Raw genomic sequence first — 47,520 nt, 5'->3', positions numbered from 1 at the left:
TTGAGGAATATAAATGTACACAAGCTTCACTCCTTTGATTAGAGGTATTGTGTACATATATTCCTCTTTTATTTTGCAAATTATTACGTCAATTTTTGGTAATTATTTAAAAAGTGCAAAACTATAGTAATATTGTTTCAAGACTTATCTCTTGTTTAGTGTTTTTTTTAGCCATATAATTACCTCACTTGTCATAATATTATTAAAGATCTTCTGAGTCACTTTTTTCAGCTGCACCGCCTGAACGAATCCATTCATCAACTTCGGAAATTTTAAATTTCCAAAGCCTACCTACCTTATGGGCAGGCATATTGCGATTATTAATCCACTGCAGTACAGTTTCACGGCTTACACCCAGATAATCTGTAATAGTATCCATAGAAGACCATTTTTCTATATTTTGATCTTTACTCATTAAATAAGCCTCCATTTCTTATTGGCGAACGCCATTCAAAAATCCATAACGACCATACGATTCATCTTTAGTAAACTGGATCACATTTGCGTTGCTATAATCTAAATCAGGAATATCATTTTCAACAATAATTACTTGCCCATGGGCTTGGTTGTCTAATAGGTATTGAAATAACGCAGCCTTCATTGTGTCAGATGCCACACCATCTCCTTTTTCTTTCAGAGAAAGAATAGGGGAGTCGATAATCAATAGCTCGGGTGCGTATTTACCCTTATCGGATAGATACTCCATAAGAGAAATAGCAAGTACCGTATTTAAGAAAGCACGATATCCTTTACCATATGTGTTTTTAGGAGTTCCATTAATAATAATGTCAAAGGAACTTGGATCTAAATAAGCTGAACTATATGCATCAAATTTACATGATTCAAGTACTCTGTTTAGATAGCTGTCCAATGTAGCTATGATGTCGCGACTAAAGTAGTTCTTAATTTTGAACTCTACCTCTGATTCTTCTTCTATCATTGCTTCAAATAATTCAGATTTCATTGTTGTTTCATATTTACTAATAACCACTGATTCATTACGTATTTCAATGGCTCTTCGATAATCATATAAAGTTGCTTTAAGCGCAGCAATTTTTGGCTTTAATTCATCCTTTATAAGTAATTCAACATCTGATTTTTCACTATTTAACGTAGCAAGTTTAGATTCAAGTACTGACCGTTCCTTTATCAGATCTTGCTCAGCTTCCACTAAATCATCTAATTGAAGTTGAATCCTATGGAGCTCAGCGTGTGATGCCTCTGCATAAGTAGCTTCTTTTTGTAAAGAAGGTATACTGCTGTCACAGAACGGGCATTTAGAATTTGGATGCATATTTCTTTTATGCAGCTCACCCTCAACAATAAAAGTCAATCTTTTAATATCAGATGCATATTGACTCTTCAAAGCTTGGTACCGGTTATACAGAGTATTGCATTCAGCTAATTGTTCGCTGACAACATAAATTTCTTTTAAAAGTTGTTTGCTTCGGTTGACAAAATCAGTTATTTTTGCTTCTGTTTCGGCGATTTCAGCAAGTACATTCTCTACTTTCTCTTGAAGGTACTCTTCATCTCCGACTGGAAGTTTGTTCAGTTCATTTTTACGTTCAGCAAAATCAGATAATCTTTTGTTAATGTAATCAACAACAGCCTTTTTTCGAGCTTCTTTTATCTTTTTTTCTTCCTTTGGATCGGAGTCAGCAAAATCTTGACCGGTAATCAAAAAGAAGAGGGCAGAAAGAGCAGCAGTATGTGCGGTATTTTGCTTTGGTAACAGTATAGAAGGCTCTTGAAAAACAACGGATTCCTTAATGAGAAACATGTGTGAGAAAGTTCTCCAGGTAAGACGCTGTTTATCATACCTTGAGTTTTTGATAATAAAATGCTCCTCGTCAATACCTATAAGCCTTAACCATACATCACTGATATTCTTTTTTCCGCTAGTTCTATAGTCTCCAGACTCAATCCTGTGATCGTTACTATGAACTTTGATTTTATTAGAATCTATCTCGCGATCAAATGTAATGCTACCATTATCTGTATCAACAATTATTTTGATATTATTGTAGCCTGTCTTCCTATCAAAACGAATATTATCACTGCCAAATAAGTAGTCGATACATTCTAAGATATAACTTTTTCCGGTATTTGATGGACCGCAGATAATATTTAATCCTTCATCAAATTCTAAAACTGAGGGTTCATTGCCATTACCGGAAACAATCAGCTTTTTTATATAAAAGTTAGGCATTTCATTAATCCTCCTGTAGCGAATATATGGAGCGTCTATTTATAAAATTTAAAATCTTACGCTCGGTTTTATTAGATATGAATTCCCGCGCCAAGCTCACAGCTCGACGGTATGCGGTCGCATAATCACTTGATAAATATTCGCTATAATTCAACCCTTTTTGGTTAGCGCAATATGTAAAACCTTTTTCAGTTGAGTTTACTTTTATAAGGTCATCAACCACCAGTTGTTTAATTGCCTTTGTTATGAGTTCGCGACGTAAGGTGAACTCACTGAATTTATAGTTATTATCCCCATGTAGGTTTTCGTCAGAAATACCAAATTCTCTTCCGTAAATTGAAATAAAATCTATTGCAGCAAGCATGTCTGCACTAAAACTTTGATTTCTTGAAGTCTCTAGTATAAGCAAAATACGTAGGGATGCTTCAAATGGTGTATTATATAATTTACTCATCGGTATCAACCCACCCCCTAAGTTTGCCGTCATTTACAAGTATGTGGCAAACACCTTTCTTTTCACTAGCACCAATCCAATTAGGAATTTGGCTATATACGCATTTATCCACTCGAATAAGAGCGGCTTGAGACATAACCCCTTTTAATCTAGCGAGGCCGTGAGGATACTCGTTTTCATAAACGTCTATGATACCGTCGTATGTTTCTTCTTTTAATACATCAAACTGATCTGGGGTTGTTTCTCCAAATACATCTCTAGCACCGCGCCTAATACTTTCAGCAGCATAGTAGTCTTTTCTTCTACGCTTAAAATCTTTCGCGTACTTTGGAAAACTTTCTAATGATTCCTTTGGTAACTCATCAAGGCCCTCCGCATCAGCATAAGCGGCTAATAATTCTCTGACGTAAACCATCTCATGTGATTCGATTTGTCCGGGTGGAGTAATAAGAGCGGGCTGCTCTGGATGGATTTTTTCAATAAGCTCCTTTAGTTTTTTTACATCATTAAGAATAGAAGGCATTTTATTATTCAAGGGAGCTGGAGATTCCTTAGAAAGTTTGTTTTCCTTTTTTATTACATACAAAAACAAGACAGACAAAAAAACATGAAGAGAGGACGGATTAGCAAATTGCAAGAACTCATCTTTTTTATCTTGCGGAACAGTATCGTCACTGGATATGAGTTCTGCTAATTCGGCAATCATGTCTTGTATCATTTCAGGCATAATTTCAGGCATGACCACATCCTCAAAGTAGTCATGTGCTGCATTAATTATTGTTTGGGAGCTAGATGCTTCCTTTATTTTTTTACGCATATTAATTTTGCAGTTAAATAAGTCACTGGCAAGTTTGTCAGTGACAACAAAAGGTTCACCTTCTTGGTTTGTAACATCCTCATTGTCAGTAATTAGCCCTAGCAACAATTCAGCGACACGTTTTTGACCATTCGGTTCTTTAATTGATTTTTGAACAATTTTGGCATATGTCCCAAAGCATAACCTACCCATAACAACCATCCCTTTCTGCAGAACCATAAGGTCAAAAAAGGGTCAAAAACAGGTCAAACCGAGGGGAAATACTTTTAGGTCTAAAGCTTGTATCCTTTTCTTGTAAGCAATACAGGAAAGGGATTGTTCATTTTGTGATTATGGTCTCTGAGTTATGTTATTCCCCCAAAAAAACAACCCTAGTAAACCATTGATTCTGCTAACTACATTTTATAAATTATATCACTTAAATAAGTATAATTCAATTCCTTTACCTGTAATAGAAATTTAAACTGCTTACATCAAATTAAATACTCATAAATACACATAAATACCTGTTATCAGAAGAGGAGAAAGGATGAAAAGAAGATGAGTGAAGTGAGAAACCTTGATGGAAAACTTGTTTGTAGAGTAGATGAAGCTACTGGTACTGTAGAAATCAAAATCAAAGACTGTATTACATTAATCAAAAGAAATGCAGATGGCACTACAGAAGTAGTAAATCTTAAAAATTAGTTTATCTGCTTTTTAATGAAGTAAACATTAAATCCGCGAGACCGCTAGACGGCAGTGCGGAATACCTGAAAAGGTATTCCACTGCCGTCTTTTTTTGTCTCACGGATAATGAGCGGCTCCCGCGGATTTCAAAGCCAAATTTTGAAAACCAAAGGAGTCAAATTATGAAAAGAGCGTACAAAACTAGCCAAAAGAAGAGAACCAACTACATTTATTACACAGCTGAAGGAACAAAGATTGTGATTACCCCGGGTGAGAATGGGGTCACCGAAGCGGACATCGAGCTTTTGCACATTATGGATGATGACGAAGTGGACGAGCAGCGTCGCTATGATTATCGAGTGAAAACACATCTGGATGCTTATTATGACGGAGAAGAGGAAGCTGCCAATGACCGCAATAAATATCTTGCAGATGATACTGCGAATCCAGAACAGCTAATCATACAAGCTGAATATGAAGCCGATTATCAAGATATGTTGGACAAGTTAACAAAGGCAATGGAGTCTCTTTTGCCACAACAAAAAGAACTTTTCAAAAAAGTATATCTTGAGAAACGATCCAACACTGATATTGCAGCAGAAGAAGGCGTGACAGAAGCTGCCATTCGCGGCCGCCTTAAGAAGCTTCATGAAAGACTAAGAAAAATTCTATCCTAATTGGGTTCGTAAGAACCCTTTATATAAAAAATCTTTTCTGAAAGGGGGTTCGAAAGAACTCTCTTTTTCGCTTATCGGTGAGGGGTAGGTAAATTGCCCCCGGAAAGGAGAGGGAATATGAGCCTAAAACATAAAGTCACTATTAATGTGGCAAAGCCTAATGGCGAAAAAAGCTCCGTCATTCAAAGCACTCGTAAGACTATCCGAACTAGAATGCTTGATTTCCTATTTGGAAAGAAAGCCAGTTTGTTAGTAATTACTCCAGGTGACTCAGTTGAGATGGTAGAAATTAAAGAAATCAAGGAAGGAGGTGTAGGCCATGAGTAAGATTAAGCTCCTTCTTGATGTGGTATTAGATCTTCGAGCATTAGCAGATAGTGTTCAGGCTGTGGCTGATGCTATTGAAAGTAATGAGCCAAAGGAGGATACAAAGTCAGAGCAGCCAAGATATGAAAAACAGCCTGAAGAAAAGCAAATTACCTTAGAACAAGTAAGAGCGGTGCTCGCGGAGAAAAGTCATGATGGATTTACTGCTGAAGTTAGAGGTCTTCTAGAAAAGTATGGTGCATCAAAACTTAGTCAGATTGATCCAAGTAAGTATGCTGCAATTCTTGCTGATGCGGAGGAGTTGAAATGAGTAAACATGCAATTCTCTCCGCGTCAGGAGCTCATCGCTGGATGAACTGTACACCATCGGCAAGGCTAGAACTGGAGTTTGATGACAACAGTGGTGAGGCTGCAGCTGAAGGCACAGCAGCTCATGCATTAAGTGAACACAAACTCCGAAAGGCACTTAAGATGAGATCAAAAAAGCCGGTCTCTCCATACGACTCAGATGAGATGGACAATTACACCGATGGTTACGTGGAATTTGTACTTGAAGTGATTGAGCAAGCCAAGAAAATTTGTAGCGATCCCTTAATCTTGATAGAACAGCGGCTTGATTTTTCAAAGTATGTACCTGAGGGATTTGGAACGGGGGATTGTTTAATTATTGCTGATGGAACTCTTCACATTATTGATTTTAAGTATGGTCAGGGTGTCTTAGTCAGCGCAGAAGACAATCCTCAAATGAAACTTTATGCCCTTGGTGCACTGGATCTATTTGATGGCATTTATGATATCGAAATGGTTTCAATGACAATTTATCAACCCCGTCGAGAAAATGTCAGTACATCCACAGTCTCAAAAGAAAACTTGTATCAGTGGGCTGAAGAAGTTTTAAAACCTAAAGCTGAATTAGCCTTCAATGGTGACGGCAACTACTGTCCCGGTGAATGGTGTCAATTTTGCAGAGCAGCTGTGAAATGTAGAGCAAGAGCAGAAGCAAAAATGAAACTGGCTACGTTTGAGTTTGCGCTACCACCACTTTTATCTGATGAAGAGATTGCTGACATTTTATCTTCTATCGGTGATCTCACTAACTGGGCAAATGAGATTATAGCCTATGCGACGGATGCAGCAGTTAATCATGGAAAGAAGTGGCCAGGGTTTAAAGTAGTCGAAGGTCGCTCCAACCGTAAATATAAAGATGAAGAAGCAGTCGCAGAAGCAGCAAAGAATGCAGGATACCGAGATATATACAAGCAAAGTCTCATTACCATTACCGAAATGGAAAAATTGATGGGCAAGTCAAAATTTAATGAAATCCTTGGTGAGCTAGTTATGAAGCCACCAGGCAAACCGACGCTAGTTCCAGTTTCAGATAAGCGTCCTGAAATGAACACATCATCAGCAAAAAATGATTTTATGGAGGTATAAAAATTATGTCAAAAACAGCAAAAAGAACAAATCCAACAAAAGTAGTTACAGGAGTTGTCAGACTTTCTTATGCCAATGTGTGGGAACCGAAATCTATCAATGGCGGTGCTGAAAAATACAGTGTGAGCCTGATTATTCCTAAGAGTGATACTAAAACCTTAAGTGCTATCAATGAAGCGGTGAATGCTGCAATAGAAGAAGGTAAAGGTAAATTCGGTGGTAAGATTCCAAATAAAGCGGCGTTAAAGCTTCCTCTACGTGACGGAGATATTGATCGTCCAGATGATGAAGCTTATGCAAATAGCTATTTTATCAATGCCAATAGCAATACCGCTCCACAAATTGTAGATAGAAACGTCAATCCAATCATTGATCGTTCTGAAGTATACTCTGGTGTCTATGCAAGAGTGAGTATCAACTTCTACGCCTTTAACTCCAATGGAAACAAAGGTATAGCCTGTGGACTTGGAAATATTCAAAAAATCCGTGATGGTGAACCTTTGGGTGGCAGAACTAATGCAGCTGATGATTTTGCCACTGATGTGGATGATGACTTTTTATCATGAGAACCCTCAGTATAGATATAGAAACATTTAGCAGCGTAGACCTCGCCAAAAGCGGGGTCTATCGTTACGCTGAAGCACCGGATTTTGAGATTTTACTTTTCGGTTACAGTGTGGATGCTGGGCCGGTTCAAGTAGTAGATTTCGCTTGTGGCGAAAAAATACCTAAAGAAATACAGCAAGCGATTCTAGATAATAATGTTACCAAATGGGCGTTTAATGCGCAGTTTGAGCGGATTTGCTTATCGAAGTACTTTGGTATACACCTTGCACCTGATTCTTGGCGTTGCACAATGGTTTGGTCTGCGTACCTTGGGCTTCCTTTATCTTTGGAAGGGGCAGCAATCGTAACAGGAGCAGACAAGAAAAAGCTAACAAAAGGTAAAGAACTCATTCGATATTTTTCAGTTCCATGCAAACCAACAGTAACTAATGGTGGTCGTACACGAAATCTACCTGAACATGCTCCAGAGAAGTGGAATAGCTTCAAAGCATATAATCTTCGAGACGTTGAAGTTGAACTTTCTATACAGGAAAAGCTTCAAAAATTTCCTATGCCTGAAGAGGAATGGAATAACTATATTCTAGATCAGCAAATCAATGATCGGGGTATTCAGTTAGATTTGGAATTGGTAAAAAAAGCGATTCAATGTGATGAAAAAGTAAGAGAAGAGCTAACAAGCAGACTAAAAGAACTAACTGATCTTGATAATCCTAATTCAGTTGTTCAAATGAAGTCCTGGCTATCGGAAAAAGGTCTGGAAACAGACAGTCTTGATAAGGCATCAGTTAAGGCACTATTAAAGGAAGCTCCAGATAATCTGAGTGAAGTACTGGAACTGAGACAGTTACTAGCTAAATCCAGTGTAAAGAAATACACCGCTATGGAAAATGCTGTATGCACTGACGGAAGAGCTCGGGGACTACTACAATTCTACGGTGCTAATCGAACCGGTAGATTTGCAGGAAGGCTTATACAAGTTCAAAATCTCCCTCAGAACCATTTGTCGGATCTGGAACAGGCACGTCGCTTGGTTAGAGGTGGCCATTTTGATGCCTTGGAAATATTGTATGACTCTATTCCGGGAGTTTTGTCTGAATTAATTCGAACGGCTTTTGTGCCAAAGAAAGGATATAAGTTTATCGTTGCTGACTTTAGTGCAATAGAGGCTAGAGTTATTGCTTGGATTGCAGGCGAGACATGGAGAAATGAAGTGTTTGCTACTCATGGCAAGATTTATGAAGCATCTGCTTCCCAGATGTTTAAAGTCCCCTTAGAAGAAGTTACAAAAGGTAGTCCTCTCAGACAAAAAGGAAAAATTGCGGAGCTGGCCTTAGGTTATGGTGGTTCTGTAGGTGCATTAAAAGCAATGGGTGCACTTGACATGGGTCTTACCGAAGAAGAGTTAAAACCTTTGGTCTATGCATGGCGAAATGCAAATCCTAATATTGTACGACTTTGGTGGGATGTTGATCGTGCTGTCAAAGAAGCTGTAACAGAAAGGTGCAGAACTGAAACTCATCGTATCCGTTTTGAGTATCGTAGCGGGATGCTATTAATATGGCTTCCTTCTGGCAGACAGCTTACTTATGTTAAACCAAGAATGGGTATTAACAGCTTTGGCAGTGAAGCAGTGACTTATGAAGGAGTTGGTGCCACAAAGAAATGGGAGCGCATTGAAAGTTATGGTCCTAAGTTTGTCGAGAATATTGTGCAAGCTATTTCAAGAGATATTCTTTGCTGTGCCATGAGAAAGCTTGATGAAAAAGGTTTTGATATTGTAATGCATGTCCATGATGAGGTAGTTTTAGAAGTCCCTTTAGAAGTAACCGTTACTGATATATGTACTCTAATGAATCAGACGCCAACTTGGGCTCAAGGACTTTTACTTCGTGCAGATGGATACGAATGCAATTTCTATAAAAAAGATTAATTTGAGGGGGTTCGAAACCTCCTCATTTTTTGCTTATAGCTGAGGGCATGTTTTATTGCTCTACTACTATAAGCAGGAGGTTCAATATGAACAAATTAACTATATTCAACTATGAAGGCAACACAGTAAGAACAGTAATGAAGGATGGAAATCCTTGGTGGGTTCTAAAAGATGTATGTTCAGTATTAGAGATTGGAAACAGTCGTGATGTTATGGCTCGTTTGGACAGTGATGAAAAGGGAGTCGATATTATCGACACCCCTGGAGGAAAACAGGAAGTATCTATTATCAATGAAAGTGGTCTTTATAGCGTGATATTGGTTTCTCGAAAGCCAGAAGCTAAAAAGTTCAAGCGCTGGGTAACCCATGAGGTGCTTCCTTCAATCAGAAGGCATGGCCTTTATGCTACAGATGAGTTACTTGCTAATCCAGACTTTTTGATTCAGGCACTACAGGAGCTTAAAGCGGAAAGAGCTAAAAATGCTGAGTTAACTACTACCATTAGCATTCAAGAACAGCAAATTGCAGAAATGAAACCTAAAGCAAGTTATTACGATGTGGTACTTAACTGTAAGGATGCGGTGTCTATCACAACAATAGCCAAGGACTATGGAAAGTCAGGGCGCTGGTTTAATGAGTATCTGCATAATTTAGGTGTTCAATTCCGTCAAGGGAAGATTTGGCTTCTATATCAAAAGTATGCTCAACATGGATATACGACGACAAAAACCCATACTTACCTTGGAAATGATGGGACGATGCATTCAAAGGTTCATACTTACTGGACTCAGAAAGGACGCTTGTTCATTTATGAGCTTCTTAAGGATCATGGCATTTTACCATTGATTGAACAAGAGTCCGAATTCGAGGAGATGTAACTTATGGATAGATATAACGCAGAAGGCTATCCAGATCCAACTGCAGCAGAAGCCTTGGAAAATATCATGCGTGAAGAAAAAGCAAAAAACTATAAACCTTGCGTTTTTATTTGTTCTCCTTTTGCTGGAGACATAGAAAAAAATCTGAATAAAGCTAGAGAATACCTGAAGTTTGCAGTGAAGCAAGGAACCATTCCTTTTGCTCCTCATCTGCTATACCCTCAAGTGCTAGATGATGGCGATCCTGAACAAAGAAAACTAGGACTATACTTTGGCATGGTATGGCTTAGAAAGTGTGATGAGCTGTGGGTATTTGGTCGCTATATCTCAAAAGGGATGCAAGCAGAGATAAATAAAGCATCGAAGCATCGTATACCTATCCGGTATTTTTCTGAAAACTGCGAGGAGGTGCAGAAGCTATGAAGATAGCGGTTGGTAACAGCCGAATGGATAAAAAGTGGAAGAACAAAGATATCACATGGGAGGACTTTATCTCACGAGTTAAATCTACCATACGAACAACAGAAACTGTATCTGAGTTCCGAAAAATGAGTCGCGCTCAACAGGACTCAATAAAAGACGTCGGTGGATTTGTGGGAGGAGCCCTTCGTGAAGGAAAACGCAGAAATGGTTATGTCCTCTCCCGTTCCCTTCTGACTTTAGATATGGATTATGCCAAACCAGAGGTTTGGGAGCAAATTGAAGCGTTACATGATTTCAAATGCTGCATCTATTCTACCCATAAACATACACCAGATGCACCAAGATTAAGACTTATTATTCCACTTAAAAGAGAAGTAACAGAGGATGAATACCCAGCCCTTGGTCGGATGGTTGCAAAGGAGATTGGGATTGATTTATTCGATGACACCACTTATGAACCTTCAAGACTAATGTATTGGCCTTCTACACCGTCAGATGGAGAGTTTGTATTTAAAGAGAAAGACGGTGAACTATTGGACCCAGATATCTATCTATCAAAATATGTAGACTGGCGGGACACTTCAATGTGGCCAGTCTCAAGTCGACAATCTGAGGTTGTACAAAGGAAAATAACTAAACAAGCAGATCCATTAATTAAAGAAGGGGTTATAGGAGCATTTTGCAGAGCCTATAACATTGAAGAAGCCATCGAAGAATTTCTACCTGATGTATATGAACCTAGTACCATGAATGGACGATTTGATTATATTCCAGCAGATTCTTCAGCAGGCTTGGTAATCTATGATGGTAAATTTGCTTATAGCCATCATGCCACCGATCCAGCCTGTGGAATGCTGCTTAATGCTTTTGATTTGGTTCGAGTGCATAAGTTTAGGGACTTAGATGAAAAGGTAGCAGAAAATACACCGCCTAGTAAACTGCCCTCTTTTAAAGCCATGACAGATTTGGCTTTGGAGGATGAACGAGTGAAAGAGCAGTTTGCAGAGGAAAGAAAGGCTCAAGCTGAAAGAGAGTTTGTTGATGAAGATTGGGAAAAGCAATTGGAGATTGATAAGACTGGAACAGTAAAAAATACTCTTAGAAATTTGATTTTGATACTTGAAAATGATCCCAATCTAAAAGGCATAGTATTTAACCAGCTATCAGATAGCCTTGAAATTAAAGGTGAGGTTCCTTGGCCACATCCATCAAAGTTCTGGAGAGATGCAGATGATGCCCAGCTAATCAGCTACATTGACACCCACTACGGGACCTTCTCTGCAAGAAACTATGATGTAGCGGTAGCGAAGGTCGCTGACGACAGGTCTTATCATCCGATTCGTGAGTTTATTGAAGCACTCCCTGAATGGGATAAGGTAGCTAGAATAGATACCTTGCTAATCGATTATCTAGGTGCATCAGATAATCCATATGTTCGAGCTGTGACAAGAAAAACTTTATGTGCAGCGATTTCTCGTGTACTGACTCCAGGCATCAAGTTTGATTCCATGTTGGTTTTAAATGGCCCGCAGGGAGTTGGAAAAAGTACTCTTATAGCCAAGTTAGGTGGAGACTGGTTTTCTGATAGTTTGAGCTTGTCAGATACCAAGGATAAGACCGCCGCAGAAAAGTTACAAGGTTACTGGATTTTAGAAATTGGAGAGCTGGCTGGACTAAAAAAAGCAGAAGTAGAAACACTTAGAAGCTTCTTATCTCGCCAGAATGATATTTATCGAGCTAGCTTTGGCAAGAGAGCTACTCCTCACTTAAGACAATGTGTCTTTTTTGGCACCACTAATGCTGAAAAAGGCTATTTACGGGATACCACAGGAAACCGTCGTTTTTGGCCGGTAAAGACCCCGGGAAATGGCACAAAAAAATCTTGGCAGCTAAAGCAGGATGAAATTCTGCAGATATGGGCCGAGGCTCTTACCTATGTAAAGGCTGGAGAGAAATTGTACCTTGATGCTAGCCTTGAAAAGCTTGCAAAAGAAGAACAGCGAGAAGCTATGGAGTCCGATGAGCGAGAAGGTTTGGTTAGAGAGTACCTTGATATGCTTTTACCTGAGGATTGGGACACCATGGATCTATATGAACGTCGAGCCTATATCAACGGGACTGAGTTTGGTGAAAGCCAAAGGGTTGGTGTTTGGAAACGAAAATCTGTTTCTAATATGGAAATTTGGTGTGAATGCTTTGGAAAGGATCGAGCCAACCTTCGAAGAGTAGATGGTAATGAAATATCAGCTATTATGGCGAGTATTGGAGGCTGGACAGGTCTCGTTAAAAAAGAACGTATCCCGCTTTATGGACCACAGTGGGTTTATGTTCCAAAAGAGTAATTCAGTTTGGAACACATGGAACAATTTTTTCTCTGGAACAAATTTTACCTGTTCCGGTGAAACAAAAATGGTCATTTGGTACACCTCATCGGAACAGGCGGCAGCCCCTTGTAAAGTAGGCTACTTTATAACCTCTGTTCCATTGTTCCAATAATTATTATTAAAAATAATCCTAAAGACAAAAAGAAGAAATTACCTACAAACGCGTATATACGCGCGTATAGAGACTTTTTGGATTTAGGGAACATGGAGGATATATGAGAGAAAAAAAGATTGAACAGCAACTGGTAAAAGAAGTGAAAGATATAGGTGGTATTGCACTTAAAATTGCATCACCAGGTTTTGATGGAATGCCAGACAGATTGATTCTTTTACCTAATAGAAAGCTAGCTTTTGTAGAGGTTAAAGCACCTGGTAAAACCTTAAGACCCCTACAAGAAAAGCGAAAAAGACAGTTAGAGGCACTTGGTTTTTTGGTGTTCTGCCTGGATCATATAGAACAGATTGGAGGGATACTTCGTGAAATACAAGCCTCATGAATATCAGGTTTATGCCACTGAGTATATCCTCAATCATCCCATAGCAGCAGTGCTCTTAGATATGGGATTAGGTAAGAGTGTCATAACCTTAACTGCTATCTTTGATTTAACACTGGATAGTTTTCTCGTTCGTAAGGTTCTGGTTATTGCACCACTTCGAGTAGCGAGAGATACATGGCCTGCAGAGATTGAAAAGTGGGATCACCTAAAGGGGCTTAAATACACCGTAGCAGTTGGTTCGGAGGTTCAGAGAAAAACAGCCCTTATGAAAAGAGCTCAAGTCTACATTATCAATCGAGAAAATGTGGAATGGCTAATTTCAAGAAGTGGAATTACCTTTGATTTTGATATGGTGGTAATTGATGAGCTGTCCTCTTTTAAATCTCATCAAGCCAAGAGATTTAAAAGTTTAATGAAAGTCAGGCCAAAGGTAAATAGGATAGTAGGACTTACTGGAACCCCATCCTCCAATGGATTGATGGATTTGTGGGCACAGTATCGCTTATTAGATATGGGGCAGCGATTAGGCAGGTTTATTGGCAGATATCGAGAGGATTACTTTGTACCAGATAAACGTAATCAACAAGTGATCTTCTCCTACAAGCCAAAACCGGGAGCAGAAGAAGCAATTTATAGGCTAATATCTGACATCACTATTAGCATGAAAGGGACAGACTACCTGAAGCTGCCGGAGCTGGTTATAAACGAAGTGGATGTAAAGCTTTCTGAAAAAGAAATGAAAACCCTCGACACTATGAAGCGGGATTTAATTACAACGGTTAAAGGCGAGGAAATTACTGCAGCCAATGCAGCAGCTCTTTCGGGAAAACTCCTGCAGATGGCAAACGGAGCGGTCTATGATGACCAAGGTACAGTCCTTCATATACATGACCGCAAGCTGGATGCACTGGAAGACTTAATCGAAGCCGCTAATGGCAAGCCAGTTCTAATTGCTTATTGGTTTAAGCATGATTTATCTCGAATACAAAAGCGCTTTGAGGTTGAGGTATTATCCACTAGCGATTCTATTAAGAGGTGGAATGATGGAGAAATCCCCATTGCAGTCATCCATCCAGCATCAGCAGGACATGGACTGAACTTGCAAGCTGGAGGTTCAACTCTTGTATGGTTTAGTCTAACTTGGAGTCTAGAGCTTTATCAGCAAACCAACGCCCGTCTTTGGCGGCAAGGACAAAAAGAAACGGTAGTGATTCATCACTTGATTTCCAAAGGCACCATTGATGAACGTGTAATGAAAGCCCTAAATGATAAAAACAATACTCAATCCGCACTGATAGATGCGGTTAAAGCCACACTAAAGGAGGTCTGATAAAATGAACATTGTCTGGCAATATTTAGATAAAAGAGCAGCGGCAATTAACGCCCTAAAAGATTACAGCAGTATGAAGTACATCATAGAACATACCGATGAGGACATTGCAACCCTCAACGAAGAAATGAGTTCCCCAGCTTCTCCAGTTATCAATGGCATGCCATCGACCCATGATCCAAAAGCTGGAGAGAAAAGGCTCATTGCCTGCATCAATGAAATTGATGTATTGAAAGAACGTTATCGTCAAGCACTGGAATACATGGACTGGTTTCAACCGGCATGGGATGCTTTAACAGAAGATGAGCAGTATGTGTTAAAGGAGTTTTATTTGGATGATGAACAAAAGCAGATTGATGCAGTGTATAACATTTGTGATCACTTCAATATTGAACGTTCTTCTGCATACAACAAAAAGAATCGAGCGCTTCAGCATCTTGCGCTACTACTCTATGGAAAGTAATGAGTAATATCATGGACGATTTTATTAGAAATCCATAATACAATGGTATTGTGAAAAATTGTAGAGAGCCTTCGTGGAAATACCGCGGGGGCTTTTTGTATGTCCAAAGGAGGTGCGAAATGCCAAAGAAACCAAAAAGACCATGTTCTTATCCTGGTTGTCCGGAACTGACAGATGGACGCTTTTGTCCGGAGCATACAAAAAAAGAAGCTTCTCGTTATGAAAAATATCAGAGAGATCCTGAAACGAGGAAGCGTTACGGTCGTGCATGGAAAAGAATACGTGACCGTTACATTACAGCCCATCCACTATGTGAAGAGTGTAAAAGACAAGGAAAGCTGACACCAGCAACTGAAGTGCACCATATCCTTCCCTTGGCACGAGGTGGGACACACGATGAAAGCAACCTAATGGCTCTTTGTACTCCTTGTCACTCAGCTATCACAGCAAGAGATGGAGACCGTTGGGGAACCCGGTAGGGGGAGTCATATCTCCACAGCTATTTAAATGTGCAACGGGCGTGGGGATTCGTGCAAAAAGTCGCAGTTTCAAACGGGGTAATACCCCCTTAATAAGAAATGAGGTGAGTTAATGGCCAAAGATGGTACAAATCGAGGTGGTGCCCGTATTGGATCTGGTCAGAAAAAGAAAGCACTTATAGATAAAATTGCTGAGGGAAATCCCGGAAAAAGAAAACTGGAAGTTATTGAATTTAAAAATACCGCAGAACTTCAAGGGCAGGAGATGCCACAGCCAAGGGCTATGCTTTCAGCAGTACAAAAGGATGGTAAAACCTTAGTAGCTAGCGAAATTTATGAGCTTACGTGGAAATGGCTTGAGGAGCGAGGGTGTGCACATCTAGTTCTACCACAGCTATTAGAAAGATATGCCATGAGTGCTGCTAGGTGGATACAGTGTGAGGAAGCAATAAGTGAGTTTGGTTTTCTTGCTAAGCATCCAACTACTGGCAACGCTATCCAAAGTCCATACGTTTCCATGAGCCATAATTTTATGAGTCAAACCAACAGACTCTGGATGGAAATATATCAGATTGTTCGTGAAAACTGTGCGACAGAGTATTCTGGTGCAAATCCACAGGATGATGTGATGGAACGACTGTTGACTGCCCGTAGAGGCAAATAAAGATTAGGAGATGTGTAATGAGTAAGAGATATTTAACAGCAGAAAGTGTATGTGCAGGGCATCCTGATAAACTGTGCGATATTATTGCTGACAATATTTTAGATGCATGTCTTAGAAAAGATAAAGCATCACGCATAGCTTGTGAGGTTATGGCTACTAAAGGAAAAATTATCGTGGCGGGCGAGATCTCCTGCAGCGAGAAAATAGACATCCGACACATTGTTAGGAATGTCCTTAAAGAGATTGGATACAACCCTCTTAAATTCTTGATTTATGTATTTGTACACAAACAAAGTGTAGATATTGCAACTGGCGTGGATACTGCACTGGAAGTAAGAAATGGGATAAACGAACAGTATGGATCGATAGGTGCTGGAGACCAGGGAACTGTGTATGGCTATGCTACAAAGGAAACAGGAGAAATGCTTCCCCTTCCCCTTGTCTTATCTCATCGAATTGTAAAGAGACTAGATGAGGCAAGGAAAGGTAAACTTATTAAAGGTATCCTTCCCGATGGAAAAGCACAGGTGACCATTGAGTATAATGATGATGTTCCAGTGAGAGTTAAGACCATTGTAGTGTCAGTTCAGCATGAAAAGAATAAAACTCAGGAAGAGTTAAAATCAGATATTCTAAATAATGTGTTATGGCAGTGTTTTGAGGATTTCCCTTTTGATGATGAAACAGAAATTCTTATTAATCCATCTGGACAGTTTGTATTAGGTGGACCTGCTGCAGATACAGGTTTAACTGGAAGAAAGATCATGGTGGACACTTATGGCGGTCTTGCATCCCATGGGGGTGGTGCTCTTTGTGGGAAAGATCCCACAAAAGTTGACCGAAGCGGTGCTTATATGGCTCGGTATATTGCGAAACATATCGTTTGGTGTGGGTATGCCAAGAAATGTGAAGTGAGTATTTCCTATGCCATTGGTAAGGCAAATCCTGTAGCCTTTACTATAAATACCCTTGGCACAGGTATTGTTTCTGACGAAATATTAACTCTTGTTGCACAGGAAGTTTTCAATTTAAGACCTGCAGCAATCATAGAGAAGTTGCGTCTAAGGAATGTGATTTACTCTGATACAGCCGTTTATGGGCACTTTAATAGTTGTCTGTTTCCGTGGGAAGATGTAAATAACTATAGTGAATTTAGAAAGGCGGTGGAAAAGTATGTTGATAGAGAAGATAAAAACTAAACAACTCATCCCCGCTGAATATAACCCAAGGAAGGATTTAAAACCGGGTGATCCGGAATATGAGAAACTTAAACGCTCCCTTGAGGAGTTTGGATATGTAGAACCCGTAATATGGAATAAGACCACAGGCAGAGTCATCGGAGGTCATCAGCGTTTGAAAATCCTGCTGAGTATGGGCATGGATGAGATAGAATGCGTAGTTGTTGAAATGGATGAGCAAAAGGAGAAGGCGCTGAACATTGCACTAAATAAAATAAGCGGAGATTGGGATAAAGACAAATTAGCACTTCTCATTACAGACCTTAATGCTTCAGACTTTGATGTATCTCTGACCGGTTTTGACCCGGGAGAGTTGGATGATCTTTTCAAGGATTCCCTTAAGGATAATATAAAAGAAGATGATTTCGATGTAGACAGCGAGCTAAAAAAGTCCGCTGTTTCGCATTTAGGGGATATTTGGCTACTTGGACAGCATCGATTAGTCTGCGGAGACAGTACAAAGAAAGACACCTTTGATGTCTTGATGGATGGGAAAACTGCTAATTTGGTAGTTACGGACCCTCCATATAATGTTAACTATGAAGGCACTGCTGGAAAAATCAAAAATGACAACATGGCTAACGAAGCGTTCTATGATTTTCTGCTTGCGGCATTTCAAAATACCGAAGCGGTAATGGCAAAGGACGCTTCTATTTATGTATTCCATGCAGATACAGAAGGACTTAATTTTAGAAAAGCCTTTGTTGACGCAGGCTTTTATCTTTCCGGTACTTGCATTTGGAAGAAACAGTCCTTGGTTCTTGGAAGATCCCCTTATCAGTGGCAGCATGAACCGGTGCTATTTGGTTGGAAAAAGAAGGGTAATCATCTCTGGTATTCAGATCGCAAGCAATCAACCATATGGGAGTTTGATAAACCCAAGAAGAATGCAGATCATCCAACTATGAAGCCTATTGCTTTAATTGCGTACCCCATTATGAACTCTAGCCTTACCAATAGCATCGTGCTTGATCCTTTTGGTGGTTCAGGAAGTACACTGATTGCCTGTGAGCAGACAGATAGAATCTGCTACACCATTGAACTGGATGAAAAGTACTGTGATGTCATTGTAAAAAGGTATATTGAGCAAGTTGGAAAATCAGACAGTGTGTTTCTCCTAAGAGATGGTTCGAAAATAAGATATTGTGACCTGCCGGAGGTGAATGTAGATGAGTAAATTGAGACTCGGCTCCCTTTTTGATGGGAGCGGAGGTTTTCCTCTAGGCGGTCTGCTCTGTGGCATTGAGCCTTTATGGGCATCTGAAATTGAGCCGTTTCCTATAAGAGTTACGACCAAACGCATCCCTCAGATGAAGCATTATGGGGATATAAACAAATTAAATGGTGCGGAGCTTCCACCTGTAGATATCATAACATTTGGCTCTCCCTGCACAGATATGAGTGTGGCGGGTAAAAGAGCGGGTCTGGACGGAGAACAATCCGTCCTTTTTTATGAAGCAATACGAATTATCAAGGAAATGAGGTGTAAGACCAATGGACAATATCCAAGGTATGCAGTCTGGGAAAATGTCCCCGGAGCATTCTCGTCAAATAAAGGAGAGGACTTTAGGGCAGTCCTCGAAACGATCATCGGTGTCAAAGAGCCGAACACCTCGGTGCCTTTACCTGAAAAAGGACGATGGCCATACGCTGACATCTATATGGCAGACGGATGGAGTGTGGCTTACCGAACTATCGATGCGCAATATTTCGGAGTACCCCAACGTCGTCGTAGAATCTACCTTGTCGCAGATTTTGCAGGCAGAAGTGCCGCAGAAATACTATTTGAGTCCGAAGGCATGCCAAGGAATTTTACGCCGAGCGGCAGCCCGTGGCAAAGAACTTCCGGAAATGCTAAAAACTGCACTAGAAAGACAGGCACTGTATGCTTAAACGATCAAGGTGGACAACGCATCGATGTGCTTGATGATAAGACGGCAACACTTAGAGCAAAAGCAAATCATCCACCCTGTGTAATGTTTGAAAACCACAGTCAAGATACACGATACAAAGGCCCCGTTGATGTAGCACCAACTGTATCCGCTACATATGGGAAGGGTGGTAATAATCAACCTTTTGTAACAACTGCTGGATTCTGCACAGAACATTCATCGGATAGTCGTAGTATTGGATATGAGGAGGAAATTTCACCAACGTTAAGGGCAGGAGACGTACCAGCGGCTGTATCATTAAATGAGACTCCAAAGACCCTAAAAATTCGTTCTGGGTGTGAAGGTGGCGGTAAAGGTGCGTTAATTCAAGATGATAAGTCTGCGACCCTTGGATGCAACAATGACCAGACCGTTTTTGTGCCTACTGCATTTGGCATCTGTTCTGATAAGAGCAACTCTATGCAGTCAAGCAATCCTCACAGCGGTATATATGAAGCGGATACTTCTCGAACCATCGATGCTAATGGTGGAAATCCGGGATGTAATCAAGGTGGTATTGCTGTAGTTGCTCTTCAAGGCTCTATGATTGGAAGACAGGATAAAAACGGTCCTCAAGGAGCTGGCATAAATGATAATATGAGTTTTACTCTTAATACAGTGGATCGACATGGTGTTGTGTATGCAATTGATCGTGAAACCTTTAACTGCGGACAGAATTTTGCTAGAAATTTAGGGATAACAGAAGACAGTGTTGCGTCAACTTTAAATGCTCAAGGCCCATCGGCTGTGGCACAACCTTATCAGAATGTCAGCGGTACGATTTCTGCAGGTGCACATCCAAGTGGTTTTAACGGTCAGGATGCATCAAACGATATGCTTATTACAGTCAAGAAAAACGATGAGCCAAATTATATCGTCCGAAGGCTTACACCAACAGAATGTGCAAGATTGCAAGGCTTCCCGGATGATTGGTGTGATGACCTTGGTACGGAAAATCCTACAGAAGATGAAATTTCATTCTGGACGGAGGTTTGGGAAACCCATCGCAAAATCATGGGTAAGAGTAGCAAGCCGAAAACAAGAAAGCAAATTATTAAATGGCTTAACAACCCCCATTCCGATTCAGCTGAGTACAAAATGTGGGGTAATGGTGTAGCACTTCCATGCGTCTGTTTTGTGCTGACTGGCATTGTGTTATCTGCACGGAATACCGCCGATTAATGGAACAGTATTTTCTACAGAAAGATGCCCTAAATGACTTGATATTAACAGCCTTTAGAGTGATATATGTATGTACCGAAAATAGAAAGGCGGTATAAAAATGCAGATAAACTATAATGTCACAGGAGCAAAAAGAAAAGAGTTAGTCAACGCAATCAGCCAAAAACTGAATACTCCTGCAAGATATCTTGGAGCACCTACATTTGCATATGAAGTGGCAGACTACAACATTGACAAAAACGGGGTAGTCAGAGGGCCAGATAATTCTGAACTGGTTAATGATCTATTAGGCCTTTATGACTTCAATGCGGTTACAGCAGAATATGACACACCACTTCCAGAAGCAGCGCCTGTTCCTGAAAATATTCAAGTTCCCAATGAAGCGGCTCTTGGGAGTATGGAAAGTCCAAATAGTGATTACGAAGAACCTCCCGTATACAGCGAATCAAATGAAACCGAAGAAGCTATTAGTTTGATTATTCAAATGCCGAGGGAGGGTTTTAGCGAAACTGCACTGGGTAACCTAAAAGGATTGGTAGAAAGCAAAGAAACCCTTATAAAGAAAGCACTTGATACTGATTCTATTCCCATTATCATAAATGAGGAATTTATAACCTTCCCTTGGTTCCAGAGTGAGTGCTCCGCAGAGGAGGTTAAGGCTTATACCCACTTTGTAACAGCACTTTGTGAAATGGCAAAGAAGCAGACCCGCGTCAACTCGACCGAGAAATCAGTGGAGAATGAAAAGTACGCTTTCCGTTGTTTCCTTCTAAGACTTGGCTTTATCGGGTCAGAATACAAAACAGAACGAAAAATTCTCCTCTCCAAACTGTCGGGTAGCTCTGCCTTCAAAAGCGGAAGTGCCAAGCATGAGGAGGTGAGTGAATAATGAATATCATTCATCCAGAAATGCTAAAGCATCTTAGAAGCTATTACACTCCAGGAACTCGTGTCATGCTACTTAAGATGAATGACCCTTATACCAAGCTTCAGCCAGGAGATAAAGGAACGGTTACTAGTGTTGATGATATGGGAACTATCCACGTCAGTTGGGATTCAGGCAGTTCTCTTGGAGTGGTCTTTGGAGAGGATTTATGCAAGAAAATTGAAGAATAAAAACACACATTTTAAGTCCAATATGGCAGTAAATATGTGGATTTATATTGCAGAATTGTCTTGCTATATAAGCCTTTTAGAGTGATATATGTACATGCCGAAAGGACAAACACACTTTAAAAGGAGCGAGACACGATGTTAAGTGCAAAATTCGGGATTGAGATTGAATTTACTGGGATTACAAGGGAAAGGGCAGCTAGAGTCGCCGCAGAGTTTTTGCAAGGCATTTACAGTGAAGGCGGGACTTACTATGATACCAAGAAGGTAAAAACTCCAGATGGTCGCGTGTGGAAGTTTGTGTACGATGGGAGCATCAACTGCCAAAGAAAAGAAGGTGGAAGAAAAGTAGCTGCAGGTAGAGATTATAGCGTTGAGCTGGTTAGCCCAATCCTAACCTATCGTGAGGACATTGAAACTTTGCAGGAGCTAGTAAGAAAGCTTCGAAAGGCTGGAGCCTTTACAAACACTTCTTGTGGAATTCACATTCATTTAGATGGCTCCAACCATACACCAAGAAGCATCCGAAACTTTGTAAATATTATTGCAAGTAAAAACGATCTTTTTTATAAAGCACTACAGATTGCACCAGAGCGAATGCGCTACTGCAAGAAGATGGATAGCATTTTAGTTGAGAAGATGAACCACAAAAAGCCAACGACCATGAGGCAGATTGAGGACATTTGGTACGAAGGCTACAGCGAAAGCAGGGGTACACATTACCACAATAGTAGATACCATTTCCTTAATCTACATAGCTTTTTTACTGGGAATCATACGGTTGAGCTTAGAGGCTTTAATAGCGAGCTGCACGCAGGCAAGATCAGAAGCTACATTGTTCTTGCCTTAGCTTTAAACAACCAAGCTTTAACGCAAAAATTTGCCTCTGCGAAGAAGCCTCAAGTAGAAAATGAAAAGTTTGCCATGAGAACCTACCTAAACCGTATTGGGTTTATAGGAGAAGAGTTCAAAAACTGCAGAGAGCATTTAACAGCAGCACTTTCAGGTTCTGCAGCTTGGCGGTTTCGGGCGGCCTGAGCTGCCCTAAGGTCCTAAGCTAGGAAGGAGGAAAACAATGAGTAACAAACTATATCTTGCCTATGGTTCTAATCTTAATCTGGAGCAAATGGCAACCAGATGCCCCACAGCCAAGGTAGTTGGGGCAAGTAAAATAAAAGGTTATCGGCTGCTTTTTAGAGGATCACATGCGGGAGCAGTGGCAACCATAGAGCCTTTCAAAGGCGAAAGCGTTCCAGTGTTAGTCTGGGATATCACACCGGCAGATGAAGCGGCTCTTGACCGCTATGAAGGATGGCCATTTTTATATCGTAAAGAAACCATTAAAGTGAGATTGAATGGTAAAACTGTGCAGGCTATGGTCTACATCATGAATGAAGGAAGGCCATTAGGCCAGCCAAGCTGTTATTATTATAGCACCATTCTAGATGGCTATAAAAGTGCAGGTTTTGATGTAGAGATTCTGCGTAAGGCGGTAGCGGATTCTTTTGAGGAGGATAATGAATGAACCAAACCATAAAAAAACAAATACTTGCCATTCGAGATTCAGGTGAAACAAATATGTTTGATATCCCGATTGTGACTAGCATTGCTTTAAGAGAAGGCTATAGTAAGCTAGTAGATTACCTTGAAAAGAATAAAGAAGCATATGTCCATTTTATTCTGACAGGGGAAGACAAAACAAAATAAAATAGCCTAATCAACTATATAAAATATTAAGGAACTCTTAGGGGGTTCCTTTTTTCGTATCCATAAGGAGGTGGCGTCCATACGTAAACTAAAAAAATATAAGCCGACCATCTTTAAGGCGGATGGTTCGGTATATGATAAGGACGCTGCAGACATTGCGGTGTCTTTTATTAATTGCTTAAAACATACGAAGGGAGAATGGTATGGGCAGCCATTTGAACTTATAGACTGGCAGGAACAGATTATCCGCGATGTGTTTGGGATTATAAAGCCGAATGGCTACCGTCAATTTAATACTGCCTATATAGAAATTGCTAAAAAGCAAGGAAAATCTGAACTTGCAGCAGCGGTTGCCTTGCTCCTTACTTGTGGTGATTTTGAGCATGGTGGTGAAGTATATGGATGTGCATCTGACAGACAGCAAGCTTCCATTGTTTTTGATGTAGCAGTTGATATGGTAGAACAATGCCCAGCTCTGAAAGCAAGAATTAAACCGGTACTATCGCAAAAACGACTTGTTTATAAACCTCTAGGTAGTTTCTATCAAGTTTTATCTGCAGAGGCATATACCAAGCATGGACTAAATGTGCATGGTGTGGTATTTGACGAACTTCATGCTCAGCCAAATAGACAGCTTTTCGATGTCATGACTCATGGTTCCGGTGATGCCAGAAAACAACCACTGTATTTCTTAATCACAACTGCTGGGAATGACACCCATTCCATTTGCTACGAGGTGCATCAAAAGGCCAAAGATATCCTGGAAGGGCGAAAGGTTGACCCTACATTCTATCCTGTCATTTACGGTGCTGACGAAGATGATGACTGGACAGATCCAAAGGTATGGGCGAAAGCCAACCCCTCTCTGGGTATTACAGTGGACATTGAAAAGATACAGATTGCTTGTGAAAGCGCAAAGCAAAACCCAGCCGAAGAGAACCTATTCAGGCAGCTTCGTTTGAATCAATGGGTTAAACAGTCGATACGTTGGATGCCTATGGAAAAGTGGGATAAATGTGCTTTTACTGTAAACCCAGAAAGTCTTACAGGGCGTGTGTGTTATGGTGGTTTGGACTTATCCTCTACAACCGATATAACAGCATTTGTTCTTGTATTCCCTCCTGAGTATGAGGGAGATAAATATATCATCCTCCCTTTTTTCTGGATTCCAGAAGATAACATGGACCAAAGGGTAAAGCGTGATCATGTTCCCTATGACGTATGGGAGAAGCAGGGGTTCTTACACACCACTGAAGGAAACGTGGTGCATTATGGTTACATCGAAAACTTTATCGAAGAGCTGGGCTTAAAGTACAACATTCGAGAAATTGCTTTTGACCGGTGGGGAGCTGTACAGATGACACAAAACTTAGAGAACCTTGGGTTTACAGTAGTTCCTTTCGGTCAAGGTTTTAAAGATATGAGTCCACCTACAAAGGAATTAATGAAGCTTACCTTAGAGGAGAAACTGGCCCATGGTGGACATCCGGTTTTGCGATGGATGATGGATAACATCTTTATACGTACTGATCCTGCTGGGAATATCAAGCCGGATAAAGAAAAATCAACTGAAAGAATAGATGGAGCAGTCGCTACCATTATGGCTCTTGACCGAGCAATCCGCAAAGGTGGAACAGGTAACTCTGTTTATGACGGTCGAGGGCTTCTTATTTTGTAGCAAAGGAGAGTGATGCAGATGGGATTGTTTTCTAATATTTTCAAAGCACGTGATAAGCCGCAAAATCGAACCACAGGAAGCAATTACAGCTTCTTTTTTGGTGGAACAACCAGCGGTAAGCCTGTAAACGAACATACAGCAATGCAAATGACAGCGGTCTATTCATGCGTAAGAATACTTGCAGAGGCTGTGGCAGGGCTCCCCCTACACCTATATAAATACACTGATAGCGGTGGTAAGGAGAAAGCACTTTCTCATCCACTGTATTTTTTATTACATGATGAGCCGAATCCAGAGATGAGTTCTTTCGTTTTCCGAGAAACGTTAATGACTCATCTTTTATTATGGGGTAATGCCTATGCACAAATTATTCGAAATGGCAAAGGCGAAGTCATAGCACTATATCCGTTAATGCCTAATCGAATGTCGGTGGATCGGGATTCCAGTGGCGCTCTTTATTATACTTATACTAAGTATTCTGATGAAGCACCTACGATGAAAGGTATGACAGTCACACTTAGACCAAGTGATGTATTTCATATACCTGGCTTAGGCTTTGATGGACTAGTGGGCTATTCGCCGATTGCAATGGCTAAGAATGCTATAGGTATGGCAATTGCTTGTGAGGAATATGGAGCTAAATTCTTTGCTAACGGAGCTGCTCCAGGAGGGGTACTTGAGCATCCAGGTACCATTAAAGACCCTCAAAAAGTACGGGATAGTTGGAATGCAGCCTATCAGGGAAGCAGTAACTCTCATCGTGTAGCGGTGCTTGAAGAAGGAATGAAGTATCAGCCTATTGGTATCTCACCAGAACAAGCTCAGTTCTTAGAAACAAGAAAATTTCAGATTAATGAAATCGCTCGAATTTTCCGCGTACCTCCACATATGGTAGGAGACTTGGAAAAATCGAGCTTTTCTAATATTGAGCAACAGTCACTGGAGTTTGTGAAATACACATTAGATCCTTGGGTGATTCGTTGGGAGCAGACCATCAGCCGAGCACTTTTAAGGCCAGATGAAAAGAAACTTTATTTTGCCAAGTTCAATGTAGATGGACTGCTTCGAGGTGATTATGTTTCTCGAATGAATGGGTATGCAACCGCGAGACAGAACGGCTGGATGAGTGCCAATGATATTAGGGAGCTTGAGAACCTTGATCGAATCCCACCAGAGCTTGGAGGAGATTTATATCTAATCAATGGCAATATGACCAAACTTGAAGATGCGGGTATTTTCGCAAATAAAGAAGGATTGGAGGGAAAACCTGAATGAAGAAATTTTGGAATTGGGTTCGCGACACAGATACACAGACACGAACCCTCTATCTAAACGGTGCAATTGCCGAGGAGAGTTGGTTTGAGGATGATGTTACCCCAGCTGCTTTTAGAGAAGAGCTAATGAGTGGTGAAGGAGACATAGTAGTTTGGATTAACTCTCCTGGTGGTGATTGTATTGCAGCATCTCAGATATACAACATGCTAATGGATTATAAAGGAAACGTCACTGTAAAGATTGACGGTATTGCTGCATCAGCTGCTTCTGTCATCGCTATGGCAGGGACGGAAGTCTTAATGTCTCCTACCTCACTGATGATGATCCATAATCCCTTTACCATAGCTATTGGCGATAGTGAGGAGATGCAAAAAGCAATCCAAATGCTTGATGAAGTGAAAGAGAGCATCATCAATGCATATGAGCTTAAAACCGGCTTATCTAGAACAAGGTTGTCGCACCTGATGGATGCTGAAACCTGGCTAAACGCCAATAAGGCAGTTGAGCTTGGTTTTGCAGATGACATTATGTTCAAACCAGGAGAGAGTTCACTACAAGACAGCTTTGTATTCAGCAGAAGAGCAGTGACCAATTCACTAATGAATAAACTTCAAAAACCAGTTGTAAAACAGTCAGTAGAGCCGCTTTATGAGCGGCTTAATTTATTGAAATATTAGGAGGAATAAAAATGAGTAAAATTCTTGAACTGCGTGAAAAACGCGCAAAAGCATGGGAAGCAGCAAAGGCATTTCTTGATTCAAAGCGTGGTAGTGATGGGCTTGTATCCGCAGAAGATGCAGCAACCTATGACAAAATGGAAGAAGACATTATTAATCTCGGTAAGGAAATAGCAAGATTGGAACGTCAAGAGGCTCTTGAAGCAGAGCTTAATAAGCCAGTAAATATGCCTCTTACTGGAAAGCCAGCTGTTCCAGGGATGGATACAAAGACCGGAAGAGCCAGTGATGAATATAGGAAAGCATTCTGGAACGTAATGCGTAGCAAAAACCCTCGTCATGATGTGTTAAACGCCTTATCTGTAGGCACTGATTCTGAGGGAGGATACCTTGTTCCTGATGAATTTGAGCGCACCTTGGTTCAAACTCTTGAGGAAGAGAATGTATTCCGTAAACTTGCAAAGATTATTCAAACTTCAAGTGGTGATCGTAAAATCCCGGTTGTGGTGACCAAAGGCACAGCTGCTTGGCTTGACGAAGGTGAGGAGTTTGATGAGAGTGATTCTGTATTCGGTCAGACATCTATTGGTGCTTACAAGCTGGGTACAATGATTAAAGTTTCTGATGAACTTCTCAATGACAGTGTATTTGATCTGGAGAATTATATCTCCACTGAATTTGCCCGTAGAATCGGTGCTAAGGAAGAAGAAGCTTTTTTAGTTGGAGACGGAGATGGAAAACCTACTGGTATTTTCAACGCAACAGGCGGAGCACAGCTTGGAGTGACAGCAGGGTCTGCAACTGCTATTACTGCAGATGAGATTATCGATCTTGTTTACTCATTAAAAGCGCCATATAGAAAGAACGCGGTATTCCTGATGAATGATGCAACAGTAAAGGCAATCCGTAAGCTGAAAGACGGTCAAGGTCAATATCTGTGGCAACCTTCTTTAACAGCAGGTACTCCAGATACTTTATTAAATCGTCCGGTTTATACTTCAGCTTATGCTCCTACTATTGAAGCTGGAGCTAAAACTATTGCCTTCGGTGATTTCGGATATTATTGGATTGCCGATAGACAGGGACGTTCTTTCAAACGTTTAAACGAGCTTTTTGCAACCACAGGGCAGGTTGGTTTCCTTGCGAGCCAGCGTGTAGATGGAAAGCTTATCTTACCTGAAGCCATCAAAGTTCTTCAGCAGAAGGCTTAATGGGAGGTGTAAATGATGAGCTATAACGCAAAGAACTACACCGAACAAGGCGGGGAAAAGACAGTTATAGGTGGAGAGCTTGTAATTGAAGAGGGAGCCAAAGTAACTGGGCTCCCTGTTCTTGATAATCAACCAGCAAGTACTGCGGAAACTGTAGAAGCTTTGGTGACAGACTTTAATGCCTTACTAAGTAAGCTTAAAGCCGCAGGAATCATGACTGCGGATACGCCTTAAAAAAAGGATGGTGACGGTTATGACTCTATTTGAAAAAGTAAAAGCTAACTTAATTCTCGAGCATGAACGCGATGATGAGCTTCTTCAAATGTATATCAACACCGCTATCGCTTATGCCGAGAGTTATCAGCATCTACCAGAAGGACATTATTCTGAAAATGAAATGCCACCAACTACAGAGCAAGCCGTCATCATGTTATCATCTCACTTCTATGAAAGTCGAGATGGCAGTACTGGCGGCTTTTTTGCTGATAACGTCCAGGCAAGCCAACAAGTTTGGAACACTGTAAATTTACTGCTTAGACTTGACCGAGATTGGAAGGTGTAGAGTATGAGTTTTGGTAAGATGAACACCTTTATTGATATCATATCCGTTGAAACAACGAGAGACAGTGAAGGTTTCGGTAAATCTAAGGATATCATCCTTGCTTCTGTTCGTGCTTATAAAGAAGAACGTCATGGTAATGAAAAATGGGCCAATCGAGCAGTATTTTCTGAAGCGACTGCTCTGTTTTGCTTTCGTAAGATACCTGATGTTGAGGTGTCTACCAATACGGTGATTGTGTGTAGTGATGGTCGTTATGAGATTACAAATGTTGAAGATGTAAAAGGCAGAGGCATGTATATTGAAGTTTTGGCAAAAAAGGTGGTGGGGTCAAGTGGCTAAAGTACAAGTTAAAATGCCTGAGGAGTTCCTTCTAAAACTATCAAGACTGGGAGAAAAGACGGATGAAATTATTCCAAAAGTACTTGAGTCAGGCGGAGAAATTGTTTTAGAAAAGGTAATGTCAAATTTGAAAGCTTTAGTTGGTAGTGGAACAAAAGAGAAAAGTCGGTCTACTGGTGAGCTTGTCAATTCCCTGGGACTGTCTCCGGCAAAAGTAGATAGGAATGGAAATTTTAACGTGAAGGTGGGTTTCAAGGAGCCACGAAGAAATGGCGAAAGTAATGCCAAGATAGCCAATATTATTGAATATGGAAAATCAGGTCAGCCACCAAAACCATTTTTAAAGCCTGCAAGAAGTGCGTCAAGAAAAGCATGTATTGACGCTATGAAGAAAAGGTTTGAGCAGGAGGTAGAAAACTTATGAGTATATTAAATGAACTCAAATTCATTGCAGATATGTGCAATATTCCAGTAGAGACAGGACGGTTTTCTGGTGTTCCTCCTGATACTTATCTTGTGATTACACCTCTTATTGATTTGTTTGAGGTTCATGCGGATAACACACCGGGATATGAAGTACAGGAAGCCAGACTTTCCTTATTTGTTAAAGGTAGTTATACAGCTATAAAAAATGCAATTGTCCGCACTCTTTTGGGTGCGGATTTTACGATAACGGACCGTCGGTACATTGGACATGAGGATGATACCGATTATCACCATTATGCCATAGATGTGGCTAAATCATATGAATTTCAATTGGAAATGGAGGAATAAGAAATGGCTACGATAGGTCTTGATAGGCTTTATTATGCAAAAATCACTGAAGACATAAACGGTGATGAAACCTATGAAACACCGAAACCGCTGGCAAAAGCAATCAGTGCAGAACTTTCCGTTGAGCTTGCTGAGGCAACTCTTTATGCAGATGATGGTGCTGCTGAGATTGTAAAAGAATTTAAAAGCGGTACCCTTACACTCGGTATTGATGATATAGGTGTAGCAGCTGCCGGAGATTTAACAGGAGCTACCATTGATGACAATCATGTGCTCATCTCAACCAGTGAGGATGGTGGAGCTCCAGTTGCGATTGGCTTCAGAGCACAAAAAGCAAACGGTAAATACCGATACTTTTGGCTGTATCGTGTGAAGTTTGGAATTCCTGCAACAAACTTAGCGACAAAAGGCGATAGTATCACTTTTTCAACCCCAACTATCGAAGGAACAGTGCTTCGAAGAAATAAGCTAGATGGTCAAGGTAAGCATCCATGGAAGGCGGAAGTTAACGAGGGTGATGAAGGGGTAACTTCAACGGTTATTAATAGCTGGTTCAACGAAGTGTATGAGCCCACATTCGCAGCTTCTAGTGGAATTGGAGAGTAAGGGGGAATTGAAATGGATAAGGAACGAAGTGCAATGATTAATATTGGCGGGCAGGAGTATGAACTTATTCTTACTACTAAAGCCACGAAAGAAATTGCGGGTAGATATGGTGGCCTTGAAAATTTGGGTGAAAAATTGATGAAGTCTGAGAACTTCGAAATGGCACTGGATGAAATAGTCTGGCTGATAACTTTAATGGCCAATCAGAGCCTGCTCATTCATAACCTGCGAAATCCAGATAACAAAAAGCCGCTTCTTACTCAAGAAGAAGTTGAGCTTCTTACTTCTCCTTTGGAACTAGCGACATATAAGAGTGCTCTAACAGAAGCTATGTTCAAGGGAACAAAAAGGAATATTGAGTCTGAAGATGACTCAAAAAACGTGCAAACCGGGTAAATGAGAATGAACTCTTTACCCGGCTTTTATATTACGGAACTGTTCATTTAAATCGCACTGAAGAGGAAACATGGCTTACACCTATTGGCTTGCTTATGGATTTATGGGAGTGTCATAAGCAGTTCCTTGGGATGTCAAAACCGAAGCGGGAACTTTATATCGATGACATTATTCCTTATGGGATTTGATTTTTCAACGAAAGGAGGAGGTAATCTTGGCAGATAATTTCGGTTTAAAAATCGGAGTGGAAGGCGAAAAGGAATTTAAAAATGCACTTCGTGATATTAACCAGGCATTTAAAGTCTTAGGTAGTGAGATGGCTCTAATCAGCTCCCAGTTTGATAAAAATGATAAGTCCATCCAAGCCTTAACAGCGCGTAATGAAATATTAGAAAAAACGATCGATGCACAAAAAGAAAAGATAGAGACACTACGATCTGCACTAGATAATGCCTCCACTTCTTTCGGAGAAAATGATCGTAGAACTCAAAATTGGCAGATTCAATTAAATAAAGCTTTGGCTGAGCTCAATGGTATGGAACGAGAACTTGAAAATAACAATAAGAGTTTGCGTGATCATTCCGATGCTACAGATGAAAGTGCTGACAACATGGAAGATGCTGCTGATGCAGCCGACGAACTTGCTGATAATGTTGATGATGTTGGCCATGAAATGGATGATGCCACTAAGAAAACCTCTGTTTTGGGAGATGTACTTAAAGCAAATCTGCTATCAGATGCCATAATCGGTGGAGTAAAAGCATTAGGCTCGGCTATTGCGGGAATAGGAAAAGCATTTGTGGGTTCGATGAAGGATGGCGTTGAATACAACGCTCAAATGGAAAGTTATACTGCATCGTTTACTACCATGCTGGGCGATGAGGCAAAAGCACAGAAGTTAGTTAATGATCTGAAAAAGGAAGCAGCAGCTACTCCATTTGGAATGCAAGATCTTGCTCAATCAGCCCAAACTCTTATGAGCTTTGGAATGTCTGCAGAAGAAGCTCAAATAAGAATGAAACAGTTGGGTGATATATCTCAGGGGGATGCCGAAAAATTCAAAAGTTTAACTTTAGCATTTGCACAGATGTCCTCAACCGGTAAGTTAACAGGGCAAGACCTAATGCAAATGATTAATGCAGGCTTTAACCCATTAGAGGAAATTTCACGTAAGACAGGAAAATCCATCGGTGAACTCAAGGAGGAAATGTCAAAAGGGGCAATTTCAGCAGACATGGTTGCGGAGGCATTTGCATCAGCAACATCAGAAGGTGGGCGTTTCTATGGTTCAATGGAAGCACAATCCAAAACTTTTTCTGGGCAAATGGCAACTCTTGAGGATGGAGTTGCTTCGTTAAAGGGGCAGCTTGCTGAAGGGTTAACAACCATGCTTTCTGGAACTGTTCTTCCGATGGTTAATGGTTGGATTGATGAATTATCTCAAGCCTTTGAGAAAGATGGTGTTCAAGGCTTAATTGATGCTTTTGGTGGAATCTTAGAAGAAGCAGTTCAATTTATTTCTGAGCAGTTGCCAATTGTAGTGGATATTGCTTCTCAAATAATTATTTCTCTAGTTCAAGGACTTACCTCTGCATTACCGAAGATAACAGAGGCGGCTGTCATACTACTGATGACATTAGTCAATGGAATCATTGAAACTTTACCAGCACTTGTTACGGCAGGAGTACAAATGATCGGAACTATTGTCAGTGGAATTGCAGAAGCACTGCCACAGTTAATTCCGGCTGCGGTATCAGCAGTGATACAAATTGTGCAGGCACTTTTGGATAACCTACCAATGATCCTAGAGGCGGCACTTCAGCTTGTACTTGGACTAACTCAGGGTATTTTGGATGCTCTTCCAGTGTTGATTGCAGCATTGCCGGTCATTATTACTGGGATAGTAGATTTTATTATTGGTGCAATACCTCAAATAATCGAAGCGGGTATTCAACTTCTAACATCTTTAATTTCAGCTTTACCAGAAATCATCACAGTAATTGTAGAAGCAATTCCGCAAATTGTCGACGGGCTAATAACAGCGATTTTGGGCTCAATTCCGCAGTTTATTGATGCCGGAGTGCAATTGTTAGTAGCACTGGTTCAAAATCTTCCACAGATCATTTCGACTGTTATTACTGTTATACCAAAGATTGTGTCCTCTCTTGTGAATGCTATTATTGGCAGCATACCTCAGATTATTCAGGCGGGGATCATGCTGTTAGTTTCACTGATTAAGAACCTTCCAACGATTATTGTAGAGGTTGTAAAAGCTGTACCTCAAATTATTACAGCACTGGTTAAAGGGTTTACAGGCTCAATTTGGCAAATGGCTCAGGTTGGAACCAATTTGATCAAAGGATTATGGCAGGGTATCTCAGATGCTGGAGCCTGGCTTTGGGATAAAATTTCAGGCTTTTTTGGTGGTGTTGTCGATAAAATAAAAAATTTCTTTGGCATTCATTCACCATCTACATTATTTGCTGGTATAGGTGAAAACCTTGGAGAGGGTATTGGGGTTGGTTTTGAAAAAGCAATGAATAGTGTTAGTCAAGATATGCAAAATGCCATCCCAACTGATTTTGACATCAACTCCAATCTGAATATGAATGGAGCTGGCATTAGTAGCAGCTATGGAACTTTTGAAGGTTCATTAATTACGATACAGCAGATGATTGTTCGAAGTGAGGACGACATTCGGAAGATTTCACAGGAGCTATATAATTTAATGCAAACAGGATCACGAGCTCAAGGAAGATTTATAACTGCATAAAGGAGGGCGATGTATGGGCTTCGTTTATAATGGTATCAATTCAAAAAATATGAAGATAAAAGCAAAACTTACAAGGTGGCAGGCATCGCCCGCTCTACGAAATTCGTATGAGGTTGTTCCAGGAAAGGCGGGAGTTGCAGATTTTGGTTGTGATAGTTCAGAGCGGATCATAACAATCAGCTGTAATGTATATCCTCAAAAGAGTTTTGCAGATTTAGTGAGCGTTTTAGATTCTATTGCAGAATGGCTTAATCCAATGAATGGTCTCAAGCAGCTTGTATTAGAGGATATTCCCGATCGATACTTTTATGCTCGGCTTACTGAACAAGTAGATTGTGAGAGATTACTTAGAACTGCTGGAGCCTTTGAATTAAAATTTATTTGTCCAGATCCACACGCCTATGCACTGATAGATGAACAATTTACGATTTCCAGTGTTGGTGCTCATGAAATTAAAAGGTTAACTGGGAATGCGGATTCAGAACCGGTTTATCAACTTAAGGGGATAATCAGCAGCTCATCATCCACCTACATTTCTATTACGACAAATGGCGAAGAACTACGAGTATTTGGGGCTTTGGCAGCAGATGAAGTGCTTGTCATTGATAGTGGATTAGTAACTGCAAAAATAACCGATGCAAACGGAAATACACTTAGAAATGGGCTTGCAGGCTTGGATGAGCTTAACTTTCCTATACTGCACAAAGGTGAAAATGAAATAACAGTTTCAGTGGCGGGAGCAACTTTTTCGGAGCTGAAGATTATGGCTAAAAGCAGATGGAGGTGAGCTTGTGGCAATTAAATCAATCTTAACATCACAGACAGATTTTACAGGTGAGTTTCCTGTAAGCGAGAAGACAGTTGCTCTTTGGCGATTTAATGAAGCTACACCAGATAGCAATAACATGCTTGCAGATGATTCTGGTCATAACAGAAACTTCTTTGTATCCGGATGGTCAGGCACATCAGCCAACTTATCATCTGGTAGATTAGGAAGATATTTTAGGCAGAATATCATTAATCCAACAAGTGAAAAGACGCATTTAGTGGCTACCAATGATGGTAGCTTTTTTAGTGATTTAGGTGAAAAGATTGTTGTTGGTGGATGGATAAACCCAACTACTTATTCTGTGGGGCAGACGTATATCCCGATTTTCAATACTAGACAAGGCCCTGGCCAACCAATTTTTTATGTTTCTTTATTTCAGGGAAGGTTGCGATTAATGCTGTATAATTCTTCCGGCTCCCTGATATATGACCAGACAGAAACACCTACTATTCCCCTAAAGAATAACGGGTGGTACTTTATTGCATCAATCATTGAGGTAAACAGCAAAAGGGTACAGAACTTACTTTGCGATCGAAGTGATGGGGCTGTCTGGCAATCTCCAGTTCGAACATTCACGGGAGACTTAAATCAATCCTGTGTTGCGGACATTGTGATGGGGATGCATGCAAATACCTATTATTACGCAGGAGGATTTGATGACTGGTTCTATGAAAAAGATTCTTCGCTTACCATGGAGGATCTTATTTTCTATTTTAAATCTTCAATTTTGGCAAACGGTGGAGACAGCACTGCTGATGTTGATGCTCTTGTGGACCCTGGTTCTGTCATACTAAAAGCAACAAGCGGAGTCTATGCACAAAGTGGCCAGTTTTATTCGATAGCAGCTGCCTGTGGGCTTTCTGGAACGGGTAGAGTATCAGTTACAAGTGAATACATTGCAGGTATAACATCGATAAGCTTAGTTGAAACTTCTACATCAGATGATTTGTCTAGTTGGACTGAATGGCAGGCTATTGGAACAAGTGGGGAATTACAATCTCCAAACAGAGAATATATTCGTTATCGAATTACATTATCTACTCAAGACACCAGTAGAACTCCTAAACTTCTTGAAATACAACTACATGATATACCAAAACCTCCTTATGAGAGACTTGGATTTGCAAGACCAGTTGTGTTGGATACTAACGGGGCTTGGGAAGCAGTGTTAGAAAATGCCTTTGATATTGTAGTAACAAGTGAAGTAAATGGTGCTGATATTCTGGAGTTTAAACTGCCATTTCATGATTCCAAGCGAGAGACATTAGACAATGAAAAACAGGTGCAGATTGTTAATGATGTTTATCGTATTCGAACTATAACAGATGAGAAAAGCTCCGATGGAAGAGTTGTAACTCAAGTATATGCGGAAGCAGCATTTTATGATCTTTCTTTTAGTGCTGAAAAAGAACCCATGGAATTTGTTGCAGAGACACCAGAAGTCCCTATGCGCTATGCCTTACTTAATACTGGCTGGTCATTAGGAAACGTAACTGTAAATACTAAACGTACATGGCAATCAACAGAAAAGAATGCATTAGCTATCCTACGAACAATACAGAATATTCATGGAGGCGACTTGATTTTCGATAGTGCCAATCGTTTGGTACATCTTTTGACATTTGGAGGTACTGATAGTGGGGCATTGTTTTGCTATAGAAAGAACATGAAAAGTATACAGCGCGTAGTGGATACTAGAAGTCTAATCACTCGCCTTTATGCTTATGGTAAAGATGGTATGACATTTGCTTCTATCAATGGTAATAAGGAGTATGTTGAGGATTATAGCTATTCATCAGAAGTTAGAGTAGGAACGCTGGATGCTTCATCAATTAGCAATCCCTATCAGTTGCTCGAATTTGCTAATATGCGCTTAGCTCAGTATGCAAAGCCACGAATTTCATATGTTCTTTCTGCTATGGATTTATCGGTGTTGACAGGCTATGAGCATGAGGCATGGAAGCTAGGTGATATAGTAACTGTGGATGATAAAGATTTGAATTTATCTGTCAAAACTCGTGTGGTACGCAGACAATATAATCTCCAAGAACCATGGAAAACATTGCTGGAGCTATCAACAACTTTAAGAGAACTAGGGGATTCATCTGCTGTTTGGGATAAAGCTGCTGATATTTTATCTTCAGCTGATGTTCTTGACCGTCAGGAAGTAAAAGACTTAGTGCCTTTTAATCATCTACGAAATTCACGAGCTGATGACGGGTTAACCTATTGGCTTAGTTCAGGCTTTACAGTGGACCCTAATAATGGTGTATCAGGATCAGCTTCTTTTAAAGCTGAGGGAGTTTTAGGAATGACAAAAAGTCTATCCCAGACTGTGTATCCTGCAAGTAGGAAGAGTTACACATTTTCAGTGCAGATTGCATCGGAAAACCTACAGAAAGGGCCAAACGGAAAAGTTGGAATTGAAGTTGTTATTGAATATGAGGACGGTTCGACAGAAACTAGGTTTATTGATCTCTATTAGGAAGGAGGTAGCGCTATGGCTTATTTTTCACAGACAGCTCATGCTATTACACCGAGAGGTTTTGGCAAGATAAAGTCGCTTACCATCCGTCTTTTCATTACTGATTGTACTGGTGAGGTATTCTTTACGGATATGCTTTTGCAAGGTGGCTCTGTTGCTACGGGCTGGGTTGGTCATGTGTCAGAAATACAATGGACGCTGGATGGGTAGGTGGTGCAAATGTCAGTTGCATTTACCAGATTTACCGAGACGATTCATTGTAAAGAGGATAAACGAGTAGTAAGCGTAACAGTGAATTTACTTCTTGAAGATTGTACAGGTACGGTATATTTTACTGATATTCAAGCACAGGAAGGAAATCACCTTACTGGTTATACAACTAACACAGAGAGCATGCTGCAAAAATATCGAGAGAATGAGACAATTGTTCCTGTTCGCTTTTATAATGGAGTAGTTCGAAGCGGAGAGACGATTATTCTCTTCAATCTGGGTTCAACTTCCGCTGGCCTTGACTGTCATATTTATCCCAACCAAAATATGGCTGCAGGCAGTATCCAATTGTCTCAAGGAGCAGGGGCGCACAAGGTGATATTTAATGAGGCAGTTAGTCCAGGTGATACCTTTTCGCTACTAGCATCAACTAGGCAGTGTTTAAAGAACGGAAACCCAACTGATAAGGAAGGTTTTTTTCAATATACAGCATCCGGTGATAGCAAACATGTGATAAAGCTAGAAGACAGAAAATCAGCTCGGCTATTGTTCGAATTTCAAGAAATGCAGGAAGGAAGTGAGCGCCTTTGATTGACTATTTAAAAGGTAAGCGTTGTATGGTCTGGAGTTTCATGGGGAATACCCGCATGTATCAAGCATTACGAGACTATGGTGATCGAATTGATACGGTGGGTATTTTTACTTTTGAAGTGGATATCACCGGGACAATAACAGAAACAGGAACAAGCATATCCAGTATGCTTACCTATATTAACCGTTGGCCTCATATCAAATGGCTACTGACTATTATGAATCATGGTACAGCTTCTATTTTTACTGCCCTTAGAAATAATACCAGTGGTGCGAAGGATAAATTTCTTACTGAGATCATTCGCATTATGGAAAAGTATCCATGGTGTGCAGGGGTTGATATAGACTTGGAACGTGGAGGTGGCTACGAGAACAAGGATGCTGCCAATGCCCTATTTCGTGACATATATAATACTGTCAAAGCCTATGATTCTTCTAAACTCGTTAATATTTGTTTACCAGGAATGACGGGAGTACAAGGCTCGGTTGGTGGCGAAAATTGGTGTGTCTATGAAGACTTAAATCCGTACTGTGATACGGCAGCGATTATGAGTTATGGCATGGCATGGGCTGGTTCTGCTCCGGGACCGGTTTCTCCGAGGGATTGGTTGGAAGGTATTTATGATTATGCTGTTCGGGTTATGAATCCTGAAAAAATATTTTTGGGATTGCCCGCCTATGGCTGGAACTGGAGGATACATGATACACCAGAGAACCTTGGAATAACATATCGTGGGATTTCAAACACTTATTATGCAGCAAAGCTTTGGATGACAGGAGGATATAACTTTACTGATGACGGGCCACCTCAACCAATGATTCCAATCATTGCGTATTGGGATGATTATGATAAGGTTCCTTGGGCGTTACCACATGTGTATGACTACATGGAAGGCTGGGATGCTGTTTCAAGAACATACCCATTACTTGAGGAATCCTACAATCGTCGCAGATATTTGACCGCCTATAGTAAGCAACAAAAAACTGAATTTGGCACAATCTTTATAGACCGTAGTGGTGGAACACCTGATAATTATTTTGGTAATGTATCAGTTTCATCTCAATTTATTACACTTGGAGATGAAGGTGAAGCCACCTACGAATTTGAAATAGAATCTGCTGGTTTTTATGATGTAGCTATTCGCTTTTCTTTTCCTTTTTGGGACAAGAATACTATCCATGTTTCGCTTGACGGAATAAATAAGGTATTTAGTGAGAGTAGGTTATGGTGGCCATATTGGAGAACAACTTGCTGGAGCTCTTTGGCTTCGAGTGTATATCTTTCAGCTGGAACTCATACTGTCACAGTTAGTTCCTCAGTAACAGGAGTACAGTTCTATGGATTTCGGGTATGTTCAAGCTTTAGTGAAGAGCCTTCTGCTGGAGAGGCTGACTTCATGTTATCCCCTCGCCAGTTTAAAGATGTGAACGGTTTAATGGTTCAGCCCGATCGAGGATTTAAATTGACAACGGAAGTACTTCGTAGAAAGCCTGATTCAGCACTAATTTGGTATGAAGACTTTAGAGATGAAAATCCGCTTCCATCCAGCTATTGGACAACACTAAGCGGAGAGTGGGAGGTGTGGCAGAACAAGAATGATTCAGCTGCTCGCCCTTATTCACAGCTTGATGGGCATGGGAGGTTAGCGTGGAATTATAATGGTTTCTCAGATGTTCATTTAAGAGCGAGATTAGCTTTTCCTTCAGATGGAAGTGGTCGAGCTGGCATTTTTTGTGGAGAACTCTTTTGCTGTTTAAATATTAATTCACAGCGTATTGAACTATATAATGGTTCTACTCTAATCGGAAGCTATGCAACCGAAATTTCTAAAACTCCATCATCAGATCTTCGCTCAAATCCAAGAATGTACACCATTGAAATGAGGATACGTAGTAATTCTGTAAGGGTTTATTCTGGAGCAAGTAGTATTTTGCGATTCACAGCGTCGCTTGATGGTTATTCAGGTGGTTATGCCGGAATTCAATCGGATGGACGTATTCTATGTGAATTAATAAGATTAGGAGATGCCTGGACTTATGAACCTTATGAAAGATTTGATGTAATCTTCCCAGATGGAACTAGAACGGAGTATGGGAGACTAGAAAGAACTGGTGTTACATGGGATAGTGAGTTTCAGGTTTTTACAGTTAACAGTGATGTGGAGGAAGCTTCAACAAGAAGTCAGGATATTTCCATGGATTATGATTTTTTTCACTCAGAGCTTTTATCATTGGTCTGTGGAAATGACTATTCAGTAAAGATTGTGCCTAAGGACATTAATGTATGGATTTCACGCCTATTTCTCGGGGATGCTGATGGCTTCTCAATTCTTTACTACCAAGACGTGGATAGCCTAGTCTATTGGGCAAATGAGGCAGCGTATCGATGGAAGCTTAGGGGGATTGCGATATGGTCTCTGGGACAGGAGGATATGAGGTTATGGGAAGCCTTACCTAAACAAATATAATTAACACACTGAACCAAGAGTGTTTGCGATAATGCAGACACTCTTTTTATATATGCACCAATCATGAAGGAGGTAAAAATAATGAAGGAAATTTGGAGTTGGATACAAACTGCGTTTACTGTACTTGGTGGACTTTTAGGATGGTTTTTAGGAGGTTTTGATGGATTTTTATATGCATTAGTGGCATTAATGGTGGCTGATTATATCACCGGTGTCATGTGTGCCATTGTTGAAAAGAAACTATCAAGTGAAATAGGGTTTAAGGGCATATTCAAAAAAGTACTTATTTTTATTCTAGTTGGAGTTGGACATTTGATTGATACAAATCTGATCGGAGATGGGAGCGTGCTTCGGACTGCTATCATCTTTTTCTATTGCTCCAATGAAGGTGTATCTATGCTAGAAAATGCTGGTCGATTAGGACTACCAATACCAGAAAAATTAAAAGATATCCTTGTTCAGTTGCATAATAAAGGAGGTAAGGAATATTGAATCTAAGAAAATTTATTCTGACTGAAAATGCTTGTTATAAGGCAGGTAAAAAGATTACACCGAAAGGTATCATGGTTCATAGCACCGGTGCCAACAATCCTTATCTTCGTAGATATGTTGGGCCGGATGATGGTTTATTAGGTGTAAATCAGTACAATAATCACTGGAATCAGGATAGGCCCGATGGAAAACAGGTTTGTGTCCATGCTTTCATTGGAAAACTTAAGGATGGTTCAATTGCTACCTATCAAACTCTACCATGGGACCATCGAGGGTGGCATGCTGGAGGAAGTGCAAATGATACACATATTGGTTTTGAAATATGCGAGGATGGATTGACCGATGCCTCGTATTTTAATGCGGTTTATAAAGAAGCGGTAGAGCTTTGTGTTTATCTTTGCAAATTATACAATCTAACTGAAAAAGATATTATTGGCCATTATGAAGGCTATCAAAGAGGAATCGCAAGTAATCATGGTGATCCGAAAAACTGGTTTCCTAAGCATGGAAAGAGCATGGATACATTTCGTGCAGATGTAAAAAGCCTCTTAAGTGAAGGAGCTAAATCTGGAGAAACAGAGAAAAAGAAATACTACCGCGTTCAAATCGGTGCTTATTCCGTAAAAGCCAATGCAGAGGCCCAGCTTGCCAAAGCGAAAAAGGCTGGCTTTACGGATGCGTTTATAAAGTATGATTAACACTTTTACCTATGACCTGAGGAGTGTAATAGCTCTTCGGGTCATTTTTTTTTGACCTTTAGGGGTTCGAATCATTAGGGATTTTTGCATATAGGTGCAGGGGTCTACCTGTAGAAATGGAGGTTACCTATATGCAGATTACTAAAATTACAGATAAACAGGATCTACTATTAAATCTAAAAAGGAAATATCTAAGTGCCGAGGCTCTTCAAAGAGAATTTGATTATTATAGGGCGGAAAAGCTATTACATCAAATGCTTGATAAGGGTCTTATTTCAAAGGAAGAGTTCAACAAAATTATGCTATTAAACCGCGAAACTTTCTCACCTATGTTAGCACAGATAATGCCCGATATTCCTTGATATACTGGGCGTTCAGAGGTAATATGTGACCTACCAAAAAGGAGGTGAGTCGATGAAAAAGATAACAAAAATAGACGGGAATAAGGGTACATCAATTATCAAGCCAAAATTACGAGTAGCTGCTTATTGTCGTGTTTCTACGGACAGTGATGAACAGTTAGTGAGCCTAGAAGCACAAAAATCCCATTATGAGACTTACATAAAGGCAAACCCAGAATGGGAATATGTTGGCTTGTATTATGATGAGGGAATTAGTGGCACTAAAAAAGAAAACCGGTCAGAACTTCTTAGAATGCTGTCAGATTGCGAAAGCAAGAAGATTGACTTAATTATTACAAAGTCCATTAGTAGGTTTGCAAGAAACACAACGGATTGTTTAGAGATGGTTCGTAAACTGTTGGACCTGGGTATTTACATCTATTTTGAGAAAGAGAATATCAATACCCAATCAATGGAAAGTGAGTTGATGCTTTCTATATTAAGCGGGCTTGCAGAAAGCGAGTCCATTTCCATTTCGGAAAACAACAAATGGGCAGTTCAAAGGAGATTTCAAAACGGAACTTTTAAGATTTCATACCCACCATTTGGTTATGACAACATTGATGGTCAAATGGTGGTAAACCCTGAGCAGGCAGAAATCGTGAAGTATATTTTCGCAGAAGTATTATCGGGCAAAGGTACACAGAAAGTTGCAGATGATCTTAATCAAATGGGTATACCTACTAAAAGAGGTGCTCGTTGGACTGCTACTACAATTCGAGGGATATTAAAAAATGAGAAATATACTGGGGATGCTATACTGCAAAAAACTTATACAGATTCCCGATTTAATAAGCGCACCAATTATGGTGAGAAAAATAAATATTTAATAGAAAATCACCATGAGGCAATTATCAGCCATGAAGTATTTGAAGCAGTAGAGGCTGCCTTAAATCAAAGGGCAAAAGAAAAGGGAATAGAAAAGCGTAATGATAAGTACCAAAACCGGTATTCTTTCTCCGGAAAAATTATTTGCTCGGAATGTGGTAGCACCTTTAAAAGACGAATTCATTCATCCGGCACAAGAAAATATGTAGCCTGGTGTTGTAGTAAACACTTAAAGCAGATAACAGAATGTTCCATGCAGTTTATTCGAGATGAGGATATAAAGACGGCCTTTGTTACTATGATTAACAAGCTGATTTTCGGAAGAAAACTTATTCTACAACCACTATTAGATGCTTTGCGTGGAATGAGCAACTCAGATAACCTTTCAAGAATTCAGGAATTAGAGAAGCAAATTGAAAAAAATGCAGAACAGAGAGAACTGCTTGTAAAGCTTATGGCAAAGGGTTATCTAGAACCTGCCCTTTTTAACAGAGAAAACAATGAACTGCAAATGGAAGCAGATAATTATATGGGGCAAAAAGAAGCTTTAATTCATGCTTTAAATGGAGAATTATCAAAGGTGCAGGAAGTCAGTAACTTAATAAAGTTTACAAATAAGGCTGAAATGATAAATACCTTTAGCGAGCAAATTTTCAATGATTATGTTGAAAAAATTATCGTTTTCTCAAGGGTAGAGATAGGTTTCGTTCTGAAATGTGGAATCACACTAAGGGAAAGGATGTGAGAAAAGTGGCACATACGCCTTATGGCTATAGGATAGAGAATGGAATAGCAGTTATCGATGAAGAAAAAGCTGAAAAGGTTAGGAATTTATATAAGGGTTACTTATCAGGCCTTTCCTTATCGGTCGCAGCAAAGACTGCTGGAATAGATGCTTATCATGGAACTGCTGGAAGGATGCTAAGAAATGAACGTTATCTTGGTGATGATTATTACCCTGCCATCATTGATAAAGAGACCTACGAAAAAGCAGAAGCAGAGAGGGTAAAGAGAGCGAAAAAGCTAGGTAGAATCTTTGAACCCAAGAAAGAAGACAAACCTACTATTTCTAAGAAGTTTACCATAGGACAAGTAATTCAGAAGTATACAAATCCTTTTACACAAGCGGAGTATGTTTATAGCTTAATAGAAAGTGAGGGACAGTAAGATGGCAGTTAGTAAAAATGTAATGATTATACCTGCAATAAAACGCATGGGCAACAATCGAAAAGAAGATGAAACACCAAAACTTCGGGTTGCTGCTTATTGCCGAGTTTCTACAGATAGTGATGAGCAGGCTAGTAGTTACGAAGTGCAGATTGAACATTATACTGAATTTATTAAGAAAAATTCAGAGTGGGAATTTGCAGGGATCTTTGCTGATGATGGTATCAGCGGTACAAATACAAAAAATCGTGATGAATTTAATCGAATGATTGATGAGTGCATGGCAGGGAAAATTGATATGATTATTACCAAATCAATAAGCCGATTTGCTAGGAATACCTTAGACTGCCTACATTACATCAGAAAATTAAAAGATAAAAATATTGCGGTATATTTTGAAAAAGAAAATATCAATACACTGGATGCCAAAGGTGAAATTATGCTAACTATTATGGCTTCCTTAGCGCAACAAGAAAGCCAGTCATTAAGCCAGAATGTAAAGCTTGGCTATCAATACCGATACCAACAGGGAGAGGTAATGGTCAATTGCTCTAGGTTTTTAGGATATACCAAGGATGAGAATAAGCGATTAGTAATTGTACCGGAGGAGGCTGAAATAGTTAAGAGAATTTACCGAGAATATCTTGAAGGCTCCAGTATGGATAAAATTAAAAAAGGACTTGAAGCAGATGGCATACTTACAGGAGCGGGCAAAAAAAGGTGGCATACCAGTACCATAAGGAAGATATTAAGCAATGAAAAATATATTGGTGATGCATTGCTCCAAAAAACTTACACAGTAGATTTTCTTACAAAAAAGAGGGTTGTAAATAACGGTATCGTACCTCAATATTATGTTGAGAATAGTCATGAAGCTATTATCCCGCGTGAAATTTTCATGCAGGTTCAAGAAGAGTTAGTTCGTAGAAGTAGAGGACATATAAGTACTAGTGGAAAGAAAAGAAACTTTAGTTCAAATCATGTATTTTCACAAATTATCTTCTGTGGAGAGTGTGGCGAAATATACCGTAGAGTTCATTGGAATAACCGAGGTAAAAAATCGATTGTTTGGAGATGCGTCAGTAGACTTGAGAATACAGGGTTAGCTTGTCATTCTCGAACCGTGCTGGAGGATATGATAGGCCTTGCTACGGTGGATGCAATTAATAAACTAATAGGGCAAAAGGATGGCTTTTTAACTATCTTAAAGGAAAATATAGAAACAGTGATAAGTGAAACGGACAATCATATTGTTTCCGAGATAGATAAAAAGCTAGAGGAATTACAAAAAGACCTTTTGAGACTGGCCAATTCCAAAGAAGATTATAACGATATAGCCGATGATATTTACAGGCTCAGAGAGGAAAGACATAAGGCTTTAGCAGAAGAAGCAGGCAAAAAAGGCTCCAAGCAAAGACTAGAAGATATGGAAAAGTTCCTAAATGAACAATCCACCCTCCTTGAGAAGTATGATGAGCAACTAGTAAGGAGACTTATAGAGAAAATAACGGTCTATGATGATAAACTAACTATTGAATTTAAATCTGGTGTAGAAATTGATATAGAAAAATAAAACGAATTTGACCGCCGATTGAGGAGAAATACTTCTTGATGGGCGGTTCTTTTCTATTTATACTTGGGGATAATCTAATAAGTGAACTCGTTTCAGCAAGCTGAAACATCGGGGAATCAGATGGAGAGTCTACTCCACCTGATTAAAACCCACCTACGCTGCGCTTAGAGGTGGCGGTCTTGACCGTAAAGCTAAAAGATAAACACACTTGAACAATTACTCATATGTTTTTATTGACAAACGGAGAATTGAGGTTTATAATACATATGAAAGCTTATTCAAGTGTTCAATTGAATGATAAGGAGGTGATATAAATATGGCAAAAAAAAAATTCAACCAATTGAAAGATGCTACTCTGATGTAATACATGAGGAAATTGTAAATAAAGTGCGAGAAAAAATGCCTCAAGAAGAAACTCTATATGATCTAGCAGAACTATTTAAAGTTTTTGGAGATTCAACAAGAATTAAGATACTCTGGGCATTAGATGAATCAGAGATGTGCGTTTGCGATATTGCATTCTTATTAAATATGACCCAATCAGCAATTTCACATCAGCTAAGAGTCTTAAAGCAGGCTGGACTAGTAAAGAGCAGAAGAGAAGGAAAGATTGTATTCTACTCTCTTGAAGATGAACATGTAAAGCAAATATTTGACCAGGGATTAATTCATATTTCAGAAGAAAGTAAGTAAAGGAGGGTCAGTAATGTTAAAGAAGGAAGTAATTTTAGAAGGTTTAGATTGTGCAAATTGTGCAGCTAAAATTGAAGATGAGGTTAATAAATTAAATGGAGTCAAAGCCTATATGAACTTCATGAACAAGACATTGACTTTAGAAATTGAATCAGAGCAAGAGTATAAGAATATATTACAGCAAGTTAAAACCATAGTACACAAGCACGAACCGGATGTGGTAGTGAAAGAAAAATCCGTTAACAAGAGCAATAAAAAAGTATTAATACTTGAAGGACTTGGCTGCGCGAATTGTGCAGCTAAAATGGAAAAAGAAATAAGCGGTCTAGAAGGAGTTGAATTTGCTGCAGTAGATTTTGTTTCGAAGAAACTAACACTGGAAATAAGTCCGAAAGTCAACCGCTCTGAGTTAAATGAGAAGATTGAAGGCATAGTAAAGAAAATAGAGCCAGATGTAAAGGTCATTTTTGAGGAGAATAACTCCAAGACCAAAATAAACGAAAATAACGAAGAGGAAGAAGAAGGTGTCAACAAAAAAGAAATCATAAGACTTGTGGTCGGTGGAGCAATATTTGCCGTGGGAATCATCTTTAATTTCCAAAATTGGCTTGAGCTTACCTTGTTTATTATTAGTTATATCATAGTTGGTGGAGAGGTTGTCTTAAGAGCAATAAAAGGTATTGCCCGCGGTCAGGTATTCAGTGAGCATTTTTTGATGAGTATTGCTACCATTGGTGCTTTCTTCGTTGGAGAGTATCCAGAAGGTGTAGCAGTTATGCTGTTCTATCTGGTAGGTGAATTGTTTCAGGATATAGCTGTAGGTCACTCCAGAAAATCAATACGTGCTTTGATGGATATTCGTCCTGACTATGCAAATCTTAAAGTTGGCGATGAGATCAGGAAAGTATCTCCTGAAGAGGTAAACATAGGTGACATCATTATTGTTAAGCCAGGAGAAAAAGTTCCCCTCGATGGCAAGGTTATAGAAGGAAACTCAATGGTTGACACTGCAGCGTTAACAGGGGAATCTGTTCCTCGTGAACTCGAGCCAGGAAACGATGCATTGAGCGGATTCATTAATAAAAATGGCGTTTTGACAATAGAGGTAACAAAGGATTTTGGTGATTCAACTGTATCTAAAATTTTGGATCTGGTTCAGAATGCCAGCAGTAAGAAGGCTCCTACAGAAAAATTTATAACAAAATTTGCCCGTTTCTATACTCCGATTGTAGTCTTTGGAGCATTAGCCTTAGCAATCATACCTCCATTGGTGATCCCCGGTGCAACTTTCTCTACATGGATATATCGAGCCTTAGTGTTCTTAGTTATATCTTGTCCATGTGCGTTAGTAATTTCAATACCATTGGGCTTCTTCGGAGGGATTGGTGGAGCATCGAAGAGAGGTATATTAGTAAAAG

General features: G+C 40.0%; 52 protein-coding genes (1 of these 52 running past the window's edge). 48 read left to right on the top strand and 4 right to left on the bottom strand.

Going from position 1 to position 47,520, the window contains the following annotated elements; genetic code table 11:
- Positions 1-202: 202 nt before the first annotated feature.
- Genes AN619_RS11485 through AN619_RS11470 form a run of 4 tightly spaced genes read right to left on the bottom strand, consistent with a single transcriptional unit; the run spans position 203 to position 3,675 of the window.
- Positions 203-415, bottom strand: a complete 213-nt coding sequence (locus AN619_RS11485; RefSeq protein WP_068557091.1) for a helix-turn-helix domain-containing protein — start codon at positions 413-415, stop codon at positions 203-205.
- Between the two features lie 18 nt (positions 416-433).
- Positions 434-2,212: an AAA family ATPase gene (locus AN619_RS11480; RefSeq protein WP_068557089.1), complete on the bottom strand. Its 1,779-nt coding sequence runs from the start codon at positions 2,210-2,212 to the stop codon at positions 434-436.
- Between the two features lie 4 nt (positions 2,213-2,216).
- Entirely contained in the window at positions 2,217-2,666 is a 450-nt protein-coding gene (locus tag AN619_RS11475; protein WP_068557087.1) for an ABC-three component system middle component 2, read from the bottom strand.
- A complete protein-coding gene (locus AN619_RS11470; protein ID WP_068557085.1) occupies positions 2,659-3,675 on the bottom strand; it encodes an ABC-three component system protein in 1,017 nt (338 codons plus the stop codon). Before AN619_RS11470 ends, AN619_RS11475 begins: the two co-directional genes overlap by 8 nt.
- A 348-nt stretch (positions 3,676-4,023) precedes the next feature.
- Here AN619_RS11470 and AN619_RS16155 point away from each other — a divergent pair, with 348 nt between their 5' ends.
- From AN619_RS16155 to AN619_RS11235, 48 genes are all read left to right on the top strand, one after another.
- Entirely contained in the window at positions 4,024-4,170 is a 147-nt protein-coding gene (locus AN619_RS16155; protein WP_003350897.1) for a hypothetical protein, read from the top strand.
- A gap of 164 nt (positions 4,171-4,334) precedes the next feature.
- A complete protein-coding gene (locus AN619_RS11465) occupies positions 4,335-4,829 on the top strand; it encodes an RNA polymerase sigma factor (protein ID WP_047341606.1) in 495 nt (164 codons plus the stop codon).
- A 117-nt stretch (positions 4,830-4,946) separates the two neighbouring features.
- Positions 4,947-5,156 (top strand): hypothetical protein, encoded by a 210-nt coding sequence (locus AN619_RS11460; RefSeq protein WP_068557083.1) that lies wholly within the window; start codon positions 4,947-4,949, stop codon positions 5,154-5,156.
- Entirely contained in the window at positions 5,149-5,466 is a 318-nt protein-coding gene (locus AN619_RS11455) for an rRNA biogenesis protein rrp5 (RefSeq protein WP_068557081.1), read from the top strand. The genes AN619_RS11460 and AN619_RS11455 overlap by 8 nt, the downstream gene beginning before the upstream one ends.
- On the top strand, positions 5,463-6,590 hold the full coding sequence (locus AN619_RS11450) for a DUF2800 domain-containing protein (protein WP_068557079.1): 1,128 nt from the start codon (positions 5,463-5,465) through the stop codon (positions 6,588-6,590). The genes AN619_RS11455 and AN619_RS11450 overlap by 4 nt, the downstream gene beginning before the upstream one ends.
- A 5-nt stretch (positions 6,591-6,595) precedes the next feature.
- Complete coding sequence (locus AN619_RS11445; protein ID WP_033860816.1) at positions 6,596-7,156, top strand: DUF2815 family protein; 561 nt, start codon at positions 6,596-6,598, stop codon at positions 7,154-7,156.
- A complete protein-coding gene (locus AN619_RS11440; protein WP_068557077.1) occupies positions 7,153-9,087 on the top strand; it encodes a DNA polymerase in 1,935 nt (644 codons plus the stop codon). Before AN619_RS11445 ends, AN619_RS11440 begins: the two co-directional genes overlap by 4 nt.
- Before the next feature lie 86 nt (positions 9,088-9,173).
- The gene (locus tag AN619_RS11435) at positions 9,174-9,965 is read left to right on the top strand and encodes a phage antirepressor (protein ID WP_041160345.1); all 792 of its coding nucleotides are present in this window, start codon (positions 9,174-9,176) and stop codon (positions 9,963-9,965) included.
- Positions 9,966-9,968: 3 nt separating this feature from the next.
- Positions 9,969-10,388, top strand: a complete 420-nt coding sequence (locus AN619_RS11430; RefSeq protein WP_009052904.1) for a DUF7768 domain-containing protein — start codon at positions 9,969-9,971, stop codon at positions 10,386-10,388.
- Complete coding sequence (locus AN619_RS11425) at positions 10,385-12,730, top strand: virulence-associated E family protein (RefSeq protein WP_068557074.1); 2,346 nt, start codon at positions 10,385-10,387, stop codon at positions 12,728-12,730. Before AN619_RS11430 ends, AN619_RS11425 begins: the two co-directional genes overlap by 4 nt.
- A 257-nt stretch (positions 12,731-12,987) precedes the next feature.
- A complete protein-coding gene (locus AN619_RS11420; RefSeq protein WP_046058020.1) occupies positions 12,988-13,269 on the top strand; it encodes a VRR-NUC domain-containing protein in 282 nt (93 codons plus the stop codon).
- On the top strand, positions 13,250-14,599 hold the full coding sequence (locus AN619_RS11415; RefSeq protein WP_068557073.1) for a DEAD/DEAH box helicase: 1,350 nt from the start codon (positions 13,250-13,252) through the stop codon (positions 14,597-14,599). Before AN619_RS11420 ends, AN619_RS11415 begins: the two co-directional genes overlap by 20 nt.
- Before the next feature lie 4 nt (positions 14,600-14,603).
- Positions 14,604-15,062: a hypothetical protein gene (locus AN619_RS11410; protein ID WP_009052901.1), complete on the top strand. Its 459-nt coding sequence runs from the start codon at positions 14,604-14,606 to the stop codon at positions 15,060-15,062.
- Between the two features lie 119 nt (positions 15,063-15,181).
- Entirely contained in the window at positions 15,182-15,541 is a 360-nt protein-coding gene (locus tag AN619_RS11405) for an HNH endonuclease (protein ID WP_068557071.1), read from the top strand.
- A 112-nt stretch (positions 15,542-15,653) separates the two neighbouring features.
- Positions 15,654-16,205, top strand: coding sequence for a P27 family phage terminase small subunit (locus tag AN619_RS11400; protein WP_021400959.1), 552 nt, complete (start codon positions 15,654-15,656; stop codon positions 16,203-16,205).
- A 17-nt stretch (positions 16,206-16,222) separates the two neighbouring features.
- The gene (gene metK / locus AN619_RS11395) at positions 16,223-17,404 is read left to right on the top strand and encodes a methionine adenosyltransferase (RefSeq protein WP_157064999.1); all 1,182 of its coding nucleotides are present in this window, start codon (positions 16,223-16,225) and stop codon (positions 17,402-17,404) included.
- Positions 17,379-18,620 (top strand): site-specific DNA-methyltransferase, encoded by a 1,242-nt coding sequence (locus AN619_RS11390; RefSeq protein ID WP_068557067.1) that lies wholly within the window; start codon positions 17,379-17,381, stop codon positions 18,618-18,620. The genes metK and AN619_RS11390 overlap by 26 nt, the downstream gene beginning before the upstream one ends.
- Positions 18,613-20,556: a DNA cytosine methyltransferase gene (locus tag AN619_RS11385; protein ID WP_068557065.1), complete on the top strand. Its 1,944-nt coding sequence runs from the start codon at positions 18,613-18,615 to the stop codon at positions 20,554-20,556. Before AN619_RS11390 ends, AN619_RS11385 begins: the two co-directional genes overlap by 8 nt.
- Positions 20,557-20,656: 100 nt before the next feature.
- Complete coding sequence (locus AN619_RS11380) at positions 20,657-21,445, top strand: virulence protein (protein WP_068557063.1); 789 nt, start codon at positions 20,657-20,659, stop codon at positions 21,443-21,445.
- Positions 21,445-21,672 carry a DUF4314 domain-containing protein gene (locus tag AN619_RS11375; RefSeq protein WP_068557061.1) on the top strand — a complete coding sequence of 76 codons (228 nt, stop codon included), beginning with the start codon at positions 21,445-21,447 and terminating at the stop codon, positions 21,670-21,672. The genes AN619_RS11380 and AN619_RS11375 overlap by 1 nt, the downstream gene beginning before the upstream one ends.
- A 135-nt stretch (positions 21,673-21,807) precedes the next feature.
- Positions 21,808-22,707: an amidoligase family protein gene (locus AN619_RS11370; RefSeq protein ID WP_068557059.1), complete on the top strand. Its 900-nt coding sequence runs from the start codon at positions 21,808-21,810 to the stop codon at positions 22,705-22,707.
- Between the two features lie 37 nt (positions 22,708-22,744).
- Complete coding sequence (locus tag AN619_RS11365; RefSeq protein WP_068557057.1) at positions 22,745-23,194, top strand: gamma-glutamylcyclotransferase family protein; 450 nt, start codon at positions 22,745-22,747, stop codon at positions 23,192-23,194.
- On the top strand, positions 23,191-23,376 hold the full coding sequence (locus AN619_RS11360; protein ID WP_068557055.1) for a DUF5049 domain-containing protein: 186 nt from the start codon (positions 23,191-23,193) through the stop codon (positions 23,374-23,376). The genes AN619_RS11365 and AN619_RS11360 overlap by 4 nt, the downstream gene beginning before the upstream one ends.
- A gap of 70 nt (positions 23,377-23,446) precedes the next feature.
- Positions 23,447-25,054 carry a terminase large subunit gene (locus AN619_RS11355; RefSeq protein ID WP_456300647.1) on the top strand — a complete coding sequence of 536 codons (1,608 nt, stop codon included), beginning with the start codon at positions 23,447-23,449 and terminating at the stop codon, positions 25,052-25,054.
- 18 nt (positions 25,055-25,072) lie between these two features.
- A complete protein-coding gene (locus tag AN619_RS11350; RefSeq protein WP_097033517.1) occupies positions 25,073-26,329 on the top strand; it encodes a phage portal protein in 1,257 nt (418 codons plus the stop codon).
- The gene (locus tag AN619_RS11345; RefSeq protein ID WP_009052888.1) at positions 26,326-27,006 is read left to right on the top strand and encodes a head maturation protease, ClpP-related; all 681 of its coding nucleotides are present in this window, start codon (positions 26,326-26,328) and stop codon (positions 27,004-27,006) included. The genes AN619_RS11350 and AN619_RS11345 overlap by 4 nt, the downstream gene beginning before the upstream one ends.
- 11 nt (positions 27,007-27,017) lie before the next feature.
- On the top strand, positions 27,018-28,217 hold the full coding sequence (locus AN619_RS11340; protein WP_056975865.1) for a phage major capsid protein: 1,200 nt from the start codon (positions 27,018-27,020) through the stop codon (positions 28,215-28,217).
- A gap of 15 nt (positions 28,218-28,232) precedes the next feature.
- Positions 28,233-28,451, top strand: a complete 219-nt coding sequence (locus tag AN619_RS11335; protein ID WP_012268679.1) for a hypothetical protein — start codon at positions 28,233-28,235, stop codon at positions 28,449-28,451.
- A gap of 19 nt (positions 28,452-28,470) precedes the next feature.
- Positions 28,471-28,779: a head-tail connector protein gene (locus AN619_RS11330; protein WP_009052885.1), complete on the top strand. Its 309-nt coding sequence runs from the start codon at positions 28,471-28,473 to the stop codon at positions 28,777-28,779.
- A 3-nt stretch (positions 28,780-28,782) separates the two neighbouring features.
- Positions 28,783-29,118 carry a head-tail adaptor protein gene (locus AN619_RS11325; protein ID WP_012268680.1) on the top strand — a complete coding sequence of 112 codons (336 nt, stop codon included), beginning with the start codon at positions 28,783-28,785 and terminating at the stop codon, positions 29,116-29,118.
- The gene (locus tag AN619_RS11320) at positions 29,111-29,542 is read left to right on the top strand and encodes an HK97 gp10 family phage protein (RefSeq protein ID WP_068557053.1); all 432 of its coding nucleotides are present in this window, start codon (positions 29,111-29,113) and stop codon (positions 29,540-29,542) included. The genes AN619_RS11325 and AN619_RS11320 overlap by 8 nt, the downstream gene beginning before the upstream one ends.
- The gene (locus AN619_RS11315; RefSeq protein ID WP_068557051.1) at positions 29,539-29,892 is read left to right on the top strand and encodes a hypothetical protein; all 354 of its coding nucleotides are present in this window, start codon (positions 29,539-29,541) and stop codon (positions 29,890-29,892) included. The genes AN619_RS11320 and AN619_RS11315 overlap by 4 nt, the downstream gene beginning before the upstream one ends.
- A gap of 3 nt (positions 29,893-29,895) precedes the next feature.
- On the top strand, positions 29,896-30,498 hold the full coding sequence (locus tag AN619_RS11310; RefSeq protein ID WP_009052881.1) for a major tail protein: 603 nt from the start codon (positions 29,896-29,898) through the stop codon (positions 30,496-30,498).
- Positions 30,499-30,510: 12 nt separating this feature from the next.
- Complete coding sequence (locus tag AN619_RS11305) at positions 30,511-30,894, top strand: hypothetical protein (protein WP_009052880.1); 384 nt, start codon at positions 30,511-30,513, stop codon at positions 30,892-30,894.
- A 214-nt stretch (positions 30,895-31,108) separates the two neighbouring features.
- Positions 31,109-33,667 (top strand): phage tail protein, encoded by a 2,559-nt coding sequence (locus tag AN619_RS11300; RefSeq protein WP_068557049.1) that lies wholly within the window; start codon positions 31,109-31,111, stop codon positions 33,665-33,667.
- Positions 33,668-33,680: 13 nt separating this feature from the next.
- Positions 33,681-34,454: a distal tail protein Dit gene (locus tag AN619_RS11295; RefSeq protein WP_009052878.1), complete on the top strand. Its 774-nt coding sequence runs from the start codon at positions 33,681-33,683 to the stop codon at positions 34,452-34,454.
- 4 nt (positions 34,455-34,458) lie between these two features.
- Positions 34,459-36,981 carry a phage tail spike protein gene (locus tag AN619_RS11290; protein WP_068557047.1) on the top strand — a complete coding sequence of 841 codons (2,523 nt, stop codon included), beginning with the start codon at positions 34,459-34,461 and terminating at the stop codon, positions 36,979-36,981.
- Between the two features lie 15 nt (positions 36,982-36,996).
- Positions 36,997-37,191, top strand: a complete 195-nt coding sequence (locus tag AN619_RS11285; protein WP_009052876.1) for a hypothetical protein — start codon at positions 36,997-36,999, stop codon at positions 37,189-37,191.
- A gap of 9 nt (positions 37,192-37,200) precedes the next feature.
- Entirely contained in the window at positions 37,201-37,782 is a 582-nt protein-coding gene (locus AN619_RS11280; RefSeq protein WP_068557045.1) for a hypothetical protein, read from the top strand.
- Positions 37,779-40,250: a glycosyl hydrolase family 18 protein gene (locus AN619_RS11275; protein WP_068557043.1), complete on the top strand. Its 2,472-nt coding sequence runs from the start codon at positions 37,779-37,781 to the stop codon at positions 40,248-40,250. The genes AN619_RS11280 and AN619_RS11275 overlap by 4 nt, the downstream gene beginning before the upstream one ends.
- 81 nt (positions 40,251-40,331) lie before the next feature.
- The gene (locus AN619_RS11270; RefSeq protein WP_004103217.1) at positions 40,332-40,742 is read left to right on the top strand and encodes a phage holin family protein; all 411 of its coding nucleotides are present in this window, start codon (positions 40,332-40,334) and stop codon (positions 40,740-40,742) included.
- Positions 40,739-41,440, top strand: a complete 702-nt coding sequence (locus AN619_RS11265; protein ID WP_004103219.1) for an N-acetylmuramoyl-L-alanine amidase — start codon at positions 40,739-40,741, stop codon at positions 41,438-41,440. Before AN619_RS11270 ends, AN619_RS11265 begins: the two co-directional genes overlap by 4 nt.
- A gap of 131 nt (positions 41,441-41,571) precedes the next feature.
- Positions 41,572-41,802, top strand: a complete 231-nt coding sequence (locus AN619_RS11260; RefSeq protein WP_068557041.1) for an SHOCT domain-containing protein — start codon at positions 41,572-41,574, stop codon at positions 41,800-41,802.
- A 52-nt stretch (positions 41,803-41,854) separates the two neighbouring features.
- Positions 41,855-43,414, top strand: a complete 1,560-nt coding sequence (locus AN619_RS11255; protein ID WP_068557039.1) for a recombinase family protein — start codon at positions 41,855-41,857, stop codon at positions 43,412-43,414.
- Complete coding sequence (locus tag AN619_RS11250) at positions 43,411-43,836, top strand: recombinase family protein (RefSeq protein WP_425596604.1); 426 nt, start codon at positions 43,411-43,413, stop codon at positions 43,834-43,836. The genes AN619_RS11255 and AN619_RS11250 overlap by 4 nt, the downstream gene beginning before the upstream one ends.
- A gap of 1 nt (position 43,837) precedes the next feature.
- Positions 43,838-45,409, top strand: a complete 1,572-nt coding sequence (locus AN619_RS11245; RefSeq protein ID WP_068557035.1) for a recombinase family protein — start codon at positions 43,838-43,840, stop codon at positions 45,407-45,409.
- Positions 45,410-45,739: 330 nt separating this feature from the next.
- A complete protein-coding gene (locus tag AN619_RS11240; protein WP_068557033.1) occupies positions 45,740-46,102 on the top strand; it encodes an ArsR/SmtB family transcription factor in 363 nt (120 codons plus the stop codon).
- A 13-nt stretch (positions 46,103-46,115) separates the two neighbouring features.
- On the top strand, positions 46,116-47,520 hold the 5' portion of the coding sequence (locus AN619_RS11235) for a heavy metal translocating P-type ATPase (RefSeq protein WP_068557031.1). Its footprint extends 956 nt past the window's final position; 1,405 of the gene's 2,361 nt are visible here — the first part of the coding sequence; the start codon lies at positions 46,116-46,118; its stop codon lies beyond the right edge, outside the window.

It is taken from the genome of Thermotalea metallivorans, from assembly GCF_001562415.1.
In the GTDB taxonomy this organism is placed as follows: Bacteria; Bacillota; Clostridia; order Peptostreptococcales; family Thermotaleaceae; genus Thermotalea; species Thermotalea metallivorans.
This window is presented reverse-complemented; position numbering and strand designations above follow the sequence as displayed.

Coding starts and splice junctions, on each gene's coding strand:
- AN619_RS11485 (WP_068557091.1), bottom strand. CDS start 415: ATGAGTAAAGATCAAAATATAGAAAAATGGTCTTCTATGGATACTATT.
- AN619_RS11480 (WP_068557089.1), bottom strand. CDS start 2,212: ATGCCTAACTTTTATATAAAAAAGCTGATTGTTTCCGGTAATGGCAAT.
- AN619_RS11475 (WP_068557087.1), bottom strand. CDS start 2,666: ATGAGTAAATTATATAATACACCATTTGAAGCATCCCTACGTATTTTG.
- AN619_RS11470 (WP_068557085.1), bottom strand. CDS start 3,675: ATGGGTAGGTTATGCTTTGGGACATATGCCAAAATTGTTCAAAAATCA.
- AN619_RS16155 (WP_003350897.1), top strand. CDS start 4,024: ATGAGTGAAGTGAGAAACCTTGATGGAAAACTTGTTTGTAGAGTAGAT.
- AN619_RS11465 (WP_047341606.1), top strand. CDS start 4,335: ATGAAAAGAGCGTACAAAACTAGCCAAAAGAAGAGAACCAACTACATT.
- AN619_RS11460 (WP_068557083.1), top strand. CDS start 4,947: ATGAGCCTAAAACATAAAGTCACTATTAATGTGGCAAAGCCTAATGGC.
- AN619_RS11455 (WP_068557081.1), top strand. CDS start 5,149: ATGAGTAAGATTAAGCTCCTTCTTGATGTGGTATTAGATCTTCGAGCA.
- AN619_RS11450 (WP_068557079.1), top strand. CDS start 5,463: ATGAGTAAACATGCAATTCTCTCCGCGTCAGGAGCTCATCGCTGGATG.
- AN619_RS11445 (WP_033860816.1), top strand. CDS start 6,596: ATGTCAAAAACAGCAAAAAGAACAAATCCAACAAAAGTAGTTACAGGA.
- AN619_RS11440 (WP_068557077.1), top strand. CDS start 7,153: ATGAGAACCCTCAGTATAGATATAGAAACATTTAGCAGCGTAGACCTC.
- AN619_RS11435 (WP_041160345.1), top strand. CDS start 9,174: ATGAACAAATTAACTATATTCAACTATGAAGGCAACACAGTAAGAACA.
- AN619_RS11430 (WP_009052904.1), top strand. CDS start 9,969: ATGGATAGATATAACGCAGAAGGCTATCCAGATCCAACTGCAGCAGAA.
- AN619_RS11425 (WP_068557074.1), top strand. CDS start 10,385: ATGAAGATAGCGGTTGGTAACAGCCGAATGGATAAAAAGTGGAAGAAC.
- AN619_RS11420 (WP_046058020.1), top strand. CDS start 12,988: ATGAGAGAAAAAAAGATTGAACAGCAACTGGTAAAAGAAGTGAAAGAT.
- AN619_RS11410 (WP_009052901.1), top strand. CDS start 14,604: ATGAACATTGTCTGGCAATATTTAGATAAAAGAGCAGCGGCAATTAAC.
- AN619_RS11405 (WP_068557071.1), top strand. CDS start 15,182: ATGCCAAAGAAACCAAAAAGACCATGTTCTTATCCTGGTTGTCCGGAA.
- AN619_RS11400 (WP_021400959.1), top strand. CDS start 15,654: ATGGCCAAAGATGGTACAAATCGAGGTGGTGCCCGTATTGGATCTGGT.
- metK (WP_157064999.1), top strand. CDS start 16,223: ATGAGTAAGAGATATTTAACAGCAGAAAGTGTATGTGCAGGGCATCCT.
- AN619_RS11390 (WP_068557067.1), top strand. CDS start 17,379: ATGTTGATAGAGAAGATAAAAACTAAACAACTCATCCCCGCTGAATAT.
- AN619_RS11385 (WP_068557065.1), top strand. CDS start 18,613: ATGAGTAAATTGAGACTCGGCTCCCTTTTTGATGGGAGCGGAGGTTTT.
- AN619_RS11380 (WP_068557063.1), top strand. CDS start 20,657: ATGCAGATAAACTATAATGTCACAGGAGCAAAAAGAAAAGAGTTAGTC.
- AN619_RS11375 (WP_068557061.1), top strand. CDS start 21,445: ATGAATATCATTCATCCAGAAATGCTAAAGCATCTTAGAAGCTATTAC.
- AN619_RS11370 (WP_068557059.1), top strand. CDS start 21,808: ATGTTAAGTGCAAAATTCGGGATTGAGATTGAATTTACTGGGATTACA.
- AN619_RS11365 (WP_068557057.1), top strand. CDS start 22,745: ATGAGTAACAAACTATATCTTGCCTATGGTTCTAATCTTAATCTGGAG.
- AN619_RS11360 (WP_068557055.1), top strand. CDS start 23,191: ATGAACCAAACCATAAAAAAACAAATACTTGCCATTCGAGATTCAGGT.
- AN619_RS11350 (WP_097033517.1), top strand. CDS start 25,073: ATGGGATTGTTTTCTAATATTTTCAAAGCACGTGATAAGCCGCAAAAT.
- AN619_RS11345 (WP_009052888.1), top strand. CDS start 26,326: ATGAAGAAATTTTGGAATTGGGTTCGCGACACAGATACACAGACACGA.
- AN619_RS11340 (WP_056975865.1), top strand. CDS start 27,018: ATGAGTAAAATTCTTGAACTGCGTGAAAAACGCGCAAAAGCATGGGAA.
- AN619_RS11335 (WP_012268679.1), top strand. CDS start 28,233: ATGAGCTATAACGCAAAGAACTACACCGAACAAGGCGGGGAAAAGACA.
- AN619_RS11330 (WP_009052885.1), top strand. CDS start 28,471: ATGACTCTATTTGAAAAAGTAAAAGCTAACTTAATTCTCGAGCATGAA.
- AN619_RS11325 (WP_012268680.1), top strand. CDS start 28,783: ATGAGTTTTGGTAAGATGAACACCTTTATTGATATCATATCCGTTGAA.
- AN619_RS11315 (WP_068557051.1), top strand. CDS start 29,539: ATGAGTATATTAAATGAACTCAAATTCATTGCAGATATGTGCAATATT.
- AN619_RS11310 (WP_009052881.1), top strand. CDS start 29,896: ATGGCTACGATAGGTCTTGATAGGCTTTATTATGCAAAAATCACTGAA.
- AN619_RS11305 (WP_009052880.1), top strand. CDS start 30,511: ATGGATAAGGAACGAAGTGCAATGATTAATATTGGCGGGCAGGAGTAT.
- AN619_RS11295 (WP_009052878.1), top strand. CDS start 33,681: ATGGGCTTCGTTTATAATGGTATCAATTCAAAAAATATGAAGATAAAA.
- AN619_RS11285 (WP_009052876.1), top strand. CDS start 36,997: ATGGCTTATTTTTCACAGACAGCTCATGCTATTACACCGAGAGGTTTT.
- AN619_RS11280 (WP_068557045.1), top strand. CDS start 37,201: ATGTCAGTTGCATTTACCAGATTTACCGAGACGATTCATTGTAAAGAG.
- AN619_RS11270 (WP_004103217.1), top strand. CDS start 40,332: ATGAAGGAAATTTGGAGTTGGATACAAACTGCGTTTACTGTACTTGGT.
- AN619_RS11260 (WP_068557041.1), top strand. CDS start 41,572: ATGCAGATTACTAAAATTACAGATAAACAGGATCTACTATTAAATCTA.
- AN619_RS11255 (WP_068557039.1), top strand. CDS start 41,855: ATGAAAAAGATAACAAAAATAGACGGGAATAAGGGTACATCAATTATC.
- AN619_RS11245 (WP_068557035.1), top strand. CDS start 43,838: ATGGCAGTTAGTAAAAATGTAATGATTATACCTGCAATAAAACGCATG.